General features: G+C 71.2%; 55 protein-coding genes and 4 tRNA genes (2 of these 59 running past the window's edge). 46 read left to right on the forward strand and 13 right to left on the reverse strand.

What is annotated here, in order from left to right; all coding sequences use genetic code 11:
- The 8 genes from ASG76_RS09090 to ASG76_RS09125 form a co-directional block, all read left to right on the forward strand.
- Positions 1 to 120, forward strand: the 3' portion of a protein-coding gene (locus tag ASG76_RS09090; RefSeq protein ID WP_056602128.1) for an NADH-quinone oxidoreductase subunit J. It extends 711 nt beyond the left edge of the window; 120 of the gene's 831 nt are visible here — the last part of the coding sequence; its start codon lies off the left edge, out of view; the stop codon is at positions 118 to 120.
- A 99-nt stretch (positions 121 to 219) separates the two neighbouring features.
- Positions 220 to 513 carry an NADH-quinone oxidoreductase subunit NuoK gene (gene nuoK, locus ASG76_RS09095; protein ID WP_056602129.1) on the forward strand — a complete coding sequence of 98 codons (294 nt, stop codon included), beginning with the start codon at positions 220 to 222 and terminating at the stop codon, positions 511 to 513.
- 52 nt (positions 514 to 565) lie between these two features.
- Entirely contained in the window at positions 566 to 2,518 is a 1,953-nt protein-coding gene (nuoL, locus tag ASG76_RS09100; protein ID WP_200948134.1) for an NADH-quinone oxidoreductase subunit L, read from the forward strand.
- Positions 2,518 to 4,002 carry an NADH-quinone oxidoreductase subunit M gene (locus ASG76_RS09105; RefSeq protein WP_082587408.1) on the forward strand — a complete coding sequence of 495 codons (1,485 nt, stop codon included), beginning with the start codon at positions 2,518 to 2,520 and terminating at the stop codon, positions 4,000 to 4,002. Before nuoL ends, ASG76_RS09105 begins: the two co-directional genes overlap by 1 nt.
- Positions 3,999 to 5,591, forward strand: coding sequence for an NADH-quinone oxidoreductase subunit NuoN (gene nuoN, locus ASG76_RS09110; RefSeq protein ID WP_056602131.1), 1,593 nt, complete (start codon positions 3,999 to 4,001; stop codon positions 5,589 to 5,591). Before ASG76_RS09105 ends, nuoN begins: the two co-directional genes overlap by 4 nt.
- Complete coding sequence (locus ASG76_RS09115; RefSeq protein WP_082587373.1) at positions 5,588 to 6,586, forward strand: polyprenyl synthetase family protein; 999 nt, start codon at positions 5,588 to 5,590, stop codon at positions 6,584 to 6,586. The genes nuoN and ASG76_RS09115 overlap by 4 nt, the downstream gene beginning before the upstream one ends.
- 73 nt (positions 6,587 to 6,659) lie before the next feature.
- Positions 6,660 to 7,676, forward strand: a complete 1,017-nt coding sequence (locus ASG76_RS09120) for a MerR family transcriptional regulator (protein WP_056602132.1) — start codon at positions 6,660 to 6,662, stop codon at positions 7,674 to 7,676.
- Positions 7,677 to 7,768: 92 nt separating this feature from the next.
- Complete coding sequence (locus ASG76_RS09125; protein ID WP_056602133.1) at positions 7,769 to 8,239, forward strand: DUF1348 family protein; 471 nt, start codon at positions 7,769 to 7,771, stop codon at positions 8,237 to 8,239.
- 11 nt (positions 8,240 to 8,250) lie between these two features.
- Here ASG76_RS09125 and rarD read toward each other — a convergent pair whose 3' ends face one another.
- Positions 8,251 to 9,159, reverse strand: a complete 909-nt coding sequence (gene rarD / locus ASG76_RS09130; protein WP_056602134.1) for an EamA family transporter RarD — start codon at positions 9,157 to 9,159, stop codon at positions 8,251 to 8,253.
- A 103-nt stretch (positions 9,160 to 9,262) separates the two neighbouring features.
- On the opposite strand from rarD, the gene ASG76_RS09135 reads away from it, so the two are divergent.
- Complete coding sequence (locus ASG76_RS09135; protein ID WP_056602135.1) at positions 9,263 to 9,673, forward strand: hypothetical protein; 411 nt, start codon at positions 9,263 to 9,265, stop codon at positions 9,671 to 9,673.
- Between the two features lie 36 nt (positions 9,674 to 9,709).
- Here ASG76_RS09135 and ASG76_RS09140 read toward each other — a convergent pair whose 3' ends face one another.
- Positions 9,710 to 10,840 (reverse strand): 2-oxoacid:ferredoxin oxidoreductase subunit beta, encoded by a 1,131-nt coding sequence (locus ASG76_RS09140; protein WP_056602136.1) that lies wholly within the window; start codon positions 10,838 to 10,840, stop codon positions 9,710 to 9,712.
- Entirely contained in the window at positions 10,837 to 12,681 is a 1,845-nt protein-coding gene (locus tag ASG76_RS09145; RefSeq protein WP_235529490.1) for a 2-oxoacid:acceptor oxidoreductase subunit alpha, read from the reverse strand. Before ASG76_RS09145 ends, ASG76_RS09140 begins: the two co-directional genes overlap by 4 nt.
- 275 nt (positions 12,682 to 12,956) lie before the next feature.
- Between ASG76_RS09145 and ASG76_RS09150 the strand changes: the two genes are divergently transcribed.
- From ASG76_RS09150 to ASG76_RS09170, 5 genes are all read left to right on the forward strand, one after another.
- Positions 12,957 to 14,003 (forward strand): sulfate ABC transporter substrate-binding protein, encoded by a 1,047-nt coding sequence (locus tag ASG76_RS09150; protein WP_056602137.1) that lies wholly within the window; start codon positions 12,957 to 12,959, stop codon positions 14,001 to 14,003.
- Between the two features lie 2 nt (positions 14,004 to 14,005).
- Positions 14,006 to 14,851, forward strand: coding sequence for a sulfate ABC transporter permease subunit CysT (cysT, locus tag ASG76_RS09155; RefSeq protein ID WP_056602138.1), 846 nt, complete (start codon positions 14,006 to 14,008; stop codon positions 14,849 to 14,851).
- The gene (locus ASG76_RS09160; protein ID WP_235529459.1) at positions 14,844 to 15,701 is read left to right on the forward strand and encodes a sulfate ABC transporter permease subunit; all 858 of its coding nucleotides are present in this window, start codon (positions 14,844 to 14,846) and stop codon (positions 15,699 to 15,701) included. Before cysT ends, ASG76_RS09160 begins: the two co-directional genes overlap by 8 nt.
- Positions 15,698 to 16,675 (forward strand): sulfate/molybdate ABC transporter ATP-binding protein, encoded by a 978-nt coding sequence (locus ASG76_RS09165; protein WP_056602140.1) that lies wholly within the window; start codon positions 15,698 to 15,700, stop codon positions 16,673 to 16,675. Before ASG76_RS09160 ends, ASG76_RS09165 begins: the two co-directional genes overlap by 4 nt.
- Before the next feature lie 69 nt (positions 16,676 to 16,744).
- Positions 16,745 to 17,401, forward strand: a complete 657-nt coding sequence (locus ASG76_RS09170) for a B12-binding domain-containing protein (protein WP_056602141.1) — start codon at positions 16,745 to 16,747, stop codon at positions 17,399 to 17,401.
- Here ASG76_RS09170 and ASG76_RS09175 read toward each other — a convergent pair.
- On the reverse strand, positions 17,385 to 17,876 hold the full coding sequence (locus ASG76_RS09175) for a YajQ family cyclic di-GMP-binding protein (RefSeq protein WP_056602142.1): 492 nt from the start codon (positions 17,874 to 17,876) through the stop codon (positions 17,385 to 17,387). The genes ASG76_RS09170 and ASG76_RS09175 overlap by 17 nt on opposite strands.
- Positions 17,877 to 17,958: 82 nt before the next feature.
- On the opposite strand from ASG76_RS09175, the gene ASG76_RS09180 reads away from it, so the two are divergent.
- From ASG76_RS09180 to ASG76_RS09200, 5 genes are all read left to right on the forward strand, one after another.
- Positions 17,959 to 18,040: transfer RNA gene (locus ASG76_RS09180), tRNA-Tyr, on the forward strand.
- Positions 18,041 to 18,110: 70 nt separating this feature from the next.
- The gene (locus ASG76_RS09185) at positions 18,111 to 19,352 is read left to right on the forward strand and encodes an AGE family epimerase/isomerase (RefSeq protein WP_200948109.1); all 1,242 of its coding nucleotides are present in this window, start codon (positions 18,111 to 18,113) and stop codon (positions 19,350 to 19,352) included.
- Between the two features lie 18 nt (positions 19,353 to 19,370).
- Complete coding sequence (locus ASG76_RS09190) at positions 19,371 to 20,306, forward strand: carbohydrate kinase family protein (protein ID WP_056602143.1); 936 nt, start codon at positions 19,371 to 19,373, stop codon at positions 20,304 to 20,306.
- A gap of 53 nt (positions 20,307 to 20,359) precedes the next feature.
- Positions 20,360 to 21,700: an MFS transporter gene (locus ASG76_RS09195; RefSeq protein WP_056602144.1), complete on the forward strand. Its 1,341-nt coding sequence runs from the start codon at positions 20,360 to 20,362 to the stop codon at positions 21,698 to 21,700.
- A 181-nt stretch (positions 21,701 to 21,881) separates the two neighbouring features.
- Positions 21,882 to 22,406, forward strand: coding sequence for an ester cyclase (locus ASG76_RS09200; protein ID WP_082587375.1), 525 nt, complete (start codon positions 21,882 to 21,884; stop codon positions 22,404 to 22,406).
- A 14-nt stretch (positions 22,407 to 22,420) separates the two neighbouring features.
- Here the strand turns inward: ASG76_RS09200 and ASG76_RS09205 are convergent, their stop codons facing one another.
- Genes ASG76_RS09205 through ASG76_RS09220 form a run of 4 tightly spaced genes read right to left on the reverse strand, consistent with a single transcriptional unit; the run spans position 22,421 to position 26,150 of the window.
- The gene (locus ASG76_RS09205) at positions 22,421 to 23,101 is read right to left on the reverse strand and encodes a histidine phosphatase family protein (RefSeq protein ID WP_056602146.1); all 681 of its coding nucleotides are present in this window, start codon (positions 23,099 to 23,101) and stop codon (positions 22,421 to 22,423) included.
- Positions 23,102 to 23,111: 10 nt separating this feature from the next.
- The gene (locus ASG76_RS09210) at positions 23,112 to 24,020 is read right to left on the reverse strand and encodes a metallophosphoesterase (protein ID WP_056602147.1); all 909 of its coding nucleotides are present in this window, start codon (positions 24,018 to 24,020) and stop codon (positions 23,112 to 23,114) included.
- A gap of 31 nt (positions 24,021 to 24,051) precedes the next feature.
- The gene (gene fahA / locus ASG76_RS09215; protein ID WP_056602148.1) at positions 24,052 to 25,278 is read right to left on the reverse strand and encodes a fumarylacetoacetase; all 1,227 of its coding nucleotides are present in this window, start codon (positions 25,276 to 25,278) and stop codon (positions 24,052 to 24,054) included.
- The gene (locus tag ASG76_RS09220) at positions 25,275 to 26,150 is read right to left on the reverse strand and encodes a hypothetical protein (protein WP_056602149.1); all 876 of its coding nucleotides are present in this window, start codon (positions 26,148 to 26,150) and stop codon (positions 25,275 to 25,277) included. Before ASG76_RS09220 ends, fahA begins: the two co-directional genes overlap by 4 nt.
- Before the next feature lie 65 nt (positions 26,151 to 26,215).
- Between ASG76_RS09220 and ASG76_RS09225 the strand changes: the two genes are divergently transcribed.
- Genes ASG76_RS09225 through ASG76_RS09235 form a run of 3 tightly spaced genes read left to right on the forward strand, consistent with a single transcriptional unit; the run spans position 26,216 to position 30,781 of the window.
- The gene (locus tag ASG76_RS09225; RefSeq protein WP_056602150.1) at positions 26,216 to 27,451 is read left to right on the forward strand and encodes a homogentisate 1,2-dioxygenase; all 1,236 of its coding nucleotides are present in this window, start codon (positions 26,216 to 26,218) and stop codon (positions 27,449 to 27,451) included.
- 35 nt (positions 27,452 to 27,486) lie between these two features.
- Positions 27,487 to 28,935 (forward strand): glucose-6-phosphate dehydrogenase, encoded by a 1,449-nt coding sequence (zwf, locus tag ASG76_RS09230; RefSeq protein WP_056602151.1) that lies wholly within the window; start codon positions 27,487 to 27,489, stop codon positions 28,933 to 28,935.
- On the forward strand, positions 28,925 to 30,781 hold the full coding sequence (locus ASG76_RS09235) for a glycoside hydrolase family 15 protein (RefSeq protein ID WP_056602152.1): 1,857 nt from the start codon (positions 28,925 to 28,927) through the stop codon (positions 30,779 to 30,781). The genes zwf and ASG76_RS09235 overlap by 11 nt, the downstream gene beginning before the upstream one ends.
- A 17-nt stretch (positions 30,782 to 30,798) precedes the next feature.
- Here ASG76_RS09235 and ASG76_RS09240 read toward each other — a convergent pair whose 3' ends face one another.
- From ASG76_RS09240 to nemA, 3 genes are all read right to left on the reverse strand, one after another.
- Positions 30,799 to 32,724, reverse strand: coding sequence for an ABC transporter ATP-binding protein (locus ASG76_RS09240; RefSeq protein ID WP_056602153.1), 1,926 nt, complete (start codon positions 32,722 to 32,724; stop codon positions 30,799 to 30,801).
- Positions 32,721 to 34,604, reverse strand: coding sequence for an ABC transporter ATP-binding protein (locus ASG76_RS09245; RefSeq protein ID WP_056602154.1), 1,884 nt, complete (start codon positions 34,602 to 34,604; stop codon positions 32,721 to 32,723). Before ASG76_RS09245 ends, ASG76_RS09240 begins: the two co-directional genes overlap by 4 nt.
- A 67-nt stretch (positions 34,605 to 34,671) precedes the next feature.
- Positions 34,672 to 35,766: an N-ethylmaleimide reductase gene (gene nemA, locus ASG76_RS09250; RefSeq protein ID WP_056602155.1), complete on the reverse strand. Its 1,095-nt coding sequence runs from the start codon at positions 35,764 to 35,766 to the stop codon at positions 34,672 to 34,674.
- Between the two features lie 72 nt (positions 35,767 to 35,838).
- Here nemA and ASG76_RS09255 point away from each other — a divergent pair, with 72 nt between their 5' ends.
- The 9 genes from ASG76_RS09255 to ASG76_RS09295 all read left to right on the forward strand — a co-directional run bounded on the left by ASG76_RS09255 (position 35,839) and on the right by ASG76_RS09295 (position 41,153).
- Positions 35,839 to 36,777 carry a pirin family protein gene (locus ASG76_RS09255; RefSeq protein WP_056602156.1) on the forward strand — a complete coding sequence of 313 codons (939 nt, stop codon included), beginning with the start codon at positions 35,839 to 35,841 and terminating at the stop codon, positions 36,775 to 36,777.
- A gap of 5 nt (positions 36,778 to 36,782) precedes the next feature.
- Positions 36,783 to 37,367 (forward strand): DNA-3-methyladenine glycosylase I, encoded by a 585-nt coding sequence (locus tag ASG76_RS09260; protein ID WP_235529460.1) that lies wholly within the window; start codon positions 36,783 to 36,785, stop codon positions 37,365 to 37,367.
- Positions 37,368 to 37,376: 9 nt separating this feature from the next.
- The gene (locus ASG76_RS09265; protein WP_056602158.1) at positions 37,377 to 38,795 is read left to right on the forward strand and encodes an amidase; all 1,419 of its coding nucleotides are present in this window, start codon (positions 37,377 to 37,379) and stop codon (positions 38,793 to 38,795) included.
- A gap of 46 nt (positions 38,796 to 38,841) precedes the next feature.
- Positions 38,842 to 38,914, forward strand: a tRNA-Thr gene (locus ASG76_RS09270).
- 38 nt (positions 38,915 to 38,952) lie between these two features.
- Positions 38,953 to 39,029: transfer RNA gene (locus tag ASG76_RS09275), tRNA-Met, on the forward strand.
- 50 nt (positions 39,030 to 39,079) lie between these two features.
- Positions 39,080 to 39,250 (forward strand): 50S ribosomal protein L33, encoded by a 171-nt coding sequence (gene rpmG / locus ASG76_RS09280; RefSeq protein ID WP_056602159.1) that lies wholly within the window; start codon positions 39,080 to 39,082, stop codon positions 39,248 to 39,250.
- 70 nt (positions 39,251 to 39,320) lie between these two features.
- Positions 39,321 to 39,725: an FAS1-like dehydratase domain-containing protein gene (locus tag ASG76_RS09285; RefSeq protein ID WP_056602160.1), complete on the forward strand. Its 405-nt coding sequence runs from the start codon at positions 39,321 to 39,323 to the stop codon at positions 39,723 to 39,725.
- Positions 39,722 to 40,111: a MaoC/PaaZ C-terminal domain-containing protein gene (locus ASG76_RS09290; protein ID WP_056602161.1), complete on the forward strand. Its 390-nt coding sequence runs from the start codon at positions 39,722 to 39,724 to the stop codon at positions 40,109 to 40,111. Before ASG76_RS09285 ends, ASG76_RS09290 begins: the two co-directional genes overlap by 4 nt.
- Positions 40,104 to 41,153 (forward strand): UDP-N-acetylmuramate dehydrogenase, encoded by a 1,050-nt coding sequence (locus tag ASG76_RS09295; protein ID WP_056602162.1) that lies wholly within the window; start codon positions 40,104 to 40,106, stop codon positions 41,151 to 41,153. Before ASG76_RS09290 ends, ASG76_RS09295 begins: the two co-directional genes overlap by 8 nt.
- Here ASG76_RS09295 and ASG76_RS09300 read toward each other — a convergent pair.
- On the reverse strand, positions 41,150 to 42,178 hold the full coding sequence (locus ASG76_RS09300) for an adenosine deaminase (RefSeq protein WP_157559033.1): 1,029 nt from the start codon (positions 42,176 to 42,178) through the stop codon (positions 41,150 to 41,152). The two genes, ASG76_RS09295 and ASG76_RS09300, sit on opposite strands and share 4 nt — an antisense overlap.
- A 113-nt stretch (positions 42,179 to 42,291) precedes the next feature.
- On the opposite strand from ASG76_RS09300, the gene ASG76_RS09305 reads away from it, so the two are divergent.
- The 6 genes from ASG76_RS09305 (at position 42,292) to ASG76_RS09330 (ending at position 45,972) form a co-directional block, all read left to right on the forward strand.
- Positions 42,292 to 42,364, forward strand: a tRNA-Trp gene (locus ASG76_RS09305).
- A 41-nt stretch (positions 42,365 to 42,405) separates the two neighbouring features.
- Positions 42,406 to 42,663, forward strand: a complete 258-nt coding sequence (gene secE, locus ASG76_RS09310; protein ID WP_162254102.1) for a preprotein translocase subunit SecE — start codon at positions 42,406 to 42,408, stop codon at positions 42,661 to 42,663.
- 107 nt (positions 42,664 to 42,770) lie between these two features.
- Positions 42,771 to 43,604 carry a transcription termination/antitermination protein NusG gene (nusG, locus tag ASG76_RS09315; protein ID WP_200948111.1) on the forward strand — a complete coding sequence of 278 codons (834 nt, stop codon included), beginning with the start codon at positions 42,771 to 42,773 and terminating at the stop codon, positions 43,602 to 43,604.
- A 103-nt stretch (positions 43,605 to 43,707) separates the two neighbouring features.
- A complete protein-coding gene (rplK, locus tag ASG76_RS09320) occupies positions 43,708 to 44,136 on the forward strand; it encodes a 50S ribosomal protein L11 (RefSeq protein ID WP_056602165.1) in 429 nt (142 codons plus the stop codon).
- Positions 44,137 to 44,198: 62 nt separating this feature from the next.
- On the forward strand, positions 44,199 to 44,921 hold the full coding sequence (rplA, locus tag ASG76_RS09325) for a 50S ribosomal protein L1 (protein ID WP_056602166.1): 723 nt from the start codon (positions 44,199 to 44,201) through the stop codon (positions 44,919 to 44,921).
- Positions 44,922 to 45,099: 178 nt separating this feature from the next.
- On the forward strand, positions 45,100 to 45,972 hold the full coding sequence (locus tag ASG76_RS09330; RefSeq protein ID WP_056602167.1) for a hypothetical protein: 873 nt from the start codon (positions 45,100 to 45,102) through the stop codon (positions 45,970 to 45,972).
- Positions 45,973 to 46,032: 60 nt separating this feature from the next.
- Here ASG76_RS09330 and ASG76_RS09335 read toward each other — a convergent pair whose 3' ends face one another.
- Positions 46,033 to 46,968 carry a DnaB-like helicase C-terminal domain-containing protein gene (locus tag ASG76_RS09335; protein WP_056602168.1) on the reverse strand — a complete coding sequence of 312 codons (936 nt, stop codon included), beginning with the start codon at positions 46,966 to 46,968 and terminating at the stop codon, positions 46,033 to 46,035.
- Between the two features lie 340 nt (positions 46,969 to 47,308).
- Between ASG76_RS09335 and rplJ the strand changes: the two genes are divergently transcribed.
- The 9 genes from rplJ to ASG76_RS09380 all read left to right on the forward strand — a co-directional run.
- Positions 47,309 to 47,968 carry a 50S ribosomal protein L10 gene (rplJ, locus tag ASG76_RS09340; RefSeq protein ID WP_056602169.1) on the forward strand — a complete coding sequence of 220 codons (660 nt, stop codon included), beginning with the start codon at positions 47,309 to 47,311 and terminating at the stop codon, positions 47,966 to 47,968.
- A gap of 78 nt (positions 47,969 to 48,046) precedes the next feature.
- A complete protein-coding gene (gene rplL, locus ASG76_RS09345; RefSeq protein WP_056602170.1) occupies positions 48,047 to 48,439 on the forward strand; it encodes a 50S ribosomal protein L7/L12 in 393 nt (130 codons plus the stop codon).
- Between the two features lie 218 nt (positions 48,440 to 48,657).
- Positions 48,658 to 49,614 carry an ABC transporter ATP-binding protein gene (locus ASG76_RS09350; protein WP_056602171.1) on the forward strand — a complete coding sequence of 319 codons (957 nt, stop codon included), beginning with the start codon at positions 48,658 to 48,660 and terminating at the stop codon, positions 49,612 to 49,614.
- An 18-nt stretch (positions 49,615 to 49,632) separates the two neighbouring features.
- Positions 49,633 to 50,406 carry an MlaE family ABC transporter permease gene (locus ASG76_RS09355; RefSeq protein WP_157559050.1) on the forward strand — a complete coding sequence of 258 codons (774 nt, stop codon included), beginning with the start codon at positions 49,633 to 49,635 and terminating at the stop codon, positions 50,404 to 50,406.
- Between the two features lie 2 nt (positions 50,407 to 50,408).
- Positions 50,409 to 51,233 carry an MlaE family ABC transporter permease gene (locus ASG76_RS09360; RefSeq protein ID WP_082587377.1) on the forward strand — a complete coding sequence of 275 codons (825 nt, stop codon included), beginning with the start codon at positions 50,409 to 50,411 and terminating at the stop codon, positions 51,231 to 51,233.
- A 7-nt stretch (positions 51,234 to 51,240) separates the two neighbouring features.
- Positions 51,241 to 52,515 (forward strand): MCE family protein, encoded by a 1,275-nt coding sequence (locus tag ASG76_RS09365; RefSeq protein ID WP_056602174.1) that lies wholly within the window; start codon positions 51,241 to 51,243, stop codon positions 52,513 to 52,515.
- A complete protein-coding gene (locus ASG76_RS09370; RefSeq protein WP_056602175.1) occupies positions 52,512 to 53,549 on the forward strand; it encodes an MCE family protein in 1,038 nt (345 codons plus the stop codon). Before ASG76_RS09365 ends, ASG76_RS09370 begins: the two co-directional genes overlap by 4 nt.
- Positions 53,546 to 54,511, forward strand: a complete 966-nt coding sequence (locus ASG76_RS09375) for an MCE family protein (RefSeq protein ID WP_321164083.1) — start codon at positions 53,546 to 53,548, stop codon at positions 54,509 to 54,511. The genes ASG76_RS09370 and ASG76_RS09375 overlap by 4 nt, the downstream gene beginning before the upstream one ends.
- Positions 54,512 to 54,514: 3 nt before the next feature.
- A protein-coding gene (locus ASG76_RS09380) for an MCE family protein (RefSeq protein WP_056602176.1) crosses the window boundary here: on the forward strand, positions 54,515 to 55,465 show its 5' portion. 195 nt of this gene lie beyond the right edge of the window; the window shows 951 of its 1,146 coding nt (coding positions 1–951); the start codon lies at positions 54,515 to 54,517; its stop codon lies beyond the right edge, outside the window.

Raw genomic sequence — 55,465 nt, forward strand, 5'->3', positions numbered from 1 at the left:
GACATCGATGACGTACGCCGCCAGCTGGCGGGGCTCGACGGCTCGGGCGACCCGGCCGCCATGCCCGAGACCTCGGGCAAGGCCGGCGCCCCCGCGCACACGGAAGAGGACGTGAAGTGACCCACTACGTAGTCGCCACCCCAGCGGATTCTTCGCTCCTCCGCTGCGCTCCTCCGCGAACAATCCGCCGGGGACCCCGACGCTCGAAGAGGTCGAACCTTGACTGAGTACGTTGTGTTGTCGGCCATCTTGTTCACCATCGGCTGCGTGGGTGTCCTCACCCGTCGCAACGCCATCGTGGTGTTCATGTGCGTCGAGCTGATGCTCAACGCCTGCAACCTGGCCTTCGTCGCCTTCGCCCGCCAGCACGGCAACCTCGACGGTCAGATCACCGCCTTCTTCGTGATGGTGGTGGCTGCTGCCGAGGTCGTGATCGGGCTCGCGATCATCATGACCATCTTCCGCACCCGACGCTCGGCCTCGGTCGACGACGCCAGCCTGCTGAAGTACTGAGGGAGCACCCGTGAACCTGTTGTCCCACTCAGTCCTTCTCTCCGGCCTGCCGATGGCCGAGGGAGGCGCGCACGTCCCCGTGGTCGCGCCCGACACCGGCGCGGGTGGCGTGTTCGACCTGCTGTGGCTGGTCATCGCGCTGCCGCTCCTCGGCGCCTTCCTGCTCCTCGGCGTCGCGCCCTTGCTCCCCGCGTCGCTGCGCGCGGCCGCCGACAAGCACGGCCACCTGCTCGGCACCGCGATGTCCGCCCTGTCCTTCGTGCTCAGCCTGCTGCTCTTCGTCTCGCTGCTCGGTCGCGGCGCGGAGGAGCGCCAGGTCGGCCAGCACCTGTGGACCTGGTTCGAGACGGCGTCGATCAACGTCGGCTTCGACCTGCTCTACGACCAGCTGGCCGCGCTCTTCCTGCTGCTGATCACCGGCGTCGGCTCGCTGATCCACGTCTACGCGATCGGCTACATGGAGCACGACCCGCGTCGTCGCCGCTTCTTCGGCTACCTCAACCTCTTCGTGGCCGCGATGCTCACGCTGATCCTCTCGGCCAACTTCGTGGGCCTGTTCCTCGGCTGGGAGGGCGTGGGCCTCGCGTCCTACCTCCTCATCGGGTTCTGGCAGCACAAGCCGTCGGCCGCGGCCGCGGCCAAGAAGGCGTTCGTCATCAACCGCGTCGGTGACATCGGCCTCTCACTCGCCATCGCGCTGATGTTCGCCACGTTCGGCACGACCGACTTCGGCGGCGTCAGCGAGCTCGCGGGCAGCGCCGACCAGGCCACGCTCAACGCGCTCGGCCTGCTGCTGCTCCTCGGCGCCTGCGGCAAGTCGGCCCAGGTGCCGCTGCAGGCGTGGCTGCTCGACGCGATGGAGGGCCCGACCCCGGTGTCGGCCCTCATCCACGCCGCGACCATGGTCACCGCCGGTGTCTACCTCGTGGTCCGTGCGAACTTCATCTACGAGTTGACGCCCGTCGCCCAGACCGCGGTCGTCGTCGTCGCCACCGTCACGCTGCTGTGGGGTGCGATCCTCGGTTGCGCCAAGGACGACATCAAGAAGGCGCTCGCCGGCTCCACGATGAGCCAGATCGGCTACATGATGCTGGCCGCCGGTCTCGGCCCCGTCGGCTACCCGTTCGCGATCTTCCACCTGCTCACCCACGGCTTCTTCAAGGCCAACATGTTCCTCGGGGCCGGCTCGGTCATGCACGGCATGGACGACGACGTCGACATGCGCCACTACGGCGCGCTCAACAAGGCGATGCCGGTCACGTTCCTGACGTTCGCGATGGGCTACCTCGCGATCATCGGGTTCCCGGGCTTCTCCGGCTTCTGGTCCAAGGACCGCATCATCGAGGCCGCGCTCACCGAGAACATCGTCGTCGGCCTGCTGGCCGTGCTCGGCGCGGGCATCACGGCGTTCTACATGACCCGCCTGATGCTGATGACGTTCTTCACCGAGAAGCGCTGGGCCAAGGACCTCCACCCGCACGAGTCGCCCAAGGTGATGACGTTCCCGCTCATCGTGCTCGCCGCGCTGTCGGTGCTCGGAGGCGTCCTGCTCCTCGGCAACTGGATCGTCGAGTGGCTCGAGCCCGTCACCGGTCACGTCGAGCACGAGAACCCGCCCGTGTCGGCGCTCGTCGTCACGGCGATGATCGTGGGTGTCGTCGCGATCGGTGTCGCGACGGCCTGGTTCCTCGTGGCCCGGCGTGACGTGCCGCGCGAGGCCCCCCAGGACGTGTCGTTCGCGACCCGTGCCGCCCGCGCCGACCTCTACGGAGACGCGATCAACGACGCAGTCGTCGTGCGTCCTGGCGCGTCCCTGGTCGGTGGGCTCACCACCTTCGACCGGGTCGGCGTCGACGGCGCCGTCGAGGGCGGCTCGTCCGCGGTCGGCGGCATCAGCACCACCCTGCGACGTGTCCAGAACGGCTTCGTCCGCTCCTACGCCCTGTCCCTCCTCGCCGGGGCCCTGCTGCTCGTCCTGGCCCTCCTGGCGGTGAACCTCGGATGATGCTCACAGTCCTGATCCTCCTGCCGCTGCTCGGCGCGGTCGTCACGGCCGTCGTGCCGGGCGCGCTCGCCCGCCTGGCCGGTGTCGGCTTCGCGGTCGCCACCCTGGTCGCGGGCGTCGTCGCCGCCCTGCAGTACGACGCCGGCGACGGCATGCAGCTCACCGAGACCCACACGTGGATCGAGTCCCTCGGCGTGCACTACGCCCTCGGCGTCGACGGCCTCGGCCTGCTCATGGTGCTGCTCACCGTGGTGCTGGTGCCGATCGTGCTGCTCGCCGGGTGGAACGAGTCCGAGGAGCCCGGCAACAGCGGCGCCAAGGCGTTCTTCGCCTGGACCCTGGCGCTCGAGGCCATGTCGCTGGCGGTCTTCACCGCGACCGACGTGCTGCTCTTCTACGTCGTCTTCGAGGCCACCCTGATCCCGGCCTACTTCCTCATCGGCGGCTTCGGGCGCTCCGGTCGCGGTCGCGCCGCGACGAAGTTCCTGATCTACCAGCTCGCGGGCGGCCTGGTCATGCTCGCCTCGGTGATCGGCCTCTACGTCGTCTCCGCCGACGCCGGCACCCCCAGCTTCCTGATCAGCGACCTGGCCGCGATCGACATCGACCCGATCACCCAGCGCTGGCTGTTCGTCGGCTTCTTCATCGCCTTCGCCATCAAGGCGCCGATGTTCCCGGTCCACACCTGGCTGGCCGACACGACCGAGAAGGCGACCACCGGCACCTCGGTGCTGCTGGTCTGCATCCTCGACAAGATCGGCACCTTCGGCATGCTGCGGTTCTGCCTGGGCCTGCTGCCCGACGCCTCGCAGTGGGCGACGCCGGTCGTGGTCGTCCTCGCGCTGGTCTCGATCATCTACGGCGCGCTGGTCGCCATCGGCCAGGACGACGTCCTGCGCCTGATCGGTCTCACGTCGCTGTCGCACTTCGGCTTCATCGTGCTGGGCATCTTCGTGTTCAGCTCGACCGGTGGCGCCGGCGCGATCCTCTACATGGTCAACCACGGCATCGCGACCGCGCTCATGTTCCTGGTCGCCGGGTTCCTCATCCGTCGCACCGGCACCGCCTCCATCCGCGAGATGGGGGGCGTGGAGCGCACCGCACCGGTCCTGGCCGGCTTCTTCCTGGTCGCGGGCCTCGCAGCCTGCGGCCTGCCGGGTCTCTCGCCGTTCGTGTCCGAGATGATGGTCATCATCGCCGCCTTCGACCACCACTGGCTGGTGGGCTCGGTCGCGGTCCTGGCGATCGTGCTGGCCGCCTTCTACGCGCTCTGGATGTACCAGCGCACCATGACCGGTGCCGGGCGCCTGGGCGCGGTCGAGGTGCGTGACCTCGACCGTCGCGAGGTCGGCGTGCTGGCCCCGCTGCTGCTCGCGCTCGTGCTGTTCGGCTTCTACCCGATGCCGCTGCTCGACGTCATCAATCCCGTCGTCCACGACACCCTCGCGGGCGTGGGCATCGGCCAGGAGGGTGGTCACCAGTGACCGAGTTCGTCAAGCCGAGCATCGACTACTTCGAGCTGTGGCCCCTGCTCGCCGTGTTCGGCGTCGCGTGCCTGGGCGTGGTCGTCGAGGCGTTCGTGCCGCGCCGTGCGCGCTACACCGCGCAGGTCGCGCTCGCCCTGGTCGGCCTCGTCGGTGCGCTCGTCGGTGTCGTGGTGGTCGCGCGCGACGTGACGACGTACGACGACGGCGCCGCGCGCGGCGTCCTCGCGGTCGGCGGCACCATCGCCGTCGACGGGCCGAGCCTGTTCATCTGGGGCCTCGTGCTGGCGCTGGCGATCGCCGGGGTGCTGCTGTTCGCCGAGCGCCACCTCGACGGGGGAGTGTCGGCGTTCGCCGGCCAGGCGGCGGCGGTGCCCGGCACCGACGCGGAGACCGCGTCGATCGCGGCCCGTCGCGAGCACACCGAGGTCTACCCGCTGATGCTGTTCGCGGTCTTCGGCATGATGCTCTTCCCCGCGGCCAACGACCTGCTCACCATGTTCGTCGGCCTCGAGGTGCTCTCCCTCCCGCTCTACCTGCTCAGCGGCCTGGCCCGCCGTCGCCGCCTGCTCAGCCAGGAGGCCGCGCTCAAGTACTTCCTGCTCGGCGCGTTCTCCTCCGGCTTCTTCCTCTACGGCGCGGCCCTGCTCTACGGCTTCGCCGGCTCCATGGACTTCGCCGCCATCAACGAGGCCGTGCGCAACGACGTCGGCAGCTCCTCGCTGCTGCTCATCGGCACCGGCCTGCTCTCGGTCGGCCTGCTCTTCAAGGTCGGCGCGGTGCCGTTCCAGGCCTGGACCCCCGACGTCTACCAGGGTGCGCCCACCCCGGTCACCGCCTTCATGGCCGCCGGCACCAAGGTCGCCGCGTTCGGCGCGATCATGCGCCTGTTCTACGTCGCGCTCGGCGCCGACCGCTGGTCGTGGCAGCCGATGCTGTGGATCATCGCGATCCTGTCGATGTTCGTCGGCGCCGCGCTGGCCATCACCCAGAGCGACATCAAGCGGCTCCTGGCCTACTCCTCGGTCGCCCACACCGGCTTCATCCTCACCGGCGTCGTCGGCCTCCAGGCCGCCGACCAGCTCGCGGTCGGCGAGATCAGCTCGCTCCAGGCGGTGCTGTTCTACCTCACCACCTACGGCTTCGCGACGATCGGCGCCTTCGCGGTCGTCGGTCTGGTGCGCGACGCGGGTGGCGAGACGACTGCGATCGACCGGTGGGCCGGGCTGGGCAAGGAGTCGCCCGTCGTGGCGGCGGTCTTCGCCTTCTTCCTGCTGGCCATGGCCGGCATCCCGCTGACGTCCGGCTTCGTGGGCAAGCTCGCGGTGTTCTCCGTCGCCCTCGCGGCCGGGGCGTGGCCGGTCGTCGTGGCCGCTGTGCTCGCGAGCATCATCGCGGCGTTCCTCTACATCCGGGTCATCAAGGTCATGTACTTCGACGAGCCCGTCGGCACCGGTCCGAGCGTGGCGTACCCGTCCGTGCTGACCGCGACGACCATCGCCGTGGGGGCCGCCGTGACGCTCGTGCTCGGCGTGCTGCCGGGCCCGGTGCTCGACCTGGCGGGGGTTGCGGGAGAATTCATCAGGTGACCGACTCGCCCCTCGCACTGCCCGTCGTCGACGCCGCCCTCGAGCAGCGGCTCGTCGGCCGACTCGCGCGCATCGAGGAGCTGCTCGCCGAGCACTGCCAGGGCCGTACGCCCTACGTCACCCGCGCGGCCACCCACCTGATGATGGCCGGCGGCAAGCGCTTCCGGCCGCTGCTCGTGCTGCTGGCCGCCGAGACCGGCCCGCACCCCGAGGCCGAGGAGGTGGAGACCGCAGCCTGCGTCGTGGAGCTCACCCACGTCGCCTCGCTCTACCACGACGACGTCATGGACGAGGCGGCGCTGCGTCGGGGCGCCGACACCGCCAACGCCCGCTGGGACAACCACGTCGCGATCCTCACCGGCGACTTCCTCTTCGGCCGGTCGTCCGAGCTCACCGCCGATCTGGGGCCCGACGCCGTGCGGATCCAGGCGCGGACGTTCACCCGGCTGGTCGAGGGCCAGATCCTGGAGACCGTGAAGCCCGAGCCGGGAGAGGACCCGCTCGCGCACTACCTCGAGGTCGTGGCCGGCAAGACCGGCTCGCTCATCGCGACTTCCGCGCGCTACGGCGCGATGTTCGCCGGCGCCCGCCCCGAGGTCGTCGAGGCGCTCAGTGCCTACGGCGAGATCGTCGGCTCGGCCTTCCAGCTCTCCGACGACATCCTCGACATCGCCTCGGAGTCCGACACCTCCGGCAAGACCCCCGGCACGGACCTCCGCGAGGGCGTCCCGACGCTGCCGGTGCTGATGGCCCAGGCCTCCACCGATCCTGCCGACGCCCGCCTGCTCGAGCTGCTCGGGCGTCCGCTCACCGACGACGCCGAGCACGCCGAGGCCCTCTCGCTGCTGCGCCGCCACCCGGCGATGGAGCGGGCCCGCGACCACGTCCTCGGGCAGGCCACCCAGGCCAAGAAGCTGCTCGAGGTGCTCGACCCCGGCCCGGTCCGCACGGCCCTGGAGTCGTTCGCCGACATCGTGGCCAACCGCTCGGCCTGACGGCTTGACCCTGCCCCTGGGGCAGGCCCCACGGTCGTGGCACCGGTGAGCGACACCGGAGAGGATGGGGACGATGACCGAGCCGCACACGCTGGTGACCATCGGCGACTTCGCCCGCGCAACGGGCCTGACGCAGAAGGCGCTCCGGTTGTACGACGACCTGGGTTTGCTGCCGCCGGCGGAGGTGGACCCGCTCTCGGGCTACCGGCGCTACGCGCCCACACAGCTCGAGCGAGCCCGGCTGGTGGCGACCCTGCGCCTGCTGGGGATGCCGCTGGTGCGGATCCGCAGGGTGCTCGGACTCACGCCTGCTGCCGCCGCGCAGGAGGTCGAGGCCTACTGGCACCAGGTGCGGGCGGACACCGCCACCCGCGACGGCGTCGTCTCCACCCTCGTCCGTCAACTGAGGAACGAGGCACCCGACATGACCACATCCACCGGCACCCTCCACGCGGAGATCGGCACCAGCCACCTGCAGGGCTCCCGCGAGCGGCAGCAGGACGCGCTGCTGGCGAGCGCAGGGCTGTACGCCGTCGCCGACGGCTTCGGCGATCGCGACGACCTGGCTGCCGCGGCGCTCGCCGCCTTCTCCTCGGGCGGCCTGGCGGCCGCGGTCAGCGAGGTCGCGCCGGGCGTGCGCGCTGCGCTCCCGGCGGCTCCCACCGCCGGAACCACCCTCACCGCCGTCAGGCTGGAGGGCGCCAACGCGCACGTCACGCACGTGGGCGACGCGCGGGTCTGGCTGGTACGGGACGACGAGGTCCGGCAGGTCACCCAGGACCACACGGTGGTGGCCGGGCTCCTCGAGGCCGGTCAGCTGACCGAGGACGAGGTCCGCTCGCACGAGCACCGCAACCTGCTCAACCGTGCGCTCGCGCCCGGCGTCGCGGCCGACGAGGCCACGCTCGCCCTGCGGCCGGGCGACCGGCTGGCGCTCACCACGGACGGCGTTCACTCGTACGTCGACGACCTCGCCCCGCTGCTCACCGCGACGGGATCCGCGCAGCAGGTGGCCGACGCGGTCGCGAGCGCCGTGGTCGAGGCCGGGGAGCCCGACAACCACACTGTCGTGGTGGTCGACCTCAGCTGACACAAGGGAGGTCGGCCGGCAGCGGGAGGCGGGTCCGGGCTGCACACCGCGTAGTAGCGTGCGGTGGACGTCGATCGCGTGAGGTTGAGCCGATGAACGAACGCCCGCCGCTTCCACCCTTCACGGCGGAGACCGCTGTGCAGAAGGCACGCGCCGCCGAGGATGCGTGGAACTCCTGCGACCCCGACCGGGTCTCGCTCGCCTACACGCACGACAGCCGCTGGCGCAACCGGGACACCTTCGTGCGTGGCCGCAGCGAGATCGTGTCGTTCCTGCAGCAGAAGTGGGAACGGGAGCTGGAGTACCGCCTGATCAAGGAGGTCTGGACCCACGGCGACGATCGGATCGCCGTCCGGTTCGTCTACGAGTCGCATGACGTCCGGGGTCAGTGGTTCCGCTCGCACGGCAACGAGAACTGGGAGTTCGACGAGCACGGCCTCATGCGGCAGCGGCACGCAAGCATCAACGACGTCGCCATCGAGGACGCGGACCGGTTGTTCCACTGGGACCGGTCAGGACCGCGTCCCGCGGACCATCCCGGCCTCACCGAGCTCGGTCTCTGAGAGAGCCCAGGTCACACGGCGCTGGCGTGGGCCACCAGCCGCAGCTGCCGGCGGCGGTGGTTGAGCGCCTCGACGGTGAAGATCACCAGCGCCAGCCACACCAGGCCGAAGCCGATCCAGCGGCTGGCGGGCATGGCCTCGTGGAACACCAGGATCCCGAGGGCGAACTGGATCGTCGGGGCGAGGTACTGCAGGAGGCCCAGCGACACCATCGAGACACGGATCGCGGCGGCGCCGAAGAGCATGAGCGGCACCGCGGTGATGAGGCCGGTGGTCGTGAAGAGGGCGGCGTGGGCCAGTCCGTGGGAGCCGAAGTTTGACTGGCCGGTCGCGACCAGCCACACGACGTACGACAGCGCGGCGGGCGTCAGCACGAGGGTCTCGACGGTGATGCTCTCCACCGCACCGACCCCGGCCTGCTTCTTGAGCAGGCCGTAGGTGCCGAACGAGAAGGCGAGGAGCAGCGCGATCCAGGGCGGGCGGCCGTAGTCGACGGCGAGCACCACGACCGCGACGAGCGCGATGCCCATGGCGGCCCACTGCAGCCGCCGCAGTCGCTCGCCGAGGACCGCCACGCCCATGAGCACGGTGACCAGCGGGTTGATGAAGTAGCCCAGGGCGGTCTCGACGACGCGGCCGTTGTTGACGCCCCAGATGTAGCCGCCCCAGTTGACCGTGATGACCACGGCGGCCGCGCAGATCAGCAGCAGCCGGCGGCGGTCGCGCAGCAGCGCCTTGAGCTGGGGCACCCGACGCCACCCCACGAGGATGACGACCATGGTGAGGCTCGACCACACGATGCGGTGGGCAAGGATCTCGATCGCACCGCCGGGCTCGAGCAGCGTCCAGTAGAGCGGGAAGGTGCCCCAGAGCGTGTAGGCCAGCGCGCCGAGCAGGAGACCGCGGCGGCTTTCGGGCACTCGGGGAGTGTAGGTGTGCGCCGTCGCCTACGATGGGCCGGGCTCGGGGGATGGGACCTCGAGCGACCCACGTACGTCATCGTCTCTCGAGGGGGAGTTCAACATGCGGATCTTCCGCGCCGTCCTGGCAGCCTTCGTGGCTGCACTGCTCATGACCGGTGCTCTCAGCACCGTCGCCACCGCGAGCTCGCTGCCCGAGCGCATCATCGACGAGCAGCCGCCCGGCGACAAGCAGGTGTCCTACAACGCCTTCAAGCTCAAGGGCACCGTGATGGAGCCCCAGGCCGACGGCACGCTGCTGCCCTACGCCGACCAGCAGGTGAAGATCCTCAAGAAGAAGTGCGGCACCTGCAAGTGGAGGACGGTCAAGAAGATCAAGACCGACGAGAGCGGCGTCTTCAAGACCCGCATCTACGCGCCCGAGAAGGGACGCTGGAAGTGGCGCTCGAAGGTCGACCACTCCAACGGCTACGCCAACACCAAGGGCAAGGTCTGGACGCTCTACTTCAAGTGAGCTGAGCCCCGCCCGGACGGGCCTCCGACCGAGAGGTCAGAGGATCGTCCAGGTGTCGCCACCGCCGATCAGCGCCGCCAGTCGGGCAGCGCGGTCGGCGGTGTCGTCGTTCCAGGCACCGTTGCGGGCGGTGGCGACCTGCTCGCGCGCCGCGTCGTCGTACGTCGGTCGCTGCACCTGGCGGAAGACGCCGATCGGCGAGGTGTTGAGGTAGCCCGAGTCGGTGAGGCGCGAGATCGCGAACGCCATCGTGGGGTCGGGGCTGTGCGCGTCGTGGACCAGGACGTCCGAGGTCGCGACGTCCGCGGTGGCGACGACCTTCACGCCGCCGGTCTGCTCGTCGCGCACGAGCGCCTTGGCGCCCCTTCCTGCCATCGGCCCGTCCTCCAGGGTGGCGCCGAAGTGGATCGGCTCCCCGTGCACGAGCGGGATGATGGCGTCGGCCTTGGTCTCCGGGGACTTGATCGCGTCGAACGCGCCGTCGTTGAAGATCGGGCAGTTCTGGTAGATCTCGACCAGCGAGGTGCCGCGGTGCGCGGCGGCCGCGGCGAGCACCGAGGTGAGGTGCTTGCGGTCGGAGTCGATCGTGCGGGCCACGAAGGAGGCCTCCGCGCCGAGCGCCAGCGAGACCGGGTTGAACGGGTGGTCGAGCGAGCCCATCGGGGTGGACTTGGTGACCTTGCCGGTCTCCGAGGTGGGGGAGTACTGGCCCTTGGTGAGGCCGTAGATCCGGTTGTTGAACAGCAGGATCGTCATGTTCACGTTGCGGCGCAGCGCGTGGATCAGGTGGTTGCCGCCGATCGACAGCGCGTCGCCGTCACCGGTCACGACCCACACCGACAGGTCCTCGCGGGCCGTGGCGATGCCGGTCGCGATCGACGGCGCGCGGCCGTGGATCGAGTGCATGCCGTAGGTGTCGAGGTAGTAGGGGAAGCGCGAGGAGCAGCCGATGCCGGAGACGAACACGATGTTCTCGCGGCGCAGGCCGAGGTCGGGCAGGAACGACTGCACCGCCTTGAGCACGGCGTAGTCGCCGCAGCCGGGGCACCAGCGCACCTCCTGGTCGGAGGTGAAGTCCTTGCCCGTCTGCTTGTCGTCGGTCGTCGGGACCGACTCGGTGCCGGTGCGGAAGGCGGGGACTCCCAGGTCAGTCGTCTGCTCGGTCATCGCTGCTCCTCCTGGGAGCTCGTGGGGGTCAGGTCGACGTCGATGCCCTCGGCCTCGGCGACCAGGTTGCCGATCACGTCGGCGAGGACGGCCGCCTTGAGCGGCAGGCCGCGGACCTCGTTGTAGCCGACCACGTCTACGAGGTACTTCGCGCGCAGCAGCAGCGAGAGCTGGCCCAGGTTCATCTCGGGCACCAGCACCCGGTCGTAGCGCTTCAGCACCTCGCCGAGGTCGCTCGGGAACGGGTTGAGGTGGCGCAGGTGGGCCTGCGCGACGTGGTAGCCGGCCTTGCGCACACGGCGTACGCCCGCACCGATGGGGCCGTACGTCGACCCCCACCCGAGGACGAGCACCTTCGCCTCGCCCGACGGGTCGTCGACCTCGAGCGGGGGCAGCGAGTCGGCGATCCGGTCGACCTTGGCCTGGCGCGTGCGCACCATGAAGTCGTGGTTGGCGGGGTCGTAGGAGATGTTGCCGTGGCCGTCGCCCTTCTCGAGGCCGCCGATGCGGTGCTCGAGGCCGGGGGTGCCGGGGATGGCCCACGGACGCGCCAGGGTCTCGGCGTCGCGCTCGTAGGGCCAGAACTCGGCATCCTCGCCGGAGCCGTGGTTCTTCTCGGTCGCGAAGTCCGGGTCGATCGTGGGCAGCTCGTCGAGGCCGGGGATGCGCCAGGGCTCGGAGCCGTTGGCGAGGTAGCCGTCGGACAGCAGGATCACCGGCGTGCGGTAGGTGACGGCGAGACGGACGGCCTCGACGGCCGTGTCGAAGCAGTCGCCCGGCGACTGCGGGGCCACGACGGGCAGGGGCGCCTCGCCGTTGCGGCCGAACATCGCCTGGAGCAGGTCGGCCTGCTCGGTCTTGGTCGGCAGCCCGGTGGACGGCCCGCCGCGCTGCACGTCGACGACGACGAGCGGCAGCTCGGTCATGATCGCGAGGCCGATGGCCTCGGACTTGAGCGAGATGCCCGGACCGGACGTCGTGGTGACGCCCAGCTGACCGGCGAACGAGGCGCCGATCGCGGCGCCGACGCCGGCGATCTCGTCCTCGGCCTGGAACGTCGTCACGCCGAAGCCCTTGTGCTTGCTGAGCTCGTGGAGGATGTCGGAGGCCGGGGTGATCGGGTAGGAACCGAGGAAGACCGGCAGTCCCGACTGCACGCCGCCGGCGATGAGCCCGTAGGACAGCGCGAGGTTGCCGGTGATGTTGCGGTAGTTGCCGGGCGCCATCTTGGCCGGCTTGATCTCGTAGCGCACCACGAAGGTCTCGGTCGTCTCGCCGAAGTTCCACCCGGCCTTGAACGCCGCGAGGTTGGCGTCGCGGATGTCGGGCACCTTGGCAAAGCGCTTGGCGAGGAAGGCGTGGGTCGTCTCGGTGGGACGGCCGTACATCCACGACAGCAGGCCGAGCGCGAACATGTTCTTGGCGCGCGAGGCGTCCTTGCGCGACAGGCCGAACTCCTTGACCGCCTCCACCGTCATCCCGGTGAGGTCGACGGTGTGCACGGCGTACTCGGCGAGGCCGTCGCCCTCGAGGGGGTTCGCGGTGTATCCGGCCTTGGTGAGGTTGCGCGCGGTGAAGTCGTGGGTGTCGACGATGATCGTCGCGCCCTTGGGCAGGTCGCCGAGGTTGGCGCGCAGCGCTGCGGGGTTCATCGCGACCAGCACGTCGGGGGCGTCGCCCGCGGTGAGGATGTCGTGGTCGGCGAAGTGCACCTGGAACGACGAGACGCCCGGCAGCGTGCCCTGGGGGGCGCGGATCTCGGCCGGGAAGTTGGGCAGGGTCACGAGGTCGTTGCCGAACGCCGCCGTCTCCTGGGTGAACCGGTCACCGGTGAGCTGCATGCCGTCGCCGGAGTCGCCGGCGAACCGGATGATGACGCGGTCGAGCTGCTTGACCTCTTTTTCGGGTGCTACCACGGCCTCCACGATAGTCGCCGCTGCCTCGCCGACCGCCGGTTCCTGCCCTGTGGGACGGCGTCCTCGCCTGCGGTGTGACGCGCGTCATGGCGCGGGTGGCGCGCGACACGCGGCCGATCGATGGGCAATGTCACCAACGTGCATAAAGTCATGTATGTTGCTCGACATTGCTCACCGATCTAGAAAGTCGAGTACCCCCCATGCAGATCCGTTCACGTGCCGCACTCGCGGCAGCCCTCCTCGGCCCCCTGGCCCTGTCTGCCTGCTCGGGTGACGCGGACGCCGGCTCGGGCGGCGACGGTGGCACCAACCTCGCGGTCGTCGGCTTCTCCGTGATGGAGACCCCCAACGACGCGGCCTTCGCGGCCTTCGAGAAGACCGACGCCGGTGCGGACGTCACCTTCGACGGCCCCGCCTACGGCGCCTCGGGCGACATGAGCCGCGGAGTGGTCGACGGCCAGGACGCCGACCTCGTCCACTTCTCCCTCGAGCCCGACATGACCCGCCTCGTCGACGCCGGCATCGTCGCCGACGACTGGAAGGACGGCGACACCTCGGGCATCTGCACGCAGTCGGTGGTCGTCATGGTCGTCCCGAAGGGCAACCCGAAGAAGATCGACAGCTGGGACGACCTGGTCAAGGACGACGTCTCCATCGTGACGCCCAACCCGGCCTCGTCCGGCTCGGCCAAGTGGAACCTGCTCGCCGCCTACGGCTCGGTGATCTCCGACGGTGGCAGCGAGGACGACGCGGCGGCGTACATGACGGAGTTCTTCGACCACGTCTCCGCGCTCCCCGACTCCGGTCGTGACGCCACCACGGCGTTCACGCAGGGACAGGGCGACGTGCTGCTGTCCTACGAGAACGAGGCGATCCTGGCCCGCCAGAACGGTGAGGACTTCGACTACGTCGTGCCGGACACCACGCTGCTGATCGAGAACCCGTGCGCGGTCACCGTGGACGCGCCCGACCAGGCGAACGACTTCCTGGACTTCCAGCGTTCGGAGGAGGGCCAGAAGCTGTACGCCGGCTTCGGCTTCCGCCCGCTGGTCGACGTCGGCGACGTCGAGGTCGAGGGTGCGCTGGACCCGGCCGACGCGTTCCCCGAGCCTGCGACCGAGCTCACCATCGACGGTGACTTCAACGGCTGGGGCGAGGCCAACGACAAGTTCTTCGGTGACGGCGAGGAGGACAACCCGCTCGGCATCATCACCGAGATCCAGGCCGCGTCCGGGGTCGGTAGCTGATCTTGGCCACCACGACCCTCACGGCTGGTCGACCGGCGCGCAAGCGCCGGTCGGCCCGGCCGCGTGCACTCAACGCGAGCGCGAGCCTCGGCCTGGGGGTCGGGCTCCTCTGGTTCAGCCTGCTCGTCCTGATCCCCCTGTCCGCCGTGGTCGTCGAGGCCTCCGGTGGCGGGTGGGAGACCTACAGGTCGGCGCTCACCAACTCCCAGACCGTCAACGCCCTGCAGCTGACCGTCGGCGTCGCAGTGCTGACGACCGTCATCAACATGGTGATGGGCACGGTCATCGCCTGGGTGCTGGTGCGTGACCGCTTCTGGGGCAAACGCGCCCTGGACCTGATCATCGACATCCCCTTCGCGATGCCGACGATCGTGGCCGGGCTCGTCCTCCTCGCGCTCTACGGCAGCCAGGGCCCGATCGGCGTGGAGTTCGAGAACACGCGCAAGGCCGTCTTCCTCGCCATCGCGTTCGTCACCCTTCCCTTCATCGTCCGCACGGTGCAGCCGGTGCTGGAGGAGATGGAGGTCGAGGTGGAGGACGCCGCCGCGTCGCTGGGCGCCAACCGCCTGACCATCCTGCGCCGCATCGTGCTGCCGACGCTCGTGCCCGCGATCTTCGCCGGTGCCGCGCTGTCCTTCGCGCGCGGCATCAGCGAGTACGGGTCCCTGGTGTTGCTGTCGGGCAACCTGCCCAACCGCACCGAGGTGACGTCGTACCGCATGGCGTCGCTGCTGGAGGGCGGCAACCGCCCGGCGGCCGCGGCACTGGCCACGATCATGCTGCTGGTCGCCCTGCTGGCGATCGTCGTCCTCGACGCGACGCAGCGAAGGCTGGCCCGCCGTGGCTAGCGCGAGCTCGGCGGTGGGCAACCGTTCCCGGGTCGTGACCTGGCTGCTGCGACTGGTCGTCGTGGGCTACCTCGTCATGCTCGTCGCATGGCCCACCGGCCTGATCGCGCAGAACACGTTCGCCGACGGCCTCGGGGGCATGCGGCGCGCGCTGGGCGACCCCGACGTCACCCATGCCCTGTGGCTCACCGTCCGGGTCGCGGTCGTCGCCGTGGCGATCAACCTCGTGTTCGGCGTCGGGATGTCGCTCCTGCTCGTCCGCTACGACTTCCCGGGCAAGCGGGCGCTCTCGGCGCTGATCGACCTGCCGCTGTCGGTGTCACCCGTGGTCGTCGGCCTCGCGCTGGTCCTGGTCTACAACCCGCGCTACGGCTGGTTCGGGGAGGGGCTGCACGACCGCGGCATCGACGTCGTGTTCGCCACCCCCGGCATCGTCATGGCGACGTGCTTCGTCGTCCTCCCGCTGATCATCCGTGAGGTCGTGCCCGTGCTCGAGGAGCTCGGGGACGACCAGGAGCAGGCGGCCCGGAGCCTGGGCGCCAACGGCGTCCAGACGTTCTGGCGGGTCACCCTGCCCGGCATCCGCTGGGCGATCGTGTACGGCGTGGTGCTGAGCCTGGCTCGCTCGCTGGGCGAGTTCGGCGCCGTCAAGATCGTCGCCGGTCGCAGCATCGGCAACATGGAGACCGCCACGCTCCTGGTGCAGCGCGAGTACCAGAACTTCCATGAGGACGTGGCCTACTCGGTGTCCCTCCTCCTCGTCGTGGCGTCGGTCCTGTGCCTGGTCGTCGTCGCCATCCTGCGCCCCAGTGAGGGGTCGCACCCTGAGCCCATCAAGGAGAAGAAGTGAGTATCGAGGTTCGCAACCTGAACAAGCGGTTCGGAGACTTCGTCGCTCTGGACGACGTGACGGTGTCGCTGCCCTCGGGCCAGCTGACGGCGCTGCTCGGTCCCTCGGGCGGCGGCAAGTCCACCCTGCTCCGCATCATCGCTGGGCTGGACTCGGCCGACTCGGGGACCGTCGCGATCGAGGGCACGGAGGCCACCCACCTGCCACCGCAGAAGCGCAACGTGGGCTTCGTGTTCCAGCACTACGCGGTCTTCAAGCACATGACGGTGGCCAAGAACGTCGCGTTCGGCCTGGAGATCCGCAAGCGCCCCAAGCAGGAGGTCGTCGAGCGTGTCGACGAGCTGCTGCGACTGGTGCACCTCTCGCAGTTCTCCCACCGCATGCCGTCCCAGCTCTCGGGCGGGCAGCGGCAGCGGATGGCCCTGGCGCGGGCGCTGGCCGTCGAGCCGACGGTGCTGCTGCTCGACGAGCCGTTCGGTGCGCTCGACGCGAAGGTCCGCAAGGAGCTGCGTGAGTGGCTGCGGCGCCTCCACGACGAGGTGCCGGTCACGACCGTGTTCGTGACCCACGACCAGGAGGAGGCCATGGAGGTCGCCGACGAGATCGTGGTGATCAACGAGGGTCGCGTCGAGCAGGTCGGCACCCCGGACCAGCTCTACGACGAGCCGGCCAACGACTTCGTGATGTCGTTCCTCGGCGAGGTGACCCACCTCGGTGGGCTCTCCCTGCGACCGCACGACATCGAGCTCGAGACCGCGCCCACGCTGGCCGGTGCCGTGGAGGGCACGATCTCGCGGATGGTGCGCATCGGCTTCGAGGTGCGACTGCACGTCCTCACCGTCGACGGCGACGAGGTGTCGGTGGTGGTGACCAGGACCCACGCGCGATCCTTCGGCCTCGAGGAGGGCAGCACGGTGTGGCTGACGCCTGCGGCAGGCGCGACGGTCATCCCGCGCATGGCCGTTGCCGGCTGACCCCTCGTCGGGGTGGGAGCGCGCCGCGGGTCATGCGCGCTCCCGCCCCGCAGGCACTAGCGTGCGCTCGTGAACACCGTCACGACGACCTCCGACGAGCTGTGGGCCGCGGTCGAGGCCTTCGACTCCGAGGCCGCCGAGATCGCGATCGCCAAGCTGCTCTGGGACGTCCCGCTGTCGGGGGCCGTCGTCGGGGTCGTGCTGCCGTTCCTGCAGGAGGTCGGCGACAGGTGGGAGGCCGGGAGCCTCTCGGTCGCGCACGAGCACTTCGCCAGCGACATGCTGCGGCGCAAGCTGTGGGCGCTGTCGTCGGTGCCGCCCCAGCACGTGCTCGACGACGCGGCTGCGCCCTCGCCGGTCGTGCTGCTCGCCTGCCCGTCGGGGGAGCGCCACGACATGGTGCTGCTGTGCGTGGCGTTGATGCTGCGCGAGCGCGGGATGCGGGTGCGGTTCCTCGGTGCGGACACCCCGGTCCCGGCGGTCATCTCCGCAGCCCGTGCCTCCGGTGCCGACGCCGTCGTGCTCTCCGCGACACGCTCCACCGCCTTCACCGCCCACGCCACGACCCTGCGCCGGCTGGCGCAGGAGCGTCCCCTCTACGTCGCCGGACGCGGTGCCGACGAGCAGACCGTCGCCGAGATCGGGGCGGCCGCCCTACCGGCCGACCCCGGCCGGGCGGTGGTCCACCTCGTGGGCGAGCTGAGCAGGCTCAGCGGTAGTTGGTGAACTGCACCGCGAAGTCGTAGTCCTGCGACTTCACCAGCTGCTGCACCGCCTGCAGGTCGTCGCGCTTCTTCGACGACACCCGCAGCTCCTCGCCCTGCACCTGCGCCTTGACGCCCTTGGGACCCTCGTCGCGGATCAGCTTGGAGATCTTCTTCGCGTCCTCCGAGGTGATGCCCTCCTTGAGCGTGATGTCGATCTTCGACACCTGCCCGGACTGGCGCGGCTCGGAGGTGTCGAGGATCTTCAGGCTCTGGTTGCGCTTGATGAGCTTGTCCTGGAAGACGCTGAGCACCGCGCTGGCGCGGTCGTCGGCGGAGGCGGTGATCTCGATCGCCTTCTCGCCCTTCCACTCGATGCTCGCGCCCGTGCCCTTGAAGTCGAAGCGGGTGGCGATCTCGCGCGCGGCCTGGCTCAGGGCGTTGTCGACCTCCTGGCGGTCCAGCTTGCTCACGATGTCGAAGCTCGAGTCAGCCATTTGTGCCTCCTAGTGGGGGCTCCCGAGGGCGCCCCGGCGATTCGTGGTGAAGTCCGTGCCTTGCTATTGTTCCGCACGGCCCGGCAGGTTGCCCGAGCGGCCAAAGGGAGCTGACTGTAAATCAGCCGGCATTGCCTACAGAGGTTCGAATCCTCTACCTGCCACTGGACGGACCACTGTCCAGTCGCGAGACCCCCGTCGACAGGCGGGGGTCTCGTGCATTTGACTCACCGTGTGACCGAGCTGAGCACCTCCGGACCTGACGACGCCTGGCCCGACGACGCCTGGCTCGACGCGGAGTGCCGCCGCCTCCTCGCCTTCGGTGCCCGCGTCATCCACCCCGCCGGTGGCGCGGCCTGGCTCGGCGACGACGGTGCTCCGGACCTCGACCGCGGTGTCCACACGTGGATCACCAGCCGCACGGTGCACGTGTTCGGCCTCGGCGCGCTGCTCGGGGTGGAGGGCAGCGAGGCCGTCGCCGCGGCGGCGCTCGACGGGCTGCGTACGACGCTGCGCGACCCGCAGCACGGGGGCTGGTTCGGCGCGGTCGACGCTGCCGGCCGGCCGCAGGGCTCCGCGAAGTCGTGCTACGACCACGCCTTCGTCCTGCTCGCGGGATCCACGGCGGCCGTGGCCGGGATCGCCGGCGGCGAGGAGCTCCTCGCCGAGGCCACCTCCGTGTTCGAGCAGCACTTCTGGGACGACGGCCTCGGTCGGGTCGTCGACGAGTGGGACCGCTTCTGGACCACCGCGGCCCCCTACCGCGGCCTCAACGCGACGATGCACTCCGTCGAGGCGATGCTCGCGGCGGGCGACGCCACCGGCGACCCGCTGTGGCACGAGCGGGCCGGACGGCTCGCGACCCTCGTCGTCGAGCTCGCGCCCCTCCACGACGGCAGGCTCCCCGAGCACTTCGGCGCCGACTGGACCCCCGACCTCGAGCTCAACCGGGACCGTCCCGACGACGCTTTCAAGCCCTACGGCGCGACGATCGGTCACGGCCTGGAGTGGGCCCGGCTGCTGCTGCACGTCGAGGCCACGCTGGGCGACGCGGTGCCCGCCGGGCTGCTCGACACCTCCCGGCTCCTCCTCGACCGGGCCGTCGCCGACGGGTGGGCCGTCGACGGCGCGGCGGGGTTCGTCTACACCACCGACTGGGACGGCACCCCGGTCGTGCGCCAGCGCGTGCACTGGGTGGCCGCCGAGGCGATCGGGGCCGCGGCCGCGCTGCACCGGCGTACGGGCGAGGAGGTCTACGCACGTCGCTACGTCGAGTGGTGGCGCTACGTCGTCGACCACGTCCGCGACACCGAGCACGGCTCGTGGCACCACGAGCTCGACCCCGCCAACCGGCCGCAGGCGTCGGTCTGGCCGGGCAAGCCCGACCTCTACCACGCGGTCCAGGCCACCCTGCTTCCCCGGCTGCCGCTCGCCCCCGGGCTCGCGCGTGCGCTGGCCCTGTCGGGGCCGACCTGAGCGCGGCATGATGTGCCCATGACCGACGCCCAGCCGCGCATCCTCGTCGTCGGCGAGGCCCTCGTCGACGTCGTGCCCGACAGCGAAGGTCGTCCGCGCGACCTGCCCGGCGGCAGCCCCGCCAACGTCGCCATCGCTCTCGGTCGCCTCGAGCGCGACGTCCGCCTCGTCACCACGCTCGGCGACGACGAGCGCGGCCGGCTGGTGCGCGCCTGGCTCGAGGAGAGCCGCGTCGACGTGCACGCGGAGGTCCCCGGCAGCGGTCGTACGTCGAGCGCCACGGTGACCCTCGACGCCTCCGGCGCGGCGTCCTACGACTTCGACCTCGTGTGGGACCTCGCCGAGGTGCCGGGCGACGTGCACGAGGTGCTGCACGTCGGCTCGATCGCCACCGTGCTGGCCCCGGGGGCCGACGCGGTCCTGGCCGCGGTGCGCACCCATCACGGCCGCGCCCTCGTCTCGCTCGACCCCAACGCGCGCCCGGCGCTGACTCCCGACCGCGAGGCCGCCCTCGCCCGGGTCGAGGAGCTGGTGGCGCTCGCCGACGTGGTGAAGGTCAGCGACGAGGACCTCGAGTGGCTGCGACCCGGGGAGGACCCGGTCGCGACGGCGACCCGCTGGGCCGGCCTCGGTCCGGCCCTGGTCGTGGTGACCCGCGGCGGCGAGGGTGCCGTGGCCGTGCGCCACGACGGCACCGTCCTCGAGGTGCCCGGCGTGCCTGTCGCCGTGGCCGACACGGTCGGCGCCGGCGACACCTTCAGCGGCGTGCTGGTCGACGCGCTGCTCGGGCTCGACGTGCACGGCGCCGGGGGTGGCAGCGCCCTGCGGGCCCTCACCGACCGCGACGTCCTGCTCGCCGTCACCGCCGCCGCCGTCGGTGCGGCCATCAACGTCTCGCGCCCCGGCGCCGACCCCCCGTCGCGCGCCGAGCTCGCCGCCGCACTCGGCGGCTGAGCCGACGGGTCCCCGTCGCCGGACGTCTCCGTGTCGGATGGGATGCTGACCGGGTGAGTGCCGAGCAGATCCACGACATCGGCCGGCGCCGCGCATGGGTGATCTGGCTGGTCGCGCTCGCCGTCTACGTGCTGGCCGTCTTCCACCGCAGCTCGCTCGGCGTCGCCGGGCTGATCGCCGCCGACCGCTTCGACATCAGCGCCACCAGCCTGGCGACGTTCACCGTTCTGCAGCTCGTGGTCTACGCCGGCATGCAGGTGCCCGTGGGCGTGCTGCTCGACCGCTACGGCTCGCGCGCGATGCTGCTCGTCGGCCTGGGATTGATGACGCTCGGCCAGCTCGCCTTCGCCTTCGCCCAGTCGTTCCCCACGGCGGTGGCCGCGCGCGCGGTCGTGGGCGCGGGCGACGCGATGGTCTTCGTCAGCGTCATCCGCCTGGTCACGGTGTGGTTCCTCGTGCGGCAGGCGCCGATGGTCACCCAGCTGACCGGTCTGACCGGTCAGCTCGGCGCGATCGCCGCCGCGGGCCCGCTGTCCTACCTCCTCCACGCGCTCGGCTGGACCCGCGCCTTCGCCCTCACCTCCAGCGTCGGCGTTGTGCTGCTGGTCGCGGTGCTCGCGGTGGTGAAGGACTCCCCCTACCGCCGCGGCGACGTCGTGGCGATCAAGCTGCGGGCGCTGGCCCAGTCGGTGCGCACGGTGTGGGGCAACCCCGGCACCCGGCTCGGGATGTGGTCGCACTTCAGCTCGCAGTTCTCCGCCACCGTCTTCTCGCTGCTGTGGGGCTACCCCTTCCTCGTGCAGGGGCTCGGCTGGTCGGCCCGCGGCGCGAGCACCCTGCTGATGGCGATGACGGCCTGGGCTGTGGTGAGCGGGCTCGTCACCGCCCGGCTGGTGGCGCGGCTGCCCTACTACCGCTCGTGGATCGTGGTCGGCGTGGTGCTCGCCATGGTCGTGCCGTGGACGGCGGTGCTGCTCTGGCCGGGTGCGGCTCCGGGCTGGCTCGTGGTCGTGATGGCCTTCGCCACCGCGAGCGGCGGACCGGCCTCCATGGTCGGCTTCGACCTCGCCCGCTCGTTCACCCCGGCGCACGAGACCGGTCGCGCCAACGGGCTGGTCAACATCGGGGGCTTCACCGCCTCGCTCCTCACCATGGGCCTCATCGGGGTCGTGCTCGACCTGTCGTCGACCGGAGGGATGGACTCCTACACGCTCGGCGACTTCAAGCTCGCGATGGCCGTGCAATACCTCTTCTGGACCCTCGGCGTCGTGCAGACCCTGCGCTACCGCCGTCGCGGGCTCGCCCACCTCGCGCGTGTCCACCCGGGCTCGGTCGAGCAGATGAAGGCGGGCGTGCCGTTCGTGCACCCCGGGATCGGGACCGAGGGCGTCTGAGCGACCCTGGCGGGATCCCCGGTCAGCCGGGGATCCCCCGCTGGGTCGGTCTGCGTCGCCCGCGTTGTCCCGTGCGTCGGGGACCTTCGGCACTTCCGCGACGCGGCAGGTCGGACGAGTCTGGCAAGGACCATGGACTCACGGACGCCACCCGTCCGCCGACGCGAGAAGGAGACCCGAGATGAGCACGACACAGCTGAGTGAAGCGGAGATGCGGGCTCTCGCCGGCGAGCTGCTGGACGCCTACAACCGCCACGACGTCGAGGCGTTGCTCGAGCACCACGCCGATGACATCGTCTGGACCGAACCGACGCTGCCCGCGCCGGCACGAGGCAAGGTGGCGGTGGCAGCAGCGTTGCGGGACACGTTCACCGCGTTCCCCGACCTCCAGGTCCCCGGAGATGGATTCCGGGTGTATCCCGACGTCGAGGACCAGTCCGCGGTCGTCACGTGGACGCTCGTCGGGACCATGACCGGACCGCTGCAGAACGGTGTCCCCGCCACAGGCAGGAGCATCCGGATGAGCGGGGCCAACCTGGCCCGGTTCCGCGACGGACTGATCAGCGAGTACACCTTCTACTACGACTCGCTGGCGATGATGCAGCAGCTCGGCCTCCTCCCGAAGTCGACCGGCCTGGGCTTCAAGGCGATCGTGATGGCCGACGTCGCGGCCGGCAAGGCGCGCAAGGTCCTCCAGCGTCATTAGGCACCCGGGGCGCCCTACCCGATCTCGCCGTCCCCGTCGGGGTCGAGGTCGCCGGTCGGGTCCTCCGCGCTCGGGTCGTCGAGCAGCTCGCCGCCGACCGGGTGCCCCTGCCACGACACCATCTCCCAGCCGCTCTCGTGGTCGCCCTCGAGCACGATGAGGGCGGTGTTGTGGAGGGGTTGGGTCGCGGGCGGGGCGTCGGGGTGCGGCCGCATGCGGGTGGAGACCCAGGTGCGCAGCGCCGCGCCGTGGCTGACGACGAGGGCGGCGCGGTGGCCGGCGTCGACGATGCTGCGGACGGCGGCGTCGAAGCGGGCGAGGAACTCGTGGCCGCTCTCCCCGCCGGGCATCCGGTGGTCGAGGTCGCCGTCGAGCCAGGTGGCGACGGTGCCGATGTAGCCCGCGACGGCGTCGTGGTCGCTGCGCATCTCGAAGTCGCCGGCCGCGATCTCCTCCAGCCCCTCGAGCGGGGTGAGGTCGAGGCCCCGGTCCTCGGCGGTCGGCGCGGCCGTCTGGTGCGTACGCACCCGGCTGGAGACGTAGATCGCGTCGAGGTGCTCCTCGGCGATCGCCTGCGCCGCGGCCGCCGCCTGGGCGCGTCCGAGGTCGGTGAGGTCGAGGCCCGGGTGGGCGGTGTCGAGCTCGCCCGAGACGTTGGCGTGGGTCTGGCCGTGGCGCATCAGCAGCAGTCGCAAGGAAGGGACCTCAGTTGTTGAAGGACGACGTCTTGGACGACGCGAGCTCGATCGCCTGCTCGAGCGGCACGTCCTCGAGGGCCTCGGCGATGTCGGACCCGACGTGGCTCACCTCCGGGCCGCGCTCGAGTGGCACGAGGGTGTGTACGAGCCGGTCGTCGTAGGCGTGGACCATGGTGAAGGCCTGGTTGGCGTCGACCCCGGAGACGAAGCGGTCGACCGGCGCGGGGTCGGAGGTGTAGCAGCCGGCCGAGGCGACCGACACCGGCACGCCGGCGAAGGTCGACCACGTCGAGAGGTGCAGGTGGCCGGCGAGGATGCCGCGCACGTCAGTGCCGGCGATGACGTCGGCGAGAGCCTGCTGGTCGCGCAGCTCGATGAGCTCGGCGGCGCGCAGCATCGGCAGCGGGAGCGGCGGGTGGTGCATCGCGAGGAGGGTGCCGTGCTCGGCCGGCGTGGCCAGCACGTCGGCGAGCCAGGCGAGCTGGTCGGCGTGCAGGTCGCCGTGGTGGTAGCCGGGGACGCTCGTGTCGAGCGCGACGATCCGCAGGCCGTCGACCTCGTGCACGCGGTCCTGGAACCCGTCGTCCTCGGAGCCGTAGAGGCCCCGCGCGAAGGGGGCGCGCTCGTCGTGGTTGCCCATCGTCCAGACCACCACCGCGCCCATCTCCGCGGCCGCGGGCTCCACGATCGAGCGCAGCGTCGCGTAGGCCTCGGGCTCGGCCCGGTCGGCGAGGTCGCCGGTGAAGACGAGTGCCTGCGGCGCGGGACGTACGGCGGCGAGGCGGGCGAGGGCGGCCCGAAGGTGGGCATCGTTGTCGATGACGCCGTAGTGCAGGCCGCCGGCGCCGATCAGGTGCGGGTCGGAGAGGTGCGCGACGACGTGCCGGGGAGCGGCGTACTGGCCGAGCTGCTTCACGCGCCCAGCGTAGGGCCCGCGGTCGAGCTGCTCAGCGCCCTGGCACGATGCGCCCGGTGACCTCGCCCAGCGAGATCCGTCCGCCACCCGTGCCCGGCGCGGTGTAGCGCAGGGTGACCTCGTCGCCGTCCTGGAGGAAGGTGCGCTCGCGACCGCCGGCGGTGAAGGGCTCCTTGCCGCCCCAGCTCAGCTCCAGCAGCGAGCCGCGCTGGTCGCGCTCGGCGCCGGAGACGGTGCCCGAGGCCCAGAGGTCGCCGGTGCGCAGGCTCGCGCCGTTGACCGTGGTGTGGGCGAGCATCTGGGCCGGCGACCAGTACATCGTGCGGTAGGGCGGGCGCGCCACGACCTCCCCGTCGAGCACGACCTCGATCTCGATGTCGAGACCGGCCGGGCCCTCCACCCGGAGGTAGTCGAGGACCTCGGGGTCCTGCTCCGGCAGGTCGGTCCAGGCCGCGTCGAGGGCGGCGAGAGGGGTGACCCACGCGCTGATCGAGGTGGCGAACGACTTGCCGAGGAACGGTCCGAGCGGGACGTACTCCCAGGCCTGGATGTCGCGCGCCGACCAGTCGTTGAGCCCCACCACGCCGAAGGTGTGCCGGGCGAAGTCGGCGGTGGCGACGCGATCGCCCATCGCGGACGGGACGCCCACGACGAAGCCCAGCTCGGCCTCGATGTCGAGGCGGGCCGAGGGGCCGTAGGTCGGCTGCTCTTCGGTGGGGGCCTTGCGCTGCCCGCTGGGGCGCACCACGTCGGTGCCCGAGACGACCACGGTGCCGGACCGTCCGTGGTAGCCGACGGGGAGGTGCTTCCAGTTGGGCAGCAGCGGCTCGGAGTCGGGGCGGAAGATGCGCCCGACGTTGGAGGCGTGGTGCTCGGAGGCGTAGAAGTCGACGTAGTCGCCCACGGCGAACGGCATCAGCATCCGCACCGACTCCAGCGGTGCGAGCGCCGGCTCGACCAGGTCGCGCTCGGTCTCGTCGGTCAGCAGCCCGGTGATCCACGCCCGGGTGGAGTCCCACACGGTCGGCCCGGCCGCCATGAACGGGTTGAGCGTGGGCTGGTCGAAGAGCTCGTGGGTGTCGACCATGTCGGCGGCCGCGACCACGCTCAGGTCGAGCACCTGGTCGCCGATGCGCACCGCGACGCGGGGGTGCTCACCGGAGCGCGCGAAGACGCCGTAGGGGAGGTGGTCGACGTCGAAGCCGGATCCGGCCGCGCCGGGCACCCAGCTCGAGGGAGTGCTGCGAGGGGTGGTCATGAGTCCTCCGGGGAGTGGGGGGAGAGCAGGCCGAGCGCGACCAGGTCGTCGCGCGGCTCGGTCACCGAGCAGGAGCCGAACGAGGTGAACCAGCGGCGGGCCGAGGACAGGTCGTGCGCCGCGAGCGCCGCGCCGTCGCGCTCGCGCAGGACGTCGGTCGCCTCGGCCACCGAGCCGCCGTCCCAGAGCACCTGGGTGGCGACCAGGACGTTGAGGAAGCCGTGCATGCCGCCGCCCTCCGGGTCGTGGCGGACCGCGCGGTGGAGCCCGGCCGTGCACTTGAACGGGGTCTCCCGGTCGAGCGCGGCATCGACCCACGCGGCGACGACCGCCTCGTCGGGCACCAGCGCGTGGTCGACGTTGCCGAGGCGCAGCTTGAGGCGCAGGCCGGCGGCGGCCACCTCGTCGGCGGCGGCCAGCCAGGCGGCCGTGGCGGGACCGGGCACCTCGACGTGGACGCGTACGTCGTCGGCGAGCATGCCCTCGCCCCGCGCGTGGTCGAGCGCGGCGACCACCCGTCGTACGTTGGCGGCGGGGTCGTCGGGGTCGCGGAGCGCGATCTCGAGGGCGGTGACGTCCAGGCCGAGCCGGGCCGCGGCGGCCAGCGGGCCCGCCACCTGGCCTGCGCCGCCGGTGACGACCACCGACAACGGTGCGCCGAAGCCACGCGCGAGCGGCAGGTCGGTGTCGCGCAGCACGAAGGAGGCGACCAGGTCGGCCCACCACTCGTCGCGGCGCGCCCCCCACGCCGCGGTGGCGTCGTGGATCGGGGCGTCGCCCGGCGGGAAGACGGCGGCGTCGTCGACCAGGTCGCGCCACTGGTCGGGCAGGGCGCCGGCCGGCGGATCGACAGGTGCGGGGGAAGGGGACACGGGTCTACTCTAGCCACCAGATATCGGACACGTGCGTCCGATAATCGGATGATTGGACACTTGAGATGGCCCACTACCGAGCACTCGGCCGGCTGCCCCGCCAGCGCCACACGCAGCTGCGCGACGACGACGGCCACCTGTTCCGCGAGGAGCTGATGGGCGAGGAGGGCTTCTCCTCCGACTCCTCCCTGCTCTACCGCCGCGGGGTGCCCAGCGCGATCACCGACAGCCAGGTCTGGGAGCTCCCCGACCAGGCCCGCACGCCCAACCACCCGCTCAAGCCGCGCCACCTCAGGCTGCACGACCTCCCCTTCCCCGGGTCAGGCCGCGGCGCCTGCCCGGTCGAGGGGCGCCGGCTGGTGCTGGGCAACAACGACGTCCGCATCGGCTACGTCGTCACCGGCACCGACCCCTCCCCGCTCTACCGCAACGCCATCGGCGACGAGTGCGTCTACGTCGAGTCCGGCAGCGGCACGGTCGAGACCGTCTTCGGCGTGGTGCCCTACCGCACCGGCGACTACGTGGTGGTCCCGCGCGCCACCGACCACCGCTGGGTGCCGGCCGAGTCCTCGCGCCTCTACGCCATCGAGGCCAGCTCGCACATCCACCCGCCCAAGCGCTACCTCTCCCGCTTCGGCCAGCTGCTCGAGCACGCCCCCTACTGCGAGCGCGACCTCCACGGACCGACCGAGACCCACCAGGTCGAAGGCACCGACGTCGAGGTGCTGGTCAAGCACCGCACGAGCGGCGGCATCGTCGGCACCCGCTTCACCTACGCCACCCACCCCTTCGACGTCGTGGGCTGGGACGGGTGCCTCTACCCCTACACGTTCAACATCGAGGACTACATGCCCATCACCGGCAAGGTGCACCAGCCGCCGCCGGTGCACCAGGTCTTCGAGGGCTGGAACTTCGTGATCTGCAACTTCCTGCCCCGCAAGGTCGACTACCACGAGCTCGCGATCCCGGTGCCCTACTACCACTCCAACGTCGACTCCGACGAGGTCATGTTCTACGTCGGCGGCGACTACGAGGCGCGCAAGGGATCGGGCATCAACCTCGGCTCGATCAGCCTGCACCCCGGCGGTCACGCCCACGGCCCCCAGCCCAGCGCGATCGAGGCGTCGCTCGGCGCGGAGTTCTTCGACGAGTCCGCCGTCATGGTCGACACCTTCGCCCCGCTGGAGCTCGGTGAGGGCGGGCTGGCGGTCGAGGACCCGGCGTACGCCTGGACGTGGGCCGGTCGCGGGCCGGACGGTGACGGGACCGACGGCGGGCCGGCGGTCTACAGCAACTCCTGAGCCCCACCTTTCGGGTGGCTCGTTAGCGTGGCCGCATGACGACCACAGGGTCCGGCGACCCCGACCTGCCCGCGCACGTCTTCGTCCTCTTCGGTGCCCGCGGCGACCTCGCGGCCCGCAAGCTCTTCCCGGGCCTCTACCGTCTCGCTGCCGCCGGCCGGCTGCCGGAGGACTACGCCGTTGTGGGGAGCGGGCGTCACTCGCCGGGGTCCGACGACGACTTCCGCGACGAGGTGCTCGACGGCCTGCGCGAGAGCGTCGACGACCTCGACGAGCAGGTCGCTCGTGACCTGCTCGACCGCACCTGCTTCGTGACCTCCGACGCCGACGACGGGGCCGACCTCGCTTCACGCGTGCGCGAGCTCGAGGAGTCGATGGGGGGCGAGCCGCGCCGCCTGGTCTACCTCTCCGTCCCGCCCGACGCGATGCCCGGGATGGTGGGGATGCTCGGTCGCGAGGGCCTCGCCGAGCGCGCCCGGCTGGTGATCGAGAAGCCCTTCGGCCTCGACCTGGAGTCCTTCGGCGAGCTCGACCGCGACGTGCGCGAGGTCTTCGAGGAGGACCAGGTCTTCCGCATCGACCACTTCCTCGGCAAGGAGGCGGTGCAGAACCTGCTGGCCCTGCGCTTCGCCAACGCCCTCTTCGAGCCCGCATGGGACCGGCGCAGCATCGCCTCGGTGCAGGTCGACGTGCCCGAGACCCTGGCGATGGAGGGCCGCGGCTCGTTCTACGAGACGACCGGCGCGCTGCGTGACATGGTCTCCACCCACCTGTTCCAGATCCTGGGCGCCGTCGCGCTGGAGGACCCGGGGGAGTGGTCCGCCGACGCCGTGCGGCGCGCTCGGGCCGAGGTCTTCGAGGCCGTACGCCCGCTCGACCCGTCGCGCGTGGTGCTCGGGCAGTACGACGGCTACCGCGACGAGGACGACGTCGACGACGACTCCACGGTCGAGACCTTCGTGGCGCTCGAGGCCCGGGTCGACAACGACCGGTGGCGCGACGTGCCGTTCTTCCTGCGCACGGGCAAGGCGATGGCCGAGACCCGTCGCACGGTCACGCTCCGCTTCCGCGGCCCCGACTCGACGGTCTTCGGCTCCGACCTGGCCCGTGACGAGCTCGTGCTGGAGCTCACCGACGAGGCGCAGGTGCACGTCGAGCTGCTCGGCAAGCGTCCCGGCCCCGAGATGGAGCTCGCGCCGGCCACGATGCGCCTCGACCTCGGCGAGGAGCTCCCGCACGACGAGCCCCTCGAGGCCTACGAGCGGCTCCTGCTCGACGTCCTGCACGGCGACCACACGCTGTTCGCCCACTCCGACGAGACCCGCCGGCTGTGGGAGGTCTGCCAGCCGGTCCTGGACGACCGGCCCGAGCCGCAGCCCTACGACCAGGGCTCGTGGGGGCCCGACGCCGCGCTGGCACTGCCCGACGGCGGCTGGCGGCTGGGGCGGGACTCGGAGCGGGACCCGGGCCGCGATGCGGACTGAGCGGCACGGCGCGCTGTCGCCGGCGATCGCCGACCACGGCCTCGTGGGCGACCTGCGCACCGCGGCGCTGGTCGCCACCGACGGCACGATCGACTGGTTCTGCCCGGGCCGCTTCGACGCGCCCAGCGTGTTCGCCTCGATCCTCGACCCCGACGCCGGCTCGTGGCGGCTCGGCCCCGACGACGACGACGCACGCAGCCAGCAGTACTACCACCCCGAGACCAACATCCTCGTCACCCGCTTCATGACCGACCGGGGCGTGGTCGAGGTGCAGGACTTCATGCCGGTGCTGCGTGCGCACGACCCCCGCCACCGCCAGCGGCTCGTACGCCGCGTGGTGGGCCTGCGCGGCTGCGTCGACCTCACGATGGTGATGGCGCCGCGCCCCGACTACGGCGCCGTCACCCCCGAGCTCTCGACCGAGGACGACGTGGTCCGGTTCGCCGACGGCGACGTCCACCTCGCCCTGTCGAGCACGAGCGCGCTCGAGGTCGCCGACCACGCCGCGACCGCACGCCTCGCCCTGCACGCGGGGGAGTCGGCGCTCTTCGTGCTCGAGGTGCTCGCCCCCGGTGAGCCGGCCTGCGGCTGCACCGAGGACGACGTCGAGGAACTGTTCGACGCCACCGCCGCCTTCTGGCGCGGCTGGCTCTCGAGGTGCACCTACACCGGCCGGTGGCGCGAGTGGGTCGAGCGCTCCGCGCTCACCCTCAAGCTGTTGTGCCACGAGCCGAGCGGCGGCATCGTGGCCGCGCCCACCACGAGCCTGCCCGAGCGCATCGGCGGCACCCGCAACTGGGACTACCGCTACGTCTGGGTGCGCGACGCCGCGTTCAGCGTCTACGCCCTGCTGCGCCTCGGCTTCACCGACGAGGCGTCGGCCTTCGTGCGCTTCCTCTCCGAGCGGCTCGGCGAGGCCGCCGACGACGGCGTCGACGAGGAGCGGCTCGGCCCGCTCCGGGTGCTCTACGACCTCGACGGCGCCATCCCGCACGAGCGCGAGCTCTCCCACCTCGCCGGGCACCGCGGCTCCCGTCCGGTGCGGGTGGGCAACGGCGCGGTCGACCAGCTCCAGCTCGACGTCTACGGCGAGCTCATCGACTCGGTCTACCTCTTCGACAAGCACGGGCGGGGCATCAGCCACGACGCCTGGACCGACCTGCAGCGCATCATGTCGTGGCTGGTCGACAACTGGGAGCGCCCCGACGCGGGCATGTGGGAGATCCGTGGGGAGCCGCGCACCCACACCACCTCGCTGGTGATGTGCTGGGTCGCGGTCGAGCGGATGATGCGGGTCGCACGCCGGCGCGGCCTGCCCGGCGACCTCCCCGAGCTCGCCGCCACCCGCGACGCGATCTACGAGCGCGTCATGACCGAGTGCTGGAACGACGAGCTCGGTGCGTTCACGGCGTTCGCCGGCGGTGACGTCCTCGACGCCGGCACCCTGCTCATGCCGATGGTCAAGATGCTCGCGCCCGACGACCCGCGCTTCCTGTCCACGCTGGCGCTGGTCGAGGAGCGGCTCGTCACCGACGGCCTGGTGCTGCGCTACGACCCCGAGACCTTCGACGACGGCGTCGACGGGGGCGCCGACGGCGTCCCGAACGGGGAGGGCACCTTCTCGCTCTGCTCCTTCTGGTACGTCGAGGCGCTCACGCGCGCGGGCCGGCTCGACGAGGCCCGGCTGGCGCTGGAGAAGATGTTCACCTACGCCAACCACCTCGGCCACTACGCCGAGCAGGTCGGGCTCAACGGCGAGCAGCTCGGCAACTTCCCGCAGGGCTTCACCCACCTGAGCCTGATCAGCGCGGTGATCAACCTCGACCGGAGCCTCGGCGGGCGCTGAGCCCTGGCCGGGACGCGTCAGGACGTCCAGGCGTGCCAGAGGGCGGCGTACTCGCCGTCGAGGCCGAGCAGCTCGTCGTGGCTGCCGAGCTCGACGATGCGGCCGTCGATGACCACCGCGATGCGGTCGGCGTCGTGCGCGGTGTGGAGGCGGTGCGCGATGGCGACCACGGTGCGCCCCTCGAGGAGGTTGTTCATCGACCCCTCGAGGGTCCGCGCGGTGCGCGGGTCGATGAGCGACGTCGCCTCGTCGAGCACGAGCGTGTGCGGGTCGGCGATGATCAGCCGCGCGAGGGCGACCTGCTGCGCCTGGGCGGGGGTGAGGGAGAAGCGCCCCGACCCGATGAGGGTGTCGAGCCCGTCGGGCAGGCGCTCGACCCAGGCGAGGGAGCCGACGGCGCGCAGCGCCTCGCGCACGTCGTCGTCGGTGGAGCCCTCGCGCGCGAGCATGATGTTGTCGCGCACCGAGCCGATGAAGACGTGGTGCTCCTGGGTCACCAGCGCCACCTCGGTGCGCAGCACCTCCAGCGGCAGGTCGACCAGCTCGACGCCGCCGACGCGCGCCGACCCCGTGCGCGGGCGGTTGATGCCGGAGAGCAGCCGGCCCAGCGTCGACTTGCCCGACCCGCTCGGGCCCACGATCGCCAGTCGCTCGCCCACGCCGAGGTGGAGGTCCACCCCGTGCAGCACGTCGTGGCCCTCGCGGTAGGCGAAGCGGAGGTCCGCAGCCGTCAGCTCGACTCCGTCGGGGAGCCGGTCGCCGGGCTCGCGGTCCGGCGGCACCTCGGCGATGCCGAGCAGGCGGCTGGTCGACGCGGCGCCGACCTGGAGCCGGTCCACCTCGCCGATGACGGCGTCGAGCGGCTCGCCCAGCGCGACGACGTAGAGCATCGCGGCGGTGATCTGCCCGAGGTCGACCCAGCCGCGCGAGTAGCCGTAGGCGCCCACGACGAGGGTCACCACCTGCGGCACCTGGAAGGCGCCGTTGAGGGCGGTGAACAGCACGTTGCGCAGCGTCATGCCGTAGCGCTCGGCCTGCGCGGAGACCTCGATGTCGTCGCCGCCCGCGCGCACCCGTGCGCCGGACAGGCCGAGCGCCTCCACGGTGCGGGCGCCCTCGACGGTCTCGGTCAGCGTGGTGTTGATGCGGGAGTACGTCGCTCCCTCGGTGATGTAGGCCTTGGGCGCGCGCCGCAGGTAGGTGCGCACCGCCGGGGCGCAGAGCGCGAACACGACCAGCGCCGGCACCGCCAGCACGACCGAGTTCAGCAGCATCGCCGCCACGGACAGCACGACCGTCATCAGCGAGATCAGCAGCCGCGGCACGCCCCACTGCACCGAGCGGGCCATCGTGCCGACGTCGCGGGTCACGCGGGTGACCAGGTCGCCGGTGCTCGCTCCCTCGACCCGGCCGACCGGCAGCCTCAGGATCGTGCCCACGATGTACTCGCGGGCCGAGGCGAGCAGGTCCTGGCCGAAGTGGGTGGAGGTGCGCTGCGCGCCGAAGGTGAGGAGGGCCTGCAGCAGCACGACGCCGATCACGGTGAGCGCCAGGGCGTCGAGGCCCTCGACGCCCGCACCCTGCGACTGCACCCGGTTGACCAGCGCCCCGAGCAGGCGCGGCACGACGAGCGCCGCGCCGGCGGCGAGCGCGTTGAGGGCGACCATCAGGGCGAAGGAGCCCTTGCGCCGGCGGACGAGGTCGCCGAAGAAGGCGAGCACCGCCCGGTTGCCCGACACCGGCCAGCCGCGCACGGGGTTGCGCGAGGCGGCGTAGACGTCCTCGGCACGCTGGCGGCGCAGCTCGTGGCGCTCCCACAGCGCGCGGTTGCGCTCGCGTGGTCCACCGTGGCGGAGCGGGCGCAGCGCGTCGGGGATCACCGGCGGGTCGGCGCTGCGGTCGCGCCAGGTCTCGGGCGAGGTCGCGAGCAGGTCGGTGGTCACCGCACGGCCTCCTCGTCGTCGAGCGCGCGGGCGACCACGCGGCGGTAGTCGTCGTGGCCGGCCAGCAGGTCGGCGTGGCGGCCCTGGGCCACCACGGTGCCGTCGTGCAGCAGCACCACGTGGTCGGCGTGGTGCAGCCACAGCGGCGAGACGGTGGTGACGACGGTGGTGCGCCCCCGCCGGGTCTCAGCCACGCGGGCCGCGACCCGCGCCTCGGTGTGGGCGTCCACTGCCGACGTCGGCTCGACGAGCACGAGGACCGGCGGGTCGGCCGCGAGCGCGCGGGCCAGCACGACGCGCTGGCGCTGGCCGCCGGACAGGCCGCGTCCGCGCTCGTCGAGCTGGCCCTGCCAGCCCTCGGGCAGCGCGTCGTAGACGTCCTCGGCGTTGGCGACCCGCAGCGCGTGCTCCGCCTGCTCGCGGGTGAGGCGACCGTGCGGGTCGACCGCGTCCTGCAGCGTCCCGGCGAAGAGCTGGCTCGCGGTGTCGCTGACCAGCACGGTGCGGCGTACGTCGTCGAGCGCGGCACGCGCCAGGTCGACACCGCCCAGGGTGACCCCCCAGTCGCGCCCGGCGCGCTCCTCGTCGAGGGCGGCGATGCGGGCCCGCTCGGCCGCGCGGGCGGCGCGGGCGCGGCGGGCGGCGCGACCCCGGGCCCCTTCGTCCTCGTCGGCCGGGACCGGCTCGGTGTCGGCCGGCAGGTAGCGCCCGAGGCGGTCGGCCAGGGCGGAGCTCTGCTCGGGCACCGCGCTCACCACGACGGTGAGCAGGCCGGGCCGGACAGTGAGGCCGCTGGCCTCGTCGTGGAGGGCCGCGGTGCCGTCGAGGGCGACCGGCGCCGACGGGTCGTGCCACGGCGGGCGCTGCTCGAAGATCGCGATCGCCTTGCGGGCGCTCACGAGCGAGCGGGTGCCCTTCTGGACGAACTCGAAGAAGGTGCGGATCGGGCCGACCATGAACAGGCCGTATCCCAGGAAGGTGATGAGCTCGCCGACGCTGAGCTCGCCCGACTGCACCTCACGGGTGCCGAGCCAGACCAGGCTGACCAGGAACAGGCCGGAGAAGAGCACCCCGACGGCCTCGACCGCCGCTTGCCAGATCCCGGCCGCGATCCCGGCCTCCTTGGCCGACTGCGACTGGCGGGCGTAGTTGGCGCCGAAGGTCTGCTCCCCGCCGATGCCGCGCAGGATGCGCAGCCCGGCCACGATGTCGGTGGCCAGCGAGGTGAGCTCGGAGGTGCGTGAGCGCTCGACCTGCTGGCGACGGTGCAGCGGTCGCAGCAGCGGCATCGCGGCGCCGACCAGCACCGGCGCGGCGACCAGCGTGAGCACGCCGAGCTGCCACGACATGGTGAGCACGATGACGGCGACGGTGAGGTAGGAGACCAGCTGGCCGACGGTGCGCGCCACGATCTCGGTCAGCGCGCCGAACTCGTCGGAGTCGCTCGAGGCCACGCTCAGCACCTCGCCCGTCGGCGAGCGGCGCGGCAGCACGTGGCCCATCTGCGCGACCTTGCGGGTGACCATCTCGAGGGTGCCGTAGAGCCCGACCAGCCAGCTGCGCACCACGAGGGTGTGCGACACGACGCCGAAGACGCTGCCGACGACCACGACGCCGAGCAGCAGCACCGCCCACCCGACGAGCGCGGTCGTCGACCCGCCGACGATGCCCTGGTCGACGGCGCGGCCGAAGATCCAGGGCCCGAGCGTCATCGGCAGGAACCACAGGGCGTAGCACAGCGACGAGAGCGTGATCAGGGCCTTCTGCTGGCCCAGGACCCACCGCAGGAACGCCGCCGGCGACCGGGTGTCGGGGTCCGGCGTGGGTGCGTCGTCGGAGCCGGTGTAGAACGTCGCGATCCGGGGTGGGTAGTCCTGCATGACGTCGCCGAGCGTATGCGTGCGGGGCGCCCGGGCACGAACCATTAACGACCCCGGGCGCAGCGCCTCAGGCGGCGCCGTGGGCCGGGTAGTCGGTGTAGCCCTCGGCGTCGCCGCCGTAGAACGACTCCGGGCGCTGGGGGTTGAGCGGCAGGTCCTCGGCGAGCCGGCGCGGCAGGTCGGGGTTGGCGATGAAGGCGCGTCCGAAGGCGGCGGCGTCGATCAGGCCGGCGTCGAGCAGCCGCTCGGCCTTGGCACGGTCGTAGGCCCCGGCGCCGACGATGGGGCCGGGGTGGGCCTCGCGCAGTGCGCGGCGGTAGTCGTCGTCGAGCTCGGGACCACCGGCCCAGTCGGGCTCGGAGAGGTGCAGGAACGCCAGGTCGCGGCGGCCGAGCTCGCGCGCGACGTGGATCCCGGCCTCCGCGCCCTCGGGGTCCGAGGTGCCGTTGAACGACCCGATGGGGGAGATCCGGATCGCGACCCGGTCCGACGACCAGGCGTCGACGACGGCGTCGACGACCTCGAGCATCGGCCGGGCCCGGTTGGCCAGCGTGCCGCCGTACGAGTCGGTGCGCAGGTTGCTGTCGGCGGCGAGGAACTGGTGGAGCAGGTAGCCGTGCGCGCCGTGGATCTCGACGAGGTCGAAGCCCGCCTCCCGGGCGTTGACGGTGGCGCGCCGGTAGTCCTCGACGACCCGGGGGATCTCGTCGAGTCCCAGCGCGCGCGGGACCGGGCAGCTCACCCGGGTCGGACGGCCGTCCTCGCCGCGCACCGTCGTGCGGTTGCGGTAGGGGCCGGCGCTCGCCGAGACCGGCAGCGCGCCGTCGTGGAAGGACTCGTGGGAGACCCGGCCGACGTGCCACAGCTGCGCGGCGATGAGGCCTCCCGCGGCGTGCACCGCGTCGGTGACCCGGCGCCAGCCGGCGACCTGCTCGGCGGAGTGGATGCCGGGGGTGTCCATGTAGCCCTTGCCCTCCGGGCTGACCTGCGTGCCCTCGGAGACGATCAGCCCGGCGCTCGCGCGCTGCACGTAGTAGTCCGTCATCAGGTCGTTGGGCACGTCGCCGGGCGCGGTCGCGCGCATCCGGGTCAGGGGCGCCATCAGCACCCGGTTGCCGGTCCGGACGGCGCCGAGGGTCAGGGGTTCGAAGAGGGAGGGCACCCAGCCCCCAACCGAGGTCCGCTGGTGGCTATTCCGCACGCTGCACCACCCCTGCGGGTAGCGTGGCGCACGATGACGCACGTCGAGGTGATGACCCCGCGCGAGGTCCCGCTGGGCGGTCCCCGGGCCATGCGCGTACGCCGCACGCTCCCGCAGCGGCACCGCTCCCTCATCGGGGCCTGGTGCTTCGTCGACCACTACGGTCCCGACGACGTCGACGAGACAGGCGGCATGGTGCTGCCCGCCCACCCGCACACCGGCCTGCAGACCGCGAGCTGGCTCTTCGACGGGGCGCTCGAGCACCGCGACTCCGTCGGCAGCCGCGCCACCGTCCGGCCCGGAGAGCTCAACCTGATGACCGCCGGCCGCGGGATCAGCCACACGGAGGTCTCCACCCCCGGCACCACGGTGCTCCACGGCGCCCAGCTGTGGATCGCGCTGCCCGACGCGACCCGCCACTGCGACCCGGGCTTCGAGCACTTCGCTCCCGACCCCGTGCGCGGACCCGGCTGGGAGGCGCGGGTCTTCATCGGCTCGCTGCTCGGCGCGAGCTCGCCGGTGACCACCCACACCCCGCTGCTGGGCGCCGAGGTCATGATCGCGACCGGCAAGACCGTCGACATCGACGTCGACGAGACCTTCGAGCACGGCGTGCTCCTCGACGTCGGCCTGGTCGAGGTCGACGGCACCGAGCTCAAGCCGAGCGACCTGGCCCACCTCGCGCCCGGCGCCTCCACGATCTCGATCACCGCCCACGAGGAGGCCCGACTCCTCCTCCTCGGCGGCGAGCCCTTCGGCGAGCCCATCGTGATGTGGTGGAACTTCATCGGACGCACCCACGAGGAGATCGTCGGCTTCCGCGAGGAGTGGCAGGCCCAGATCACGACCGACGGTGACGTCGTGGACGACGGCAGGACGGTCGCCGACGGCAGGTTCGGCGTGGTCGACCTCGACATGGCACCGATCCCCGCCCCCGTGCTGCCCCACGTGCGCCTCAAGCTCCGGCACTGACGCCCGTGGGAGCACCAGCCGTGGTCGGCGTCGACGGTCTCGCGCGCTGCCCGTGGGGCGCGGGCGACCCGGTCAACCTGGCCTACCACGACACCGAGTGGGGGATGCGGGTCTCCGGCGAGGCCGCCCACCTCGAGCGGCTCACCCTCGAGGCCTTCCAGTCCGGACTGTCCTGGCTGACGATCCTCAACAAGCGTGAGGCCTTCCGCACCGCCTTCGCCGGCTTCGACGCCGACGCTGTCGCGTCCTTCGACGAGCGCGACGTGGAGCGGCTGATGGCCGACACCGGCATCGTGCGCAACCGCCGCAAGGTCGACGCCGCGATCACCAACGCCCGGGCCACCGTCGCCCTGCGCGACAGCGGCGGCCTCGAGGCGTTCATCTGGTCGTTCCGTCCCGATCCCGGACCTGCGCCGCGCACCACCGCCGAGGTGCCCACGACGTCGCCGGAGTCGCTGGCGCTGTCCCAGGCCCTCAAGCGGGCCGGGTTCGCCCACGTGGGCCCGACCACGATGTACGCCCTGATGGAGGCCATCGGACTCGTCGACGACCATCTCGAGGGGTGTCACCGGCGGGGTCGCGCTGGCTAACCTCGCCCCATGACGCGCGTGCACGCCTTCTCCGCCGACGACGCCCTCGCCGACCTCGACGCGACCGGACTGGTCGAGGCCCTCCGGGCCGGCCGGGTCTCGGTGCCGGAGGTCGTCGAGGCGGCCATCTCCCGCACCGAGCAGGTCGACGCCGAGCTCGGCGCGGTGGCGTACGCCGCCTTCGACCGGGCGCGGCAGGAGGCCAGGCACCCGCGCGGGGGCTGGTTCGCGGGCGTGCCGACCTTCGTCAAGGACAACGTCGACGTGGCCGGGATGCCCACCCAGCACGGCACCGACGCCTTCACGGCCCGGCCGGCGACGGCCGACGGCGACTTCGCGCGGATGTACCTCGCGACCGGGCTCATCCCGCTCGGCAAGACCCAGCTCTCGGAGTTCGGGTTCTCCGGCGCGGCTGACCACGTGCGCCTCGGGCCGGTGCGGTCCCCGTGGAGCACCGACCACTACGCCGGCGCCTCGTCGGCCGGCTCCGCGGCGCTCGTCGCGGCCGGGGCGGTGCCGATCGCCCACGCCAACGACGGCGGCGGCTCGATCCGCATCCCCGCGGCCGTCAACGGGCTGGTGGGCCTCAAGCCCACCCGCGGGCGCCTGGCGCAGGACCGGATGATGCGCGAGATGCCGGTGCGGATCGTCTCCGACGGCGTCCTGACGCGCAGCGTGCGCGACACCGCCGCGTTCTACCGCGAGGCCGAGAAGGTCTGGCGCAACCCGCTGCTCGCGCCCGTCGGCGACGTCACCCGCCCGAGCCGGGCCCGGCTGCGGATCGGCGTCGTGACGCAGGGCATCGGCCGCGACTGCAGCCCCGAGGTGCGCGCGCTGACGCTGCGCACCGCCGCCCTGCTGGAGTCGCTGGGCCACCACGTCGAGGAGATCGACAACCCGGTGCCCGACAGCTTCCCCGACCACTTCGTCCGCTTCTGGTCGATGCTCGCACTGGCGATCTCGCGCCGCGGCCGCAAGGACTTCGGCGAGTCGTGGGACCCCTCACGCCTCGACAACCTCACCCTCGGCCTGGCCCGCCACGCCGCGCGCAACCTGCACCTGCAGCCCTTCTCGATCGCGGTGCTGCACGCCTCGCGCCGGCTCGCGGCGCGCCACCGGGCGTCGTACGACGTCACCCTCACGCCCACCCTGGCCACCGAGACGCCCCGGGTCGGGCACCTGCGTCCCGACCAGGACTACGACGAGATCATGTCGCGGCTGATGGACTGGGTGGCCTTCACACCGCTGCAGAACGCGACCGGTGAGCCGGCCATCTCGCTGCCCCTCGCCACCACGTCGAGCGGCCTCCCGCAGGGCATGATGCTGGGCGCCGGAGCCGGCCGCGAGGCCCGTCTCCTGGGCCTGGCCTACGAGCTCGAGGAAGCCGTCGGATGGCCGCTGATCCACGCCGGTCCGAGCGCCGCGTGACCCGATTTCTCATCGTGGCGGGGCGTGTGTATCGTTCTCCGTCGTTGCCCCTTTAGCTCAGTCGGCAGAGCGTCTCCATGGTAAGGAGAAGGTCTACGGTTCGATTCCGTAAAGGGGCTCTGGGTCGGACCTCCCTCACGGGCTGTCCGTCCTCCGCGGCGGGGTAGCTCAGGTGGTTAGAGCACACGGCTCATAATCGTGGTGTCGCGGGTTCGAGTCCCGCCCCCGCTACCACCAGTCCAGCAGCTCCACCCCGCACCACCCGCCAACGCAAAGGTTCTCCCATGGCCAGCAAGTCTTCTGACGTTCGCCCCAAGATCACGCTCGCGTGCACCGAGTGCAAGGAGCGCAACTACATCACGAAGAAGAACCGTCGCAACGACCCCGACCGCATCGAGCTGAAGAAGTTCTGCCCGCGTTGCCGCGCGCACACGGCTCACCGCGAGACCCGCTGACGCTTCTTCCTCTCCACCACCGACCCGTCCGAGTCATCGGACGGGTCGTCGTGTGTTCTAGGGTCGTGACATGCCTGTCGACCCCTCCCTGGTGGGGCGCGAGTTCCCCGCGCCGGCACCCCTGACCGTCACCCCCGAGCGTGTCGGCGCCTTCGCGTCGGCCGTCGGCCACCCCGGCCAGGACGTCCCGCCGACCTTCCCGATCGTGCTGGCCTTCGACGCCATGCAGGCCTTCCTCGACGCCGAGCAGATCGACCTGCACCGCATCGTGCACGGCGAGCAGCGCTTCGCCTACGCCCGCCCGCTCGTGCCCGGCGACGAGCTCTCCGCCACGCTCACCGTCACCGGCCTGCGCCAGATCGGTGGTGCCGACATCATCGCGACCACCAGCGAGATCACCGACGCGACCGGCGCGGTCGTCTGCACCGGCAAGGCCACGCTCGTCCACTCGTCCGCGACGGAGGCCGCCCGATGAACCCCGGAGACACGCTCGAGCCGAAGAGCTTCACCGTCACCCGCGCCGACCTCGTGGCCTACGCCGACGCGAGCGGCGACCACAACCCGATCCACCAGGACGAGGAGGTCGCGCGCAGCGTCGGGCTGCCGGGCGTCATCGCCCACGGCATGTACACCCTGGCCCTGGTCGGCCGCGCCGTCGCGGAGTGGACCGGCGGCGCCGAGGTCGTCGACCTCGGCGCGAAGTTCACCAGTCCCGTCGTGGTGCCGGCCGAGGGTGGCGCGGAGGTCGTGGTCGGCGGCACTGTGAAGTCCGTCGCCGACGGCCTGGCCACCCTCGCCCTCGAGGTCACCTGCGAGGGCCGCAAGGTCCTCGGCATGCCGAAGGCAGTCGTGCGTGCCTGACCTGCGCGACCACACCACCCTGCGGCTCGGAGGGCCTGCCGCGCGCTGGGTCCGGGCAGCCACCGAGGCCGAGCTCGTCGACGCCGTCCGCGCCGCCGACGAGCGCTCCGAGCCCCTGCTCGTGCTGGGCGGCGGCTCCAACCTGGTCGTCTCCGACGCCGGCTTCCCCGGCACGGTCGTCGAGGTCGCGACGCGTGGCATCTCCGCCGACGTCGACGACTCCGGCGACCCGTCGTGCTCGGGCGCGACCGTGACCGTCGCCGCGGGGGAGTCCTGGGACGACCTGGTGGCCCACGCGGTGGAGCGGGGCTGGGGCGGCATCGAGGCCCTGTCGGGGATCCCCGGCTCGGTCGGCGCCACCCCGATCCAGAACGTCGGGGCCTACGGCCAGGAGGTCGCCGACACCATCGCCCGCGTGCGGGTCTGGGACCGCGTCCTGGGTGGGGTGCGCAGCTTCGCCGCCAGCGAGTGCGCCTTCGGCTACCGCACCAGCCGCTTCAAGGCCGACCCCGGCCGCCACGTCGTCCTCGACGTCACCTTCCAGCTCGGCCAGGCCAGCCTCGCCGCCCCGGTGCACTACGCCGAGCTGGCTCGCGTGCTGGGCGTCGAGGTGGGGCAGCGCGCCCCGCTGGGCGACGTACGCGCTGCGGTGCTCGGGCTGCGGGCCCGCAAGGGCATGGTGCTCGACGGCGGCGACCACGACACGTGGAGCGCGGGGTCGTTCTTCACCAACCCGTTCCTCACCCCGGAGCAGGCGGCGGCGCTCCCGTCCGACGCGCCGCGCTGGGAGCAGCCCGACGGCACCGTGAAGTCGAGCGCCGCGTGGCTCATCGAGCGCTCCGGCTTCACCAAGGGCCACACCAGCCCCGTCGCGGGGGAGCGGGTGGGACTGTCGACCAAGCACACCCTCGCCCTGACCAACCGTGGCGGCGCCACCACCGAGGAGCTGCTCACGCTGGCCCGCGAGGTCCGCGACGGCGTGCGCGAGCGCTTCGGCGTCACCCTCGTCAACGAGCCGGTGACGGTGGGCTGCTCGCTCTAGGCCAGCCAGGCAGCGATGTCGGCCCTCGCCGCGGCCACCACGTCGGACGGCGCACGGGAGGCCTCGAACGACATCTCGGCCAGCCGGGCGAGGGTCGCGTCGTCGAGGTCGTGGGCGGCGCGCATCGTGGCGTACTGGCCGGCGAGGCGCGAGCCGAAGAGCAGCGGGTCGTCGGAGCCGAGCGCCACCGTGGCCCCGGCGGCCAGCAGCTGCGGCAGCGGGACGGACGTGAGGTCGGAGTAGACCCCGAGGGAGACGTTGGAGACCGGGCAGACCTCGAGGGCGACGCCGGCCGACACGATGCGGTCGAGCAGCGCCGGGTCCTCCGCGCTCCGTACGCCGTGCCCGAGCCGCTGGGCGCCGAGCACGTCCAGGCAGGTCCGGACGTGGTCGGGGCCGCGCAGCTCGCCGCCGTGCGGCACCAACGTCAGCCCGGCGCGCTCCGCGATGCCGAAGGCGCCGGCGAAGTCCTCGGTGCGCCCGCGCCGCTCGTCGTTGGACAGCCCGAAGCCCACCACCCCGCGGTCGGCGTACTGCGCCGCCAGCCGCGCCAGGGTGCGGGCGTCGAGCGGGTGCCGGGTGCGGTTGGCGGCGATCACCACGCCGATGCCGAGCCCGGTGCGCTCGGACGCGTCGCGCACGCAGTCGAGCACCAGGTCGGTGAAGTCGGTGATCCCGCCGAAGCGCGCGGCATAGCCGCTGGGGTCGACCTGGATCTCCAGCCACCGCCCGCCGTCGCGCACGTCGTCCTCGGCCGCCTCGAGCACCAGGCGGCGTACGTCGTCGGGCGTGCGCAGCACCGAGCGCGCCACGTCGTAGAGGCGCTGGAAGCGGAACCAGCCCTTCTCGTCGGCCGCGCTGAGCAGGGGCGGCCAGTCCTCGACCAGCGAGTCGGGCAGCGCGACGCCGTCGCGCTCGGCGAGCTCGAGGAGGGTCTGGTGGCGCATCGACCCGGTGAAGTGCAGGTGCAGGTGGGCCTTCGGTAGCCGGGAGACGTCACGCGGTCGCTGAGCCTCACCCTGCATGGCCCGCATCGTAGGCGGGCCGGTTCGACGCAGGGTGGATCGGCCCCGTATGCTTCCCGATTGGTGGTTTCGCCACATGCTTCGGCATGCCCCTGAATGGGGTGGACCACCGGAGGGCACTAGCTCAACTGGCAGAGCATCGGTCTCCAAAACCGAAGGTTGGGGGTTCAAGTCCCTCGTGCCCTGCGAGGAAACACTGCACAGCAACAACGATGAAGGTGGGAAACGTGGCCGACGGCAACGCGGTTCAGGACCGGCGCGACTCGCGCGGCGACGACCGTGGGCGCACCAGCCCCGTCACGTTCATGCGGCAGGTGGTGGCCGAGCTCCGCAAGGTGGTGTGGCCGACCCAGCAGCAGCTCATCACCTACTTCTTCGTGGTGCTGGTCTTCGTCATCGCCGTGATGGCCCTGGTGACGGTGCTCGACCTGGCCTTCGGAAAGCTGGTCTTCGAGATCTTCAGCGGTGGCACCAGCACCCAGTGACCCGCGGCCCGGCGCACCCGAGCAGCGAACCCGCCGCTCCTGACCCCGCCGGGCCAGTCCCGGACCGGTCCCGGACCGGACCCCAGCAACGACGTACGGAGTAATACGTGTCTGAGAACAATGACGTGGACCAGGTCGACGACCAGGTCGAGTCGCTCGACGAGGCGACCCCGAAGGACGCCACCGAGGACGCCGTCGACGTCGAGGACGTGACCGACGAGTCCGCTGACGACAGCGACGACGAGACCGCCGCCGAGCTCGAGGGCGACGAGCCCGACGACGCCGAGGAGGAGGCGTCCGACGAGGCCGCTGCCGACTCCGACGACCCGCTCGAGGCCTTCCGCCGCGAGCTGTGGGCCAAGCCGGGCGACTGGTTCGTCGTGCACACCTACTCCGGCATGGAGAAGCGGGTCAAGCACAACCTCGAGAACCGCATCATCTCGCTCAACATGGAGGACTACATCCACGAGATCGTGGTCCCCACCGAGGAGGTCGCGGAGATCAAGAACGGCCAGCGCAAGATGGTCACCCGCACCGTCCTCCCCGGCTACGTCCTCGTCCGCATGGACCTCACCGACGAGTCCTGGTCGGCCGTGCGCCACACGCCGTCGGTGACCGGCTTCGTCGGCCACAGCCACCAGCCCGTCCCGCTCAGCATGAGCGAGGTCGAGGACATGCTGGCCCCCGCCGTCGTGCACGCCGCCGAGGCCGAGGCTGCCGCCTCGGGCGAGAAGGGCGCCAGCACCACGCCGCGCAAGCCGGTCGAGGTCGCGGACTTCGATGTCTCCGACTCCGTCATGGTGGTCGACGGCCCGTTCGCCACGCTCCACGCGACGATCACCGAGATCAACGCCGAGTCCCAGCGCGTCAAGGCCCTCGTCGAGATCTTCGGCCGCGAGACGCCGGTCGAGCTCAGCTTCAGCCAGATCCAGAAGGTCTGACGATTTCCGTCAGCCCGCCACGCGGGCTGACAATGCAGTAGCGACATCCCGTGGCAGAGGGCGAGTGCCCTCGTCGTGACCACAAGAGAGAAAGAAGAAGGCAATGCCTCCCAAGAAGAAGATCGCCGCACTCGTCAAGGTGCAGCTGCAGGCCGGTTCGGCCACCCCGGCCCCGCCGGTCGGTACGGCGCTCGGCCCGCACGGCGTCAACATCATGGACTTCTGCAAGGCCTACAACGCCCAGACCGAGTCCATGCGCGGCAACGTGATCCCCGTCGAGATCACCATCTACGAGGACCGCACGTTCGACTTCATCACCAAGACCCCGCCGGCCGCCGAGCTCATCAAGAAGGCTGCCGGTCTCTCCAAGGGCTCCGGCGTCCCGCACAAGGAGAAGGTCGGCAAGCTGACCAAGGACCAGGTCCGCGAGATCGCGACCACCAAGCTGCCCGACCTCAACGCCAACGACATCGACGCGGCCATGAAGATCGTCGAGGGCACTGCGCGCTCGATGGGCATCACGACCGACTGACACGTGGGAGAGCCGCGCTGGCTCGCTAACCACATCCTTCGCACCAGAGAAACGAGAAGACAATGCAGCGCAGCAAGACCTACCGCGCGGCGGCAGAGGCGTTCGACCAGGACGAGCTCTACGCCCCGCTGGCCGCCATCAAGATCGCCAAGGGCGGCTCGAAGAAGAAGTTCGACGAGACCCTGGACGTCGTCATGCGTCTCGGCGTCGACCCCCGCAAGGCCGACCAGATGGTCCGCGGCACCGTGAACCTGCCCCACGGCACCGGCAAGACCGCCCGCGTCCTGGTGTTCGCCAACGCCGACAAGGCCGACGCCGCCCGTGAGGCCGGCGCCGAGTTCGTCGGTGGCGACGAGCTCATCGAGAAGGTCGCCGGCGGCTGGCTCGACTTCGACGCCGTCGTCGCGACGCCCGACATGATGGGCAAGGTCGGCCGCCTCGGTCGCGTCCTCGGCCCGCGCTCGCTCATGCCGAACCCGAAGACCGGCACCGTGACCCCCGACGTGGCCAAGGCCGTGACGGACATCAAGGGCGGCAAGATCGAGTTCCGCGTGGACCGCCACGCCAACCTGCACTTCATCATCGGCAAGGCGTCCTTCTCCGAGGTCCAGCTCGCGGAGAACTACGCCGCCGCCCTCGAGGAGGTGCTGCGTCTCAAGCCGGCCAGCTCCAAGGGCCGCTACATCAAGAAGATCACCGTCTCCACGACGATGGGCCCCGGCATCCAGGTCGACCCCAACCGCATCAAGAACGTGGCGTCCGAGGACGAGGCCGCCCAGGCCTGATCCTCGCCTCCTCGCACGAGCCGTGTCGGCCCGGTCGCCCTTCGGGGCGGCCGGGCCGATCTGCTTGCCGGCCGTTCCGTTTCGGTGTGGAAGCATCGGGTAGGAACCTCCCGAGCCCCGCTCCGCCCGGGCCGCCCGCTCGACCTCGTTCTCGCACTCGTCCGTGTCAGGAGACACCATGCGCCTCACGCCCCTTGCCCGCCGCCTCGGCTCCGCCGCCCTGGTGCTGACGATCGGCGTGGGGGTCTCCGCGTGCAGCGACGACTCCTCCGCGGAGTCGGCGTCCGACTCCTCCTCCGACTCCACCTCCGACTCCATCTCGGACTCCTCCGCCGACTCGGGCAGCTCGTCGGACGAGTCAGGCGGAGAGGCCGAGGCTGACGCCCCGGCCGAGCTCTCGGCCGAGGACTTCTACCCCGAGGTGATGGCCGCGATGCAGGACGCGGAGACCTTCAACTTCACGACCGTCTCCAGCTCGGCCGGCCAGTCGCAGACGATGACCGGGCAGGCGCGCTTCAGCGACGACGGCATCGAGATGAAGGCGTCCAGCGAGGGCCCCCAGGCGATGGAGCTGGTGCTGCTCGGCCAGGCGATGTACATGAAGTCGCCCGAGCTCGGCACCGGTGACAAGTGGCTCAAGATCGACCTGAGCGACCCCGACTCGCTCTTCGGCATGATCGGCAAGGCGACCGACCCCGAGGTCATGTTCAAGGCCCTGGAGGCCCCGAAGAAGCTCGAGCTCGTGGGTGCGGAGGACGTCGACGGCGTCGCGACCAACCACTACCGGATCACCGTCGACCCGACGAAGTACGTCGAGGCGATGGAGTTCCCGGCCGCGATGGCCGACATGCTCCCCAAGGAGCTCGTCACCGAGATGTGGGTCGACGCCGACAACCTGCCGCGCAAGTTCGCCCAGACCATGGAGGTCCCCGCGGTCGGCGGTGGCAAGCCCACCACGTCCACCACCGAGGGCACCTACTCCGACTTCGGCACCGACGTCGAGATCGAGGCGCCCCCGAGCAGCCAGGTCACCCAGCAGCCCGGCATGTGACGTCCTGCCTCCCGCACGCGGTAGTGCGCGCCCACCGGGTGCGTACGGCCGCGTCGTGCGTCACTCGCGGAAGATGCGCTCGTCGATCAGCTGCTCCTTGACCTCGCTGCCCTCGTGCTCGTAGCGGCCCTGGTCGAAGCGGGTCTTGAACTGCAGCACCACACCGTCGCGCCCGAAGCGGTTCTTCTCCACCGTGAGGACCGCGAAGTCGCGGAACCGTTCGGCGTTGCTGAGGTCGTAGGTGAGGTGGTGGCGCGCGACGATGTCGAACTTGTTGTTGAGCACCAGCACGACGTCCGCCTCGTACGCCAGTGCGCTCGAGCCGCGCAGGTCGCTGGCGCGCATCCGCTTGCCGGAGCGCAGCGCCGCCTTCTCGGCCGCGGCGATCGCGAGCACCGGGGCGTTGATGTCGATGGCGAGGTCCTTGAGGCCCTCGACGACCTCGGTGGAGCTGGCCTCGTCGTCGGGGTGCTCGGTCTTGACCTTCTGCAGGTAGTCGACGATCACCAGCGGGGTGGTGCCCGACAGCTCGCGGACCGCCTCGATGGCGTTCTGGATGGCCGCGAGGTCGGTGCGGGTGCCGGTCGAGCGGTGCACGAAGAGCATCTCGGAGTACTGCGAGACCCGGGTCAGCGCCTCGACGCCGCACGGGACCGACTCGAGGCGGTGCTCGAGCGAGCTGACCCAGAGGTCGTCGAAGATCGACCGGATGCTGTTGACCCGCACCTGGTCGGAGTCGTCGAGCTCGCCGGCCTCCATGGCGATGAGCTTCTGGGTGATGTCCTCGGCGTCGTGCTCGTAGGAGAAGAAGATCACCGGGCGGCCGGTGGCGGCGTTGTTGCGCGCGACCTGCAGGGCGAACGTCGACTTGCCGAGGCCCTGCGGCCCGGCCAGCAGGACGAGCGAGCCGGCCCGCATGCCTCCGCCGATCAGCGGGTCGAGACCGACGAAGCCGGTCTTCCACACGCGGCCGGCGGCGTTGCGTCCGGTGAGCATGCGTTCGTCGCTTCTGGCCAGCGAGGCCCCGACTGTCGTGAGCTGGTGATCCACGCGACCATGGAACCAGCGATGGGACCGCGTCGGCAGGAGATTGCGGTGTTTGCCCCGCCTCCGTCGCCGATTTGTCTGCTCGGCGCAGCGCGGCGTACTGTCTGACCTCGAAACCAGAGACCGCAGGTTGTCACGAGCTCCTCGCCCGTGACCGAAGGTCCGCAGCAGCGGGCGGCCGGCGCAGGTGTCAGAGCAGCGGCCTCGCCGCCTTCACGCCCTGAGCCTGTGCTCAGGGCGTTCGTCGTCTGTGGGCCGGACGCCGGTGGTCAACCCCGGAAGGAGACCCATGGCGCGGCCAGAAAAGACTGCCGCCGTCGCAGAGATCGTTGACTCGTTCAACGGCTCCGCCGGCGCTGTGCTGACCGAGTACCGCGGGCTCACCGTGAAGCAGCTGCAGGACCTGCGGCGCTCCCTCGGCGAGAACGCCAACTACGCCGTGGTCAAGAACACGCTCGCCAAGATCGCCGCCACTGAGGTGGGGATCGAAGGCTTCGACGACCTGCTGACCGGCCCCACCGCCATCGCCTTCATCAATGGAGACGTGGTCGAGGCCGCCAAGGGTCTGCGTGACTTTGCCAAGGCAAACCCCGCTCTTGTCATCAAGGGCGGTGTCCTGGACGGCAAGTCCCTCGACGCTGCCGAGGTCGCCAAGCTGGCTGACCTCGAGTCGCGCGATGTGCTCCTGGGCAAGATGGCGGGCGCGATGCTCGCCAGCCTCTCCCAGGCCGTCTACCTGCTCAACGCCCCGATCGCCCAGGCCGCCCGTCTCGCGGGTGCGCTGCAGGCCAAGGCCGAGCAGGACCCCTCGATCCTCGCAGGTGGTGCCGCCACGCCGGCCGCTGCCGAGGACGCCCCGGCGGAGGAGGCCCCCTCGTCCGAGGAGGCCGCCGAGCCCGAGGCGACCGACGAGGCAGCCGACACGGCCGCCGAGTCCACCGACGCCTGACCGGGCCGACGTACACCACCTGAAACCCCGGCGCCCCGCACACAGGCGGGCGCGCCACACATGGAAAGGTTTGCCACCATGGCGAAGCTCAGCACCGACGAGCTCCTTGACGCCTTCAAGGAGATGACCCTGATCGAGCTCTCTGAGTTCGTGAAGCAGTTCGAGGACACCTTCGGCGTGACCGCCGCCGCCCCCGTCGCCGTGGCCGCCGCCCCGGCCGCCGGTGGTGCCGCTGGTGGCGCCGACGCCGCCGAGGAGAAGACCGACTTCGAGGTCGTCCTCGAGGCCGCCGGCGACAAGAAGATCAACGTCATCAAGGAGGTGCGCGCCCTGACCTCCCTCGGTCTGAAGGAGGCCAAGGACCTCGTCGAGGCCGCCCCCAAGACGATCCTCGAGAACGTTGACAAGGCTGCGGCCGACAAGGCGAAGGAGGCCCTCGAGGCCGCCGGCGCCACCGTCACCGTCAAGTGACCCACTGACGGCGGCGGGCCCTCGCGGGTCCGTCACCGTCGACCGCCCAGGGCGGTCACTCCTTCCCAGGGGTGACCGCCCTGTGGCATTTGGACGCTCACCCGAGACCCGCTGACCGCACTCCGTGACGAGCGTCTCGCCAGGGCGTAACCTCGCGCGCAGTCCTGCGTTGGACTACTCGGTAGTAGCGCGACGGGGAGGAAAGGGGTCCGGCTGACATGGGTGTCGAGATCAAGGTCGACGACCTCTCCAAGTCGTTCGGCAAGCAGCTCATCTGGGGCGACGTGACGCTCACCGTGCCCGCGGGCGAGATCTGCGTGATGCTCGGCCCCTCCGGCACGGGCAAGTCGGTCTTCCTCAAGACCCTCATCGGCCTGCTCAAGCCCGACAAGGGCTCGATCATCATCGAGGGCACCGACATCGCAAGCTGCTCCGAGCGCGACCTCTACGAGATCCGCAAGCTGTTCGGCGTGCTGTTCCAGGACGGCGCGATGTTCGGCTCGATGAACCTCTACGACAACGTCGCCTTCCCGCTGCGCGAGCACACCCGCAAGTCGGAGTCGGAGGTGCGCGACATCGTCATGGAGAAGATGGACCTCGTCGGCCTCCTCGGCGCCGAGGACAAGCTCCCGGGCGAGATCTCGGGCGGCATGCGCAAGCGCGCCGGCCTGGCGCGCGCGCTGGTCCTCGACCCGGAGATCGTGCTGTTCGACGAGCCCGACTCCGGCCTCGACCCGGTGCGTACGGCGTTCCTGAACCAGCTGATCGTCGACCTCAACGCCCAGATCGACGCCACCTTCCTGATCGTCACCCACGACATCAACACCGCGCGCACCGTGCCCGACAACATCGGCCTGCTCTACCACCGCCACCTCGCGATGTTCGGTCCCCGTGAGCAGCTGCTCAGCTCCGAGGAGCCGGTCGTGCGCCAGTTCCTCAACGCCCAGCGGGTCGGCCCGATCGGCATGTCCGAGGAGAAGGACGCCGACGAGCTCGCCGCCGAGGCCGGCCAGGAGCTGCCCCCGCTGCCGCCCATCCCGCTCCAGCTCGACCCGTCCAACGGCATCCCGCGACGCAGCCAGCGACCCGCGGGGGAGTGGTGCCGCGAGCACGGGATCACCCCGCCGCCGGGCTCGTTCGAGTCGAGCAACGCCGGCCTGGCTCCGGGAGCCTGAGGACCTGTGGCCACCTCCATGTCCTCGCGCGCGCTGGCGCCCATCGGGGTCGCGGGCAACCTGTTCGCCTTCGCCCTCGACGTGGGCCGCGGGCTGTTCCGCCGCCCCTTCCAGCTGCGTGAGTTCATCCAGCAGGCGTGGTTCATCGCGTCCGTGACGATCGTGCCCACCGCGCTGGTCGCCATCCCGTTCGGCGCCGTCATCGCGCTGCAGGTCGGCGGGCTCATCAAACAGTTCGGCGCCCAGTCGTTCACCGGCTCCGCCTCGGTCCTGGCCGTCATCCAGCAGGCCGCCCCCATCGGCACCGCGCTGCTCATCGCGGGCGCGGGCGGGTCGGCGATCGCCGCCGACCTCGGCGCGCGCAAGATCCGCGAGGAGCTCGACGCGATGATGGTGCTGGGCATCGACCCCATCCAGCGCCTGGTGGTGCCACGGGTCCTGGCCTGCATGCTCGTCGCGTTCTTCCTCAACGGCATGGTGAGCGTCGTCGGCGTCGCCGGCGGCTACGTCTTCAACGTGATCCTCCAGGACGGCACGCCGGGTGCCTACCTCGCCAGCTTCACCGCGCTCGCCCAGCTCCCCGACCTGTGGGTCGGGCTCATCAAGGCGCTGATCTTTGGCCTGATCGCGGCGATCGTGGCGTCCTACAAGGGGATGAACGCCAACGGGGGCCCGAAGGGCGTGGGTGACGCGGTGAACGAGTCGGTCGTCATCACGTTCCTGCTGCTCTTCGTGGCCAACTTCGTCCTGAGCATGATCTACCTCCAGATCATCCCGCCGAAGGGCGGATGACCATGGCGCTCAAGGACGTCTACGCCAAGCCCCTGGCCTCCCTCGACAACCTCGGCGGCCAGCTCGCCTTCCACATCGGGGTGCTCCGCGCGGTGCCGCGCTCGGTGCGGCGCTACCCGCGCGAGATCATGCGCATCCTCGCCGAGGTCACCCTCGGCACCGGCGCGCTCGCGGTGATCGGCGGCACCGTCGGCGTCATCATCGGCATGACCTTCTTCACCGGCGCCCAGGTCGGGCTCTCGGGCTACGCCGCGCTCAACCAGCTCGGCACCGCGGCGTTCGCCGGCTTCGTGTCGGCGTACTTCAACACCCGCGAGATCGCGCCCCTGGTCGCAGGCATCGCGCTCGCGGCCACCGTGGGCTGCGGGTTCACCGCCCAGCTGGGCGCGATGCGGATCTCCGAGGAGGTCGACGCGCTCGAGGTGATGGCGATCCCGTCGATGCCGTTCCTGGTCGCCACCCGCGTGGTCGGGGGCCTGATCGCGATCATCCCGCTCTACGTCGTCGGCCTGCTGTCGTCGTACTTCGCCAGCCGCCTCGTCGTCACCCAGATCTACGGCCAGTCGTCGGGCACCTACGACCACTACTTCAACGCGTTCCTGCCGCCGGGCGACGTGCTGTGGTCCTTCGGCAAGGTGCTCGTCTTCGCCGTCACGGTCATCCTCATCCACTGCTACCACGGCTACAACGCCTCGGGCGGTCCCGCCGGGGTGGGCGTCGCCGTGGGCCGGGCGGTGCGCACCAGCATCGTCGCGATCAACGTGCTCGACCTGCTGCTGTCCATGGCGATCTGGGGCGCGGCCACGACCGTGCGGCTGGCCGGGTGAGCGGCCGATGAGGACCAAGACCCTGGGCGTGCTGTTCCTGGTGCTGATGCTCGGCTCGGTGTGGGCCACCTACGGCGTGTTCACCCAGAAGTTCAGCGACTACGACGAGGTGACGGTGCACGCCTCGCGCATCGGCCTGCAGCTGCCCCACCGCGCGGACGTCAAGATCAAGGGCGTCATCGTCGGTGAGGTGCTCGACTACGAGCCCACCGCCGAGGGCGCCGACATCACGCTCGGCCTCTACAAGGACCGCACCGCCGAGGTGCCCAGCGACGTCACCGCCTCGATCCTGCCCAAGACCCTCTTCGGCGAGAAGTTCGTCTCGCTCGTCGTCCCCGAGGGCGGCTCGTCCGCCGCGCCCATCGCGGCCGGCGACGTCATCGAGCGCACGAACCTCTCGATCGAGGTCGAGAAGGTGCTCAGCGACCTCTACCCCCTGCTGCGCGCCGTGCAGCCGGCCGACCTCAACACCACGCTCAACGCCATCGCCACCGCGCTCGAGGGTCGCGGTGAGCAGCTCGGCGAGAGCCTCGAGACGCTCGACGACTACCTGACCCGTTTCAACCCCGAGCTCCCCGGCCTCATCGAGGACCTCCGGCTGACGGCGCGGGTCTCCGACACCTACGCCGACGTGCTGCCCGAGGTCGCCACGATCCTGCGCAACACGATCACCACGACCACGACGCTCGAAGGCCGCGAGGACAAGCTCAAGGCCCTCTTCAACGACGTGTCGCGGCTGTCGTCCGTCGCGGAGCGCTTCACCCGCGACAACGGTGACAACCTGGTCCGCCTCGCCGACCTCGGCGCGGCACAGCTCGAGGTGTTCGCGCGCTACGCCCCCGGCTACCCCTGCCTGCTCGGCGGCATCGTCGGCGCCGGAAAGCTCCAGGCCGAGGCGTTCCGCGGCTTCACCCTCCACATCGTGCTGGAGACGCTGCCCAACCAGCCGCGCGCCTACGGCCCCCAGGACGTGCCGGTCTACGGCGACAAGCGCGGCTACTACTGCGGTCGCCTGCCCAACCCGCCGTGGTCGCAGAGCAACCCCGTGACCCACCAGCCCAACTTCGTCGACGGCGTGGACGAGCCGACCGGCAAGGGCACCAGCCGCGTCGGTCCCGGGTGGTCGGGCACCGCCGCGGGGTTCGTCGGTGGCCGGGAGGAGTCGGCGCTGCTCAAGTCCCTGCTCGCCCCCGGGCTCGGTGTCTCCACCGACGACGTGCCCGACCTCGGCGTGCTCCTGGTCGGGCCGATGGCCCGTGGCGCGGAGGTGTCGCTGCGATGAGCGGACTGCTCGACAAGAAGACCTCGATCGACCTGGTGAAGCTGCTGGTCTTCGTCGTGGTGACCTCGCTGGCGACCACCGTGCTCGTGGTGACCATCGGCAACCTCGGCTTCGGCTCCTCGCGCCAGTACCGCGCGGAGTTCACCGACGCGACCGGCGTGACGAAGGGCGACGACATCCGCGTCGCCGGCGTACGGGTCGGCACCGTGAGCGACGTCGAGATCGTCGACCGCACCCGCGCGCTGGTCACGTTCTCGGTCGACCAGGACACCTCGGTCAACGGCGGCACCAACGCCGCCATCCGCTACCGCAACCTGGTCGGACAGCGCTACATCTCCCTCACCCAGGAGGTCGGCGACACCCAGCGCCTGCCCGCCGGGTCGACCATCCCGGTCTCGCGCACCAGGCCCGCGCTCGACCTGACGGTGCTCTTCAACGGCTTCAAGCCGCTCTTCCAGGCCCTGTCGCCCGACGACGTCAACCAGCTCTCCTACGAGCTGATCCAGGTCTTCCAAGGTGAGGGCGGCACCCTCGAGGGGCTGCTGGCCCACACCGCGTCGGTCACCTCCACCCTGGCCGACCGCGACGAGGTCATCGGCGAGCTGATCGACAACCTCTCCCTCGTGCTCGACCACGTCGCCGACCGCGACAAGCAGCTCACCCGGCTCATCCAGTCCTTCCGCACCCTCGTCGGCGGGCTGAAGAAGGACCGCGGCGCCATCCTCGGCTCCCTCGAGGACGTCTCGACGCTGTCGGTGGAGACGGCGTCGCTCATCGACGGGATCCGCGAGCCGTTCGTCAAGGACATCAAGGAGCTGCGCGCCGTCGCGGGCAACATCGACAAGAACAAGGCCGAGCTCGACCGGGCGCTGCAGGTGCTGCCGATCAAGCTCGACAAGATCGGTCGCACGGCGATCTACGGCTCGTTCTTCAACTTCTACCTGTGCGAGTTCCAGGGCCGGGTCAACCTGCCGCGCAACGTCTCCGTCCCGGTGAAGTACAACGCCGGCTCCGACAGGTGTGATCTCGGATGATGATTCCGTTCAGGGAGCGCAACCCCGTCATCGTGGGCGCCGTCAGCCTGGTCGTCCTGGCGATGGTGCTGGTCGCCGCGCTGCGCGCCGACGACCTGCCCGTGATCGGCGGCGGCGACACCTACCACGCCATGTTCAGCGAGGCGGGCGGGCTCAAGGTCAACGACGAGGTGCGCGTGGCCGGCGTCCGGGTGGGCAAGGTCGACGAGATCGAGCTCGCCGGTGACCAGGTCAGGGTCAGCTTCAAGGTCGACGACACTGCCGCCTTCGGCCCCGAGACCCGGGCCGCGATCAAGGTCAAGACCATCCTCGGGTCGATGTTCCTGGCGCTCGAGCCCGCGGGCGGCGGCCAGCTCGAGGAGGGCGCGACCATCCCGGTCGAGCGCACCTCCTCTCCCTACGACGTCGTCGAGGCCTTCGAGGGCCTGGCGTCGACCTCGGAGCAGATCGACACCGACCAGCTGGCCGAGTCGCTCACCACCCTGGCCGACCTGACCCGCAACACCCCCGACGAGTTCCGCGGTGCCCTGAGCGGGCTGAGCCGGCTCTCGGCCAACGTCGCGGACAAGGACGCCGAGCTCAACAATCTGCTGGTCAACCTCGAGCGTGTCTCGACCGTGCTCGACGAGCGCGACGGCGACATCGTCAAGCTGATGGAGGACAGCGACGTGCTGTTCCGGGCGCTGGTCAAGCGGCGCGAGGCCGTGCACGAGCTGCTGGTGTCGAGCACGACGCTCTCGCGCGAGCTGACCGCCCTGATCCGCCAGTCCCGTGCGGACCTCAAGCCCGCCCTGGCCCACCTGGAGAACGTCGTCGCCGTGCTCAACAAGAACGAGGACAACCTCGACAGCAGCCTGCGGCTGATGGCGCCGTTCTACCGCGTGTTCGCCAACACCCTCGGCACGGGTCCGTGGTTCGACACGTGGATCGCCAACTTCCCTCCCGTCCCGCAGGTGGGCTGAGACATGGACCTCGTGAAGCGCCTCCTCGTCCCGCTCGTCGTGCTGGGCTTCGTCGCCGCGGCCGCCGTGAGCGTCCTCGGTGGCGACAGCGCCAAGACCGTCGTGGCCCACTTCCCGCGCACCGTCTCGGTCTACGAGGGCAGCGAGGTGCGGGTCCTCGGCGTGCCGGTGGGCACGGTCGACAGCGTCGAGCCGACGGGCACCGACGTCACCGTGACGATGTCCTACGACGACCAGGTGAAGCTGCCCGCCGACGCCAAGGCCGTCATCATCGCGCCGTCGGTCGTGGGCGACCGCTACGTCCAGCTCACGCCGGCGTACTCCGGCACCGGTGACGTGCTCACCGACGGAGCCGAGCTGGGCGTCGACCAGACCTCGGAGCCGCTCGAGCTCGACCAGATCTACGACAGCCTCGACCGGCTCAACGTGGCGCTGGGCCCGCGCGGGGCCAACAAGTCCGGCGCCCTGTCGGACCTGCTGGCCGTCACGGCCGACAACTTCGGCGGCCAGGGCACCACCTTCCGCCAGACGATCAAGGACTTCTCCCGCCTGAGCGACACCCTCGCCGGCAACTCCGACGAGCTGTTCGGCTCGGTGAAGGCGCTCGACGGCTTCATGTCCACGCTGGCCGAGAACGACCAGACGGTCCGCCAGTTCAACCAGTCGCTCGCCGACGTCTCGACGATGCTCGACGGCGAGCGCGAGGAGCTGGTCGCCGCCACGAAGAACCTCTCGGTCGCGCTGACCGCGGTCAAGGGCTTCGTGGAGGAGAACAAGGGCTCGCTGAGCCGCAACATCACCGGCCTCAACCGGGTCGCCAAGGTGCTCGTGCGCCAGCGCGCGGCGCTCGACGAGATCCTCCACGTCGCGCCCGGGGCGCTCAACAACCTCGCCCTGACCTACAACCCCCAGGCCGGCACCCTCGACACGCGCGCCAACTTCGGCGAGTCGATC

This window comes from Nocardioides sp. Soil774 (assembly GCF_001428125.1).
Classification (GTDB): domain Bacteria; phylum Actinomycetota; class Actinomycetes; order Propionibacteriales; family Nocardioidaceae; genus Nocardioides.

Excerpts from the sequence above, each read along its gene's own strand:
- nuoL (WP_200948134.1), top strand. The coding sequence starts at position 566 with ATGGCCGAGGGAGGCGCGCACGTCCCCGTGGTCGCGCCCGACACCGGC.
- ASG76_RS09105 (WP_082587408.1), top strand. The coding sequence starts at position 2,518 with ATGCTCACAGTCCTGATCCTCCTGCCGCTGCTCGGCGCGGTCGTCACG.
- ASG76_RS09120 (WP_056602132.1), top strand. The coding sequence starts at position 6,660 with ATGACCGAGCCGCACACGCTGGTGACCATCGGCGACTTCGCCCGCGCA.
- ASG76_RS09125 (WP_056602133.1), top strand. The coding sequence starts at position 7,769 with ATGAACGAACGCCCGCCGCTTCCACCCTTCACGGCGGAGACCGCTGTG.
- ASG76_RS09135 (WP_056602135.1), top strand. The coding sequence starts at position 9,263 with ATGCGGATCTTCCGCGCCGTCCTGGCAGCCTTCGTGGCTGCACTGCTC.
- ASG76_RS09140 (WP_056602136.1), bottom strand. The coding sequence starts at position 10,840 with ATGACCGAGCAGACGACTGACCTGGGAGTCCCCGCCTTCCGCACCGGC.
- ASG76_RS09145 (WP_235529490.1), bottom strand. The coding sequence starts at position 12,681 with ATGCAGCTCACCGGTGACCGGTTCACCCAGGAGACGGCGGCGTTCGGC.
- ASG76_RS09150 (WP_056602137.1), top strand. The coding sequence starts at position 12,957 with ATGCAGATCCGTTCACGTGCCGCACTCGCGGCAGCCCTCCTCGGCCCC.
- ASG76_RS09175 (WP_056602142.1), bottom strand. The coding sequence starts at position 17,876 with ATGGCTGACTCGAGCTTCGACATCGTGAGCAAGCTGGACCGCCAGGAG.
- ASG76_RS09190 (WP_056602143.1), top strand. The coding sequence starts at position 19,371 with ATGACCGACGCCCAGCCGCGCATCCTCGTCGTCGGCGAGGCCCTCGTC.
- ASG76_RS09200 (WP_082587375.1), top strand. The coding sequence starts at position 21,882 with ATGAGCACGACACAGCTGAGTGAAGCGGAGATGCGGGCTCTCGCCGGC.
- fahA (WP_056602148.1), bottom strand. The coding sequence starts at position 25,278 with ATGACCACCCCTCGCAGCACTCCCTCGAGCTGGGTGCCCGGCGCGGCC.
- ASG76_RS09225 (WP_056602150.1), top strand. The coding sequence starts at position 26,216 with ATGGCCCACTACCGAGCACTCGGCCGGCTGCCCCGCCAGCGCCACACG.
- zwf (WP_056602151.1), top strand. The coding sequence starts at position 27,487 with ATGACGACCACAGGGTCCGGCGACCCCGACCTGCCCGCGCACGTCTTC.
- ASG76_RS09235 (WP_056602152.1), top strand. The coding sequence starts at position 28,925 with ATGCGGACTGAGCGGCACGGCGCGCTGTCGCCGGCGATCGCCGACCAC.
- ASG76_RS09245 (WP_056602154.1), bottom strand. The coding sequence starts at position 34,604 with ATGCAGGACTACCCACCCCGGATCGCGACGTTCTACACCGGCTCCGAC.
- ASG76_RS09255 (WP_056602156.1), top strand. The coding sequence starts at position 35,839 with ATGACGCACGTCGAGGTGATGACCCCGCGCGAGGTCCCGCTGGGCGGT.
- ASG76_RS09265 (WP_056602158.1), top strand. The coding sequence starts at position 37,377 with ATGACGCGCGTGCACGCCTTCTCCGCCGACGACGCCCTCGCCGACCTC.
- rpmG (WP_056602159.1), top strand. The coding sequence starts at position 39,080 with ATGGCCAGCAAGTCTTCTGACGTTCGCCCCAAGATCACGCTCGCGTGC.
- ASG76_RS09285 (WP_056602160.1), top strand. The coding sequence starts at position 39,321 with ATGCCTGTCGACCCCTCCCTGGTGGGGCGCGAGTTCCCCGCGCCGGCA.
- ASG76_RS09290 (WP_056602161.1), top strand. The coding sequence starts at position 39,722 with ATGAACCCCGGAGACACGCTCGAGCCGAAGAGCTTCACCGTCACCCGC.
- ASG76_RS09300 (WP_157559033.1), bottom strand. The coding sequence starts at position 42,178 with ATGCAGGGTGAGGCTCAGCGACCGCGTGACGTCTCCCGGCTACCGAAG.
- rplK (WP_056602165.1), top strand. The coding sequence starts at position 43,708 with ATGCCTCCCAAGAAGAAGATCGCCGCACTCGTCAAGGTGCAGCTGCAG.
- rplA (WP_056602166.1), top strand. The coding sequence starts at position 44,199 with ATGCAGCGCAGCAAGACCTACCGCGCGGCGGCAGAGGCGTTCGACCAG.
- ASG76_RS09330 (WP_056602167.1), top strand. The coding sequence starts at position 45,100 with ATGCGCCTCACGCCCCTTGCCCGCCGCCTCGGCTCCGCCGCCCTGGTG.
- ASG76_RS09335 (WP_056602168.1), bottom strand. The coding sequence starts at position 46,968 with ATGCTCACCGGACGCAACGCCGCCGGCCGCGTGTGGAAGACCGGCTTC.
- rplJ (WP_056602169.1), top strand. The coding sequence starts at position 47,309 with ATGGCGCGGCCAGAAAAGACTGCCGCCGTCGCAGAGATCGTTGACTCG.
- rplL (WP_056602170.1), top strand. The coding sequence starts at position 48,047 with ATGGCGAAGCTCAGCACCGACGAGCTCCTTGACGCCTTCAAGGAGATG.
- ASG76_RS09350 (WP_056602171.1), top strand. The coding sequence starts at position 48,658 with ATGGGTGTCGAGATCAAGGTCGACGACCTCTCCAAGTCGTTCGGCAAG.
- ASG76_RS09355 (WP_157559050.1), top strand. The coding sequence starts at position 49,633 with ATGTCCTCGCGCGCGCTGGCGCCCATCGGGGTCGCGGGCAACCTGTTC.
- ASG76_RS09360 (WP_082587377.1), top strand. The coding sequence starts at position 50,409 with ATGGCGCTCAAGGACGTCTACGCCAAGCCCCTGGCCTCCCTCGACAAC.
- ASG76_RS09365 (WP_056602174.1), top strand. The coding sequence starts at position 51,241 with ATGAGGACCAAGACCCTGGGCGTGCTGTTCCTGGTGCTGATGCTCGGC.
- ASG76_RS09370 (WP_056602175.1), top strand. The coding sequence starts at position 52,512 with ATGAGCGGACTGCTCGACAAGAAGACCTCGATCGACCTGGTGAAGCTG.
- ASG76_RS09375 (WP_321164083.1), top strand. The coding sequence starts at position 53,546 with ATGATGATTCCGTTCAGGGAGCGCAACCCCGTCATCGTGGGCGCCGTC.